At 71.5% G+C, this 57,671-nt stretch carries 51 protein-coding genes and 1 pseudogene (1 of these 52 running past the window's edge); 34 read left to right on the top strand and 18 right to left on the bottom strand.

The annotated features are described in order from the left end of the window. From ISP_RS34575 to ISP_RS34555, 5 genes are all read left to right on the top strand, one after another. Positions 1-144: the 3' end of a ClpP family protease gene (locus tag ISP_RS34575; protein WP_013228512.1), read on the top strand. 462 nt of this gene lie to the left of the window's left edge; only the last 144 of its 606 coding nucleotides appear in the window; its start codon lies off the left edge, out of view; its stop codon occupies positions 142-144. Positions 145-169: 25 nt separating this feature from the next. Then, positions 170-823 carry an ATP-dependent Clp protease proteolytic subunit gene (locus tag ISP_RS34570; protein ID WP_013228511.1) on the top strand — a complete coding sequence of 218 codons (654 nt, stop codon included), beginning with the start codon at positions 170-172 and terminating at the stop codon, positions 821-823. A gap of 233 nt (positions 824-1,056) precedes the next feature. Continuing rightward, positions 1,057-2,352: an ATP-dependent Clp protease ATP-binding subunit ClpX gene (clpX, locus tag ISP_RS34565; protein ID WP_004562779.1), complete on the top strand. Its 1,296-nt coding sequence runs from the start codon at positions 1,057-1,059 to the stop codon at positions 2,350-2,352. Between the two features lie 50 nt (positions 2,353-2,402). Next, on the top strand, positions 2,403-2,813 hold the full coding sequence (locus tag ISP_RS34560; protein ID WP_013228510.1) for a hypothetical protein: 411 nt from the start codon (positions 2,403-2,405) through the stop codon (positions 2,811-2,813). Between the two features lie 52 nt (positions 2,814-2,865). After that, the gene (locus tag ISP_RS34555) at positions 2,866-3,786 is read left to right on the top strand and encodes an anti-sigma factor RsbA family regulatory protein (protein ID WP_013228509.1); all 921 of its coding nucleotides are present in this window, start codon (positions 2,866-2,868) and stop codon (positions 3,784-3,786) included. Between the two features lie 141 nt (positions 3,787-3,927). Here ISP_RS34555 and ISP_RS34550 read toward each other — a convergent pair whose 3' ends face one another. Together ISP_RS34550 and ISP_RS34545 are read right to left on the bottom strand one after the other, a co-directional pair. Further along, positions 3,928-4,881 carry an alpha/beta hydrolase gene (locus ISP_RS34550; protein ID WP_013228508.1) on the bottom strand — a complete coding sequence of 318 codons (954 nt, stop codon included), beginning with the start codon at positions 4,879-4,881 and terminating at the stop codon, positions 3,928-3,930. Between the two features lie 77 nt (positions 4,882-4,958). Then, positions 4,959-5,666, bottom strand: coding sequence for a TetR/AcrR family transcriptional regulator (locus tag ISP_RS34545; RefSeq protein ID WP_013228507.1), 708 nt, complete (start codon positions 5,664-5,666; stop codon positions 4,959-4,961). A gap of 71 nt (positions 5,667-5,737) precedes the next feature. On the opposite strand from ISP_RS34545, the gene ISP_RS34540 reads away from it, so the two are divergent. Continuing rightward, the gene (locus ISP_RS34540) at positions 5,738-7,177 is read left to right on the top strand and encodes a carotenoid oxygenase family protein (protein WP_013228506.1); all 1,440 of its coding nucleotides are present in this window, start codon (positions 5,738-5,740) and stop codon (positions 7,175-7,177) included. Here the strand turns inward: ISP_RS34540 and fdhD are convergent. Continuing rightward, on the bottom strand, positions 7,174-7,998 hold the full coding sequence (gene fdhD, locus ISP_RS34535; RefSeq protein WP_013228505.1) for a formate dehydrogenase accessory sulfurtransferase FdhD: 825 nt from the start codon (positions 7,996-7,998) through the stop codon (positions 7,174-7,176). The two genes, ISP_RS34540 and fdhD, sit on opposite strands and share 4 nt — an antisense overlap. A 102-nt stretch (positions 7,999-8,100) precedes the next feature. Between fdhD and ISP_RS34530 the strand changes: the two genes are divergently transcribed. The 4 genes from ISP_RS34530 (at position 8,101) to ISP_RS34510 (ending at position 12,081) form a co-directional block, all read left to right on the top strand. Next, positions 8,101-9,450: an L-lactate MFS transporter gene (locus ISP_RS34530; RefSeq protein ID WP_013228504.1), complete on the top strand. Its 1,350-nt coding sequence runs from the start codon at positions 8,101-8,103 to the stop codon at positions 9,448-9,450. Continuing rightward, positions 9,450-9,575 carry an MFS transporter small subunit gene (locus ISP_RS34525; protein WP_014467512.1) on the top strand — a complete coding sequence of 42 codons (126 nt, stop codon included), beginning with the start codon at positions 9,450-9,452 and terminating at the stop codon, positions 9,573-9,575. The genes ISP_RS34530 and ISP_RS34525 overlap by 1 nt, the downstream gene beginning before the upstream one ends. Positions 9,576-9,776: 201 nt before the next feature. Continuing rightward, positions 9,777-11,210, top strand: a complete 1,434-nt coding sequence (locus tag ISP_RS34515; RefSeq protein WP_013228503.1) for an LCP family protein — start codon at positions 9,777-9,779, stop codon at positions 11,208-11,210. 346 nt (positions 11,211-11,556) lie between these two features. Beyond that, positions 11,557-12,081: a hypothetical protein gene (locus ISP_RS34510; protein WP_013228502.1), complete on the top strand. Its 525-nt coding sequence runs from the start codon at positions 11,557-11,559 to the stop codon at positions 12,079-12,081. On the opposite strand, the gene ISP_RS34505 is transcribed toward ISP_RS34510, so the two are convergent. The 4 genes from ISP_RS34505 to ISP_RS34490 all read right to left on the bottom strand — a co-directional run bounded on the left by ISP_RS34505 (position 12,072) and on the right by ISP_RS34490 (position 16,675). Then, complete coding sequence (locus tag ISP_RS34505) at positions 12,072-14,411, bottom strand: FdhF/YdeP family oxidoreductase (RefSeq protein ID WP_013228501.1); 2,340 nt, start codon at positions 14,409-14,411, stop codon at positions 12,072-12,074. The genes ISP_RS34510 and ISP_RS34505 overlap by 10 nt on opposite strands. A 42-nt stretch (positions 14,412-14,453) precedes the next feature. Next, a complete protein-coding gene (locus ISP_RS34500) occupies positions 14,454-15,755 on the bottom strand; it encodes an MFS transporter (RefSeq protein ID WP_013228500.1) in 1,302 nt (433 codons plus the stop codon). A 65-nt stretch (positions 15,756-15,820) separates the two neighbouring features. After that, entirely contained in the window at positions 15,821-16,258 is a 438-nt protein-coding gene (locus ISP_RS34495; RefSeq protein ID WP_013228499.1) for a MarR family winged helix-turn-helix transcriptional regulator, read from the bottom strand. A gap of 123 nt (positions 16,259-16,381) precedes the next feature. Further along, complete coding sequence (locus ISP_RS34490) at positions 16,382-16,675, bottom strand: hypothetical protein (protein ID WP_013228498.1); 294 nt, start codon at positions 16,673-16,675, stop codon at positions 16,382-16,384. A gap of 58 nt (positions 16,676-16,733) precedes the next feature. Here ISP_RS34490 and ISP_RS34485 point away from each other — a divergent pair, with 58 nt between their 5' ends. After that, positions 16,734-19,355 carry a valine--tRNA ligase gene (locus ISP_RS34485; RefSeq protein ID WP_013228497.1) on the top strand — a complete coding sequence of 874 codons (2,622 nt, stop codon included), beginning with the start codon at positions 16,734-16,736 and terminating at the stop codon, positions 19,353-19,355. 458 nt (positions 19,356-19,813) lie between these two features. Here ISP_RS34485 and ISP_RS34480 read toward each other — a convergent pair whose 3' ends face one another. Continuing rightward, positions 19,814-20,701, bottom strand: a complete 888-nt coding sequence (locus ISP_RS34480) for a LysR family transcriptional regulator (protein WP_013228496.1) — start codon at positions 20,699-20,701, stop codon at positions 19,814-19,816. Positions 20,702-20,789: 88 nt separating this feature from the next. Here ISP_RS34480 and ISP_RS34475 point away from each other — a divergent pair, with 88 nt between their 5' ends. Next, entirely contained in the window at positions 20,790-21,554 is a 765-nt protein-coding gene (locus tag ISP_RS34475; RefSeq protein ID WP_013228495.1) for an alpha/beta fold hydrolase, read from the top strand. Between the two features lie 11 nt (positions 21,555-21,565). Beyond that, positions 21,566-22,342, top strand: coding sequence for an alpha/beta fold hydrolase (locus ISP_RS34470; protein WP_013228494.1), 777 nt, complete (start codon positions 21,566-21,568; stop codon positions 22,340-22,342). On the opposite strand, the gene ISP_RS34465 is transcribed toward ISP_RS34470, so the two are convergent. Both ISP_RS34465 and ISP_RS34460 read right to left on the bottom strand, forming a co-directional pair. Then, a complete protein-coding gene (locus ISP_RS34465) occupies positions 22,326-23,195 on the bottom strand; it encodes an SGNH/GDSL hydrolase family protein (protein WP_013228493.1) in 870 nt (289 codons plus the stop codon). The genes ISP_RS34470 and ISP_RS34465 overlap by 17 nt on opposite strands. Before the next feature lie 71 nt (positions 23,196-23,266). Continuing rightward, the gene (locus tag ISP_RS34460) at positions 23,267-23,902 is read right to left on the bottom strand and encodes a class I SAM-dependent methyltransferase (protein WP_013228492.1); all 636 of its coding nucleotides are present in this window, start codon (positions 23,900-23,902) and stop codon (positions 23,267-23,269) included. A gap of 73 nt (positions 23,903-23,975) precedes the next feature. Here ISP_RS34460 and folC point away from each other — a divergent pair, with 73 nt between their 5' ends. Next, positions 23,976-25,631 (top strand): bifunctional tetrahydrofolate synthase/dihydrofolate synthase, encoded by a 1,656-nt coding sequence (gene folC, locus ISP_RS34455; protein WP_013228491.1) that lies wholly within the window; start codon positions 23,976-23,978, stop codon positions 25,629-25,631. A 38-nt stretch (positions 25,632-25,669) separates the two neighbouring features. Continuing rightward, positions 25,670-26,026 (top strand): DUF4233 domain-containing protein, encoded by a 357-nt coding sequence (locus ISP_RS34450; RefSeq protein ID WP_378250022.1) that lies wholly within the window; start codon positions 25,670-25,672, stop codon positions 26,024-26,026. A gap of 64 nt (positions 26,027-26,090) precedes the next feature. On the opposite strand, the gene ISP_RS34445 is transcribed toward ISP_RS34450, so the two are convergent. Continuing rightward, positions 26,091-28,448, bottom strand: a complete 2,358-nt coding sequence (locus ISP_RS34445; RefSeq protein ID WP_013228489.1) for a penicillin acylase family protein — start codon at positions 28,446-28,448, stop codon at positions 26,091-26,093. Between the two features lie 124 nt (positions 28,449-28,572). On the opposite strand from ISP_RS34445, the gene ISP_RS34440 reads away from it, so the two are divergent. The 7 genes from ISP_RS34440 to ISP_RS34410 all read left to right on the top strand — a co-directional run bounded on the left by ISP_RS34440 (position 28,573) and on the right by ISP_RS34410 (position 37,451). Further along, the gene (locus ISP_RS34440) at positions 28,573-30,129 is read left to right on the top strand and encodes an alkaline phosphatase D family protein (protein ID WP_013228488.1); all 1,557 of its coding nucleotides are present in this window, start codon (positions 28,573-28,575) and stop codon (positions 30,127-30,129) included. A gap of 122 nt (positions 30,130-30,251) precedes the next feature. Continuing rightward, positions 30,252-30,662, top strand: coding sequence for a nucleoside-diphosphate kinase (gene ndk / locus ISP_RS34435; protein WP_013228487.1), 411 nt, complete (start codon positions 30,252-30,254; stop codon positions 30,660-30,662). Between the two features lie 58 nt (positions 30,663-30,720). Further along, entirely contained in the window at positions 30,721-31,434 is a 714-nt protein-coding gene (locus tag ISP_RS34430; RefSeq protein ID WP_013228486.1) for a maleylpyruvate isomerase family mycothiol-dependent enzyme, read from the top strand. 123 nt (positions 31,435-31,557) lie between these two features. Next, positions 31,558-34,839 (top strand): phosphodiester glycosidase family protein, encoded by a 3,282-nt coding sequence (locus tag ISP_RS34425; RefSeq protein ID WP_037373907.1) that lies wholly within the window; start codon positions 31,558-31,560, stop codon positions 34,837-34,839. A 30-nt stretch (positions 34,840-34,869) separates the two neighbouring features. Further along, entirely contained in the window at positions 34,870-35,826 is a 957-nt protein-coding gene (locus tag ISP_RS34420; protein ID WP_013228484.1) for an ABC transporter ATP-binding protein, read from the top strand. Then, positions 35,826-36,629: an ABC transporter permease gene (locus ISP_RS34415; protein WP_013228483.1), complete on the top strand. Its 804-nt coding sequence runs from the start codon at positions 35,826-35,828 to the stop codon at positions 36,627-36,629. Before ISP_RS34420 ends, ISP_RS34415 begins: the two co-directional genes overlap by 1 nt. Then, positions 36,630-37,451: an ABC transporter permease gene (locus ISP_RS34410; RefSeq protein WP_013228482.1), complete on the top strand. Its 822-nt coding sequence runs from the start codon at positions 36,630-36,632 to the stop codon at positions 37,449-37,451. Positions 37,452-37,527: 76 nt separating this feature from the next. On the opposite strand, the gene ISP_RS34405 is transcribed toward ISP_RS34410, so the two are convergent. Further along, the gene (locus tag ISP_RS34405) at positions 37,528-38,955 is read right to left on the bottom strand and encodes a S8 family peptidase (protein ID WP_034285809.1); all 1,428 of its coding nucleotides are present in this window, start codon (positions 38,953-38,955) and stop codon (positions 37,528-37,530) included. 547 nt (positions 38,956-39,502) lie between these two features. Between ISP_RS34405 and ISP_RS34400 the strand changes: the two genes are divergently transcribed. The 5 genes from ISP_RS34400 (at position 39,503) to proB (ending at position 45,895) form a co-directional block, all read left to right on the top strand. Then, positions 39,503-42,445, top strand: a complete 2,943-nt coding sequence (locus ISP_RS34400; RefSeq protein WP_013228480.1) for a translation initiation factor IF-2 N-terminal domain-containing protein — start codon at positions 39,503-39,505, stop codon at positions 42,443-42,445. A 163-nt stretch (positions 42,446-42,608) separates the two neighbouring features. After that, positions 42,609-42,923: a 50S ribosomal protein L21 gene (gene rplU / locus ISP_RS34395; protein ID WP_003067132.1), complete on the top strand. Its 315-nt coding sequence runs from the start codon at positions 42,609-42,611 to the stop codon at positions 42,921-42,923. A 43-nt stretch (positions 42,924-42,966) separates the two neighbouring features. Further along, entirely contained in the window at positions 42,967-43,227 is a 261-nt protein-coding gene (gene rpmA / locus ISP_RS34390) for a 50S ribosomal protein L27 (RefSeq protein WP_013228479.1), read from the top strand. Positions 43,228-43,331: 104 nt separating this feature from the next. Beyond that, positions 43,332-44,789, top strand: coding sequence for a GTPase ObgE (gene obgE, locus ISP_RS34385; protein WP_013228478.1), 1,458 nt, complete (start codon positions 43,332-43,334; stop codon positions 44,787-44,789). After that, positions 44,786-45,895, top strand: a complete 1,110-nt coding sequence (proB, locus tag ISP_RS34380; RefSeq protein ID WP_013228477.1) for a glutamate 5-kinase — start codon at positions 44,786-44,788, stop codon at positions 45,893-45,895. The genes obgE and proB overlap by 4 nt, the downstream gene beginning before the upstream one ends. A gap of 120 nt (positions 45,896-46,015) precedes the next feature. Here proB and ISP_RS34375 read toward each other — a convergent pair whose 3' ends face one another. Then, positions 46,016-46,729, bottom strand: a complete 714-nt coding sequence (locus ISP_RS34375) for an SDR family oxidoreductase (RefSeq protein WP_013228476.1) — start codon at positions 46,727-46,729, stop codon at positions 46,016-46,018. A 61-nt stretch (positions 46,730-46,790) separates the two neighbouring features. Between ISP_RS34375 and ISP_RS34370 the strand changes: the two genes are divergently transcribed. After that, complete coding sequence (locus tag ISP_RS34370; RefSeq protein WP_013228475.1) at positions 46,791-47,390, top strand: TetR/AcrR family transcriptional regulator; 600 nt, start codon at positions 46,791-46,793, stop codon at positions 47,388-47,390. On the opposite strand, the gene ISP_RS34365 is transcribed toward ISP_RS34370, so the two are convergent. The 5 genes and pseudogenes from ISP_RS34365 to ISP_RS34345 all read right to left on the bottom strand — a co-directional run bounded on the left by ISP_RS34365 (position 47,360) and on the right by ISP_RS34345 (position 53,096). Then, the gene (locus ISP_RS34365; RefSeq protein ID WP_013228474.1) at positions 47,360-47,644 is read right to left on the bottom strand and encodes a putative quinol monooxygenase; all 285 of its coding nucleotides are present in this window, start codon (positions 47,642-47,644) and stop codon (positions 47,360-47,362) included. The two genes, ISP_RS34370 and ISP_RS34365, sit on opposite strands and share 31 nt — an antisense overlap. Continuing rightward, entirely contained in the window at positions 47,641-48,027 is a 387-nt protein-coding gene (locus tag ISP_RS34360; protein WP_013228473.1) for a PPOX class F420-dependent oxidoreductase, read from the bottom strand. Before ISP_RS34360 ends, ISP_RS34365 begins: the two co-directional genes overlap by 4 nt. A 12-nt stretch (positions 48,028-48,039) precedes the next feature. After that, positions 48,040-49,764, bottom strand: coding sequence for an arginine--tRNA ligase (gene argS / locus ISP_RS34355; RefSeq protein WP_013228472.1), 1,725 nt, complete (start codon positions 49,762-49,764; stop codon positions 48,040-48,042). Between the two features lie 133 nt (positions 49,765-49,897). Beyond that, positions 49,898-50,683, bottom strand: a pseudogene (locus tag ISP_RS34350) (MFS transporter); the annotation flags it as partial. A 301-nt stretch (positions 50,684-50,984) separates the two neighbouring features. Continuing rightward, positions 50,985-53,096: a RecQ family ATP-dependent DNA helicase gene (locus tag ISP_RS34345; RefSeq protein WP_013228470.1), complete on the bottom strand. Its 2,112-nt coding sequence runs from the start codon at positions 53,094-53,096 to the stop codon at positions 50,985-50,987. A 197-nt stretch (positions 53,097-53,293) separates the two neighbouring features. Here ISP_RS34345 and nadD point away from each other — a divergent pair, with 197 nt between their 5' ends. The 6 genes from nadD (at position 53,294) to ISP_RS34315 (ending at position 57,371) form a co-directional block, all read left to right on the top strand. After that, positions 53,294-53,863 (top strand): nicotinate-nucleotide adenylyltransferase, encoded by a 570-nt coding sequence (gene nadD, locus ISP_RS34340; RefSeq protein ID WP_013228469.1) that lies wholly within the window; start codon positions 53,294-53,296, stop codon positions 53,861-53,863. Positions 53,864-53,923: 60 nt separating this feature from the next. Beyond that, positions 53,924-54,319 carry a ribosome silencing factor gene (gene rsfS / locus ISP_RS34335; RefSeq protein ID WP_003067112.1) on the top strand — a complete coding sequence of 132 codons (396 nt, stop codon included), beginning with the start codon at positions 53,924-53,926 and terminating at the stop codon, positions 54,317-54,319. Continuing rightward, entirely contained in the window at positions 54,316-54,930 is a 615-nt protein-coding gene (locus ISP_RS34330; RefSeq protein ID WP_013228468.1) for a histidine phosphatase family protein, read from the top strand. The genes rsfS and ISP_RS34330 overlap by 4 nt, the downstream gene beginning before the upstream one ends. A 3-nt stretch (positions 54,931-54,933) precedes the next feature. Further along, positions 54,934-55,662, top strand: coding sequence for a diglucosylglycerate octanoyltransferase (gene octT, locus ISP_RS34325; RefSeq protein ID WP_013228467.1), 729 nt, complete (start codon positions 54,934-54,936; stop codon positions 55,660-55,662). Positions 55,663-55,666: 4 nt separating this feature from the next. Next, on the top strand, positions 55,667-56,524 hold the full coding sequence (locus ISP_RS34320; protein WP_013228466.1) for a DegV family protein: 858 nt from the start codon (positions 55,667-55,669) through the stop codon (positions 56,522-56,524). Between the two features lie 136 nt (positions 56,525-56,660). Further along, positions 56,661-57,371, top strand: a complete 711-nt coding sequence (locus tag ISP_RS34315; RefSeq protein ID WP_013228465.1) for a ComEA family DNA-binding protein — start codon at positions 56,661-56,663, stop codon at positions 57,369-57,371. The last annotated feature ends 300 nt before the right edge of the window (positions 57,372-57,671 follow it).

Genomic DNA, 57,671 nt, shown 5'->3' with positions numbered 1-57,671 from the left:
ACCGCGGACCAGACCGGCCAGACGGTCGAGCAGATCATCAAGGACGGCGACCGCGACCGCTGGTTCACCGCGCAGGAGGCGAAGGACTACGGCTTCGTGGACCACGTCCTCACCGCCGACATCGCCCGGCCGGGCTCTCGCTGAGCCCGCAGCACCAAGGAGACTTTCGATGAGCAACTTCAGGCTCCCGGGTGACTTCCGGGCCCCGAACATCCCCCAGTCGCGGTACATCCTGCCGTCCTACGTCGAGCGCACCAGCTACGGCGTCAAGGAGTCGAACCCGTACAACAAGCTGTACGAAGAGCGGGTCATCTTCCTCGGCGTGCAGGTGGACGACGCGTCGGCCAACGACGTGATGGCCCAGCTGCTGCACCTCGAGCACGAGGACCCGGACCGCGACATCCTGATCTACATCAACTCGCCGGGTGGCTCGTTCACCTCGCTGATGGCGATCTACGACACGATGCAGTTCGTCCGCCCGGACATCCAGACGTACTGCCTCGGCCAGGCCGCCTCGGCCGCCGCGGTGCTGCTGTCGGCCGGCACGCCGGGCAAGCGCTACGCGCTGCCGAACTCGCGCGTGCTGATCCACCAGCCGGCCACCGAGGGCACCTACGGGCAGGTCTCCGACCTGGAGATCCAGGCGAACGAGATCCAGCGGGTGCGGCGCCAGATGGAGGTCATCCTGGCCCACCACACCGGCAAGGACGCGGACCAGATCCGCAAGGACATCGAGCGCGACAAGATCCTGACCGCCGAAGAGGCCAAGTCGTACGGCATCATCGACGAGGTGCTGCCGTACCGTAAGGCGTCGGCTCTTTAGGCAGATCCGCCAGGCCGGTGTGTGTCGAGAAGACGACACACACCGGCATCCTGGTTTAGGGTCGTCCTCTGACGTGCTCCCGGAGTTCGTGGGTGTTCCCGCTCGCGGCATCGGACGGGTACCGTCAGTGGCAATGCGTGAGGCTCCGCTCGGTCACCCTCGACCGGGGGTCGCACCGTCGCAACACACGTCAGGCGCGGAAACCCGCGCCGGAGGGGACGAGGTCAACGGCCATGGCACGGATCGGTGACGGCGGAGACCTGCTCAAGTGTTCTTTCTGCGGGAAGAGCCAGAAGCAGGTGAAGAAGCTCATTGCCGGCCCCGGGGTCTACATCTGCGATGAGTGCATCGACCTCTGCAATGAGATCATCGAGGAGGAGCTGGCCGAGGCCGGCGACGTCAAGCTCGACGAGCTGCCCAAGCCCGCCGACATCCACGAGTTCCTCGAGCAGTACATCATCGGCCAGGAAGACGCCAAGCGGACGCTGGCGGTGGCGGTCTACAACCACTACAAGCGGATCCAGGCGGACGACAAGGCCGGCCCGAAGGACTCCAAGGAGGAGTCGGTCGAGCTCGCGAAGTCGAACATCCTGATGCTCGGTCCCACCGGGTGCGGCAAGACCTACCTGGCGCAGACGCTCGCGAAGCTCCTGAACGTGCCGTTCGCCATCGCGGACGCCACGGCGCTGACCGAAGCGGGTTACGTCGGCGAGGACGTCGAAAACATCCTGCTCAAGCTCATCCAGGCGGCGGATTACGACGTCAAGCGGGCCGAGACCGGGATCATCTACATCGACGAGGTCGACAAGATCGCCCGCAAGAGCGAGAACCCCTCGATCACCCGGGACGTCTCCGGCGAAGGCGTCCAGCAGGCGCTGCTGAAGATCCTCGAGGGCACCACCGCCTCGGTCCCGCCGCAGGGCGGCCGCAAGCACCCGCACCAGGAGTTCATCCAGATCGACACGACGAACGTGCTGTTCATCGTGGCCGGCGCGTTCGCCGGGCTGGAGAAGATCATCAACGAGCGGGTCGGGAAGCGTGGCCTCGGCTTCGGCGCGGAGATCCGCACCAAGTCCGAGATCGAGGAGAGCGACGTCTTCTCGGACACCATGCCCGAGGACCTGATCAAGTTCGGGCTGATCCCGGAGTTCATCGGCCGTCTCCCGGTCGTGGCGACGGTCAACCACCTGGACAAGGACTCGCTGGTCAACATCCTCACCCAGCCCCGCAACGCCCTGGTGAAGCAGTACAAGAAGCTCTTCGAGATGGACAACGTCGAGCTCGAGTTCACCAAGACCGCGCTCGAGGCCATCGCCGACCAGGCGGTCCTGCGCGGGACCGGTGCCCGCGGGCTGCGTGCGATCATGGAAGAAGTGCTCCAGCCGGTGATGTACGACATCCCGAGCCGCGACGACGTGGCGAAGGTCGTCATCACCGAGCAGACCGTCCGGGAAAACGTGAACCCGACGATCGTCGCCCGGCAGCCGACGCGGCGCGCGCGCAGCGAGCGCGGCGAGAAGTCGGCGTGACGCCGGCCGTCTCCGGGCCGCCCGGCCCGGAGACCCGACAGGAAAGCTGAATGACTGCTGACTCCTTCCCGGGTTCCGGGGCCGCGCCCGGTGGCGTGCAAGCGCCGCCGCCGCCGGCCCCGGAACCCGCCGGGACCACCACCCCGGCCGGGCCGGTCCTGGGGTTCCGTGAGCTGAGCGAGCGCGTGATCGCGTCCGTTGCCGAGCGGTGCCCGTGGCTGCACCGGGTGCTGATGGGCATGCTGGCCGTGTTCACCGGTACGTGTGTCGTCGCCGTCGTGTCCCGGCTGTCGCCGTTGCCGCTGCTCCCCGTGCCGTTGTTCGTCGTCGCGGCGTACGGGCTTCGGCAGGCCCGCGGCGTGACCGAGCGGCGTCAGCTGTTCAACTGGGTCCTGCTGTTCGCGCTGGCGACCATCGTCGGCTTCTGGCTCATCGCCGTCGTCGGCCGTTGGGTGGAGTGAAGTTCCGACGTCGTAGGGTTTGAAGCCGACGCCGGTTGGGTATGAAAATCCTGTGGTAGATGCCCTCAGACCGTTCCGGCATCCGGCACTCTTCTATCGTGGTGACAGCGAGTACCTGGACGGTGTCATCCCGTTCCTCCTCGAAGGTCTCGACCGGGGTGAACCTGCGGCCGTCGCCGTTCCCGGCCGCAACCTGCTGCTGATCGAGAAGGCCCTGGAAGACCGGGCCGGCGACGTCCGCCTGATCGACATGCAGCGGGCGGGCCGCAACCCCGGCGCCATCCTGCCGTCGGTGCTGCACGCCTTCGCCGGCGGGCACGACGGCCCGGTGCGCATCGTCGGCGAGCCGATCTGGGCCGGCCGCACGGACTCGGAGTACCCGGCGTGCGTGGTGCACGAAGCCCTCATCAACAACGCCTTCGCGGGGCGTGACCTGGCGGTGCTCTGCCCGTACGACGTCGGGGAACTGCCGCCGCCGGTCCTGGCCGACGCCGAGCGGACCCACCCGGAGCTGTGGGGCCTGGCCGGGCCGTTCACCAGCCCGCGCTTCGACCCCGACGGCGTCCGGGCGGACTTCACCCGGCCGCTCGAGCCGCCACCGGGCGCGGTCGAGCGCGGGTTCGACATCGGGCAGCTGGCGTCGCTGCGCGGCTTCGCGGAGATCTGGGCGGCCCGGCACGGCCTGCGCCGCCCCCGCCGCGACGACTTCGCGCTGGCGATCGCCGAGCTGACCACGAACAGCGTCCTCTACGGCGGCGGCACCGGCGTGCTGCGGTTGTGGGCGGAGGCGTCGCACGTGGTCGGCGAGGTCAGCGACGACGGCACGATCGCCGAGCCACTGGCCGGCCGCATCCCGCCGGCGGCGACCACCCTCGGCGGCCGCGGACTCCTGCTGGTCAACCGCCTGGCCGACCTGGTCCGCACGTACTGGGTCCCGGGCCGCACCACGACCCGCATCCACTTCACCCGCTGACCCCGTACCCGCACGGACGACACGCGTACCTGCACGGACGACACGCGTACCTGCACGGACGACACGATGCGGGCCTGTCCTGCCGTCGTGTCGTCCGTTGCGGTACGCGTGTCGTCCGGCTGGGTACGCGTGTCGTCCGGGTCAGTCCGCGCGGGGGACGTGCTTGCCGAGGAAGCTGATCAGGCTGGGGACCACCGTGCGGTTGAACGGGTCGCCGTGCTTGCCGTGGGCGGTGTGCGCGACCGCCGGGTGGGCCGCGTCGATGTAGCGGCGGACGCCGGTGATGAACGAGTCCTCCGTGCCGCACCAGATGCCGTTGGCCACGCTCTTGGTCTCGTCGATGTGCCGCAGCGGGTCCAGGGACGTCCAGTCCTGGATGCCGGTGAAGATGTGCCGCTTGGCCATCTCCGGCCACGACGTGATCAGCGCCGGGGCCAGTGTCGCGACGGCGGCGGGCGGCTGGCGCCGCTCGACCCGGCGGCGCGTGTACAGCAGCGCGCCGAAGCCGCCCATCGACATGCCCGTGCAAGCGAACGGCAGACCCGCCGGCCCGGCGAAGCCGCGGGCCCGCAGCCACTGCGGGACCTCCTCCAGCAGCATGGCCATCGGGTCGTCGCCAGGGTGCACCTGGTGCCAGTAGTTGTCGCCGCCGTCGACGGCCACGAAGCCGAACGCCGGGACCGCCTTGCGGGCGACGTCGCTGGCGAGTTGCTTGAGCGTGCCGGTGGGCACGGCGCTGCGGGCGTTGCCGTGCAGGCCGTGCAGCGCGAGCGAGATCGGCAGCCCCTTCGGCGGGGTCTTCGACGGCAGGATGAACACCAGGTCGACCATCCGGCCGCGCGCGGCGGAGTAGACGCGCTCGACGCGCGTGCTGCCCAGCTGGGTGGTCGGGTTCGACGACGTCACGCCGACCGTCCGCTGCAGGGCCTGGCTGAAGGGCAGCTTGCCGGTCGCGGTGCCGACGGCCAGCCCGGTCACGGCCAGCCCGGACGCGCCCGCGATCAGCACCGACCGGCGGCTGAGCCACCGCCGGGCGCCCTGGACCGCCTCGACGACCGCTCCGGCCGGTTCCGCGTCCCCGTTTTGCTCGTTCACCCTGTCTCCATCCCCCTGCCCCTCATCAAGGACGCCGCGCACCCGCTCCGCGTTCCCTCGCGTCCCCATCCACCGGGTTATTCGTTCTGACCCTGCCCGGCGTTTCCGGTCCTCGCGCGCCAAGCCGCCCGCGCGGCCTCGGCCGAGCGCCCGGCCTCCTCCACAGTGTCCCCGAGCCCCACCGCCATGGTGATCCCGAGGGGGATCAAAATGTGGTCTATGCCCTGTTCACCGGGGCCGAAGTGCCCCGACGCCTCCAGTGTGACGAATCCGTGCAGCGCACTCCAGAGCTGGGCGGCCGCCTGGTACTCGTCCGCGGGCCGGAACCGGCCGGCCGCGATGGCCCGTTCGGTCGCCCGGACGATGTGGGCGAACGCTTCCAGCCCCTCCTCGGCGGCTTCGCGGCCTTCCGCGGTGGTGAGGTCGGACAGCGTCGCCCGCTTGCCGCCGGGAGCGGACTGGCCGAACGTCACCGCGAACAGCTGCGGCTGCTCGGCGACCGCCTGCCGGTAGGTGCGGGCCAGGCTGAAGATGTCGGCCACCGGGTCGTCGGTCTCCCCGACCTCGGCCAGCCACTCCGACAGGCGCAGGAAGCCGGCCCGCGCGACCTCGTCGACCAGCGCGGCCATGCCGCCGAAGTGCGTGTAGACCGCCATCGTCGAGGCGCCGACCTCCGCGGCCAGCTTGCGGGCCTGCAGGGCTTCGGGGCCGTTCTCGTCGAGCAAGCGGATGGCGGCCTCCACGAGCCGGGCCTTGACGTCGGTCGCACGCGGTTTGGGGCTCATGCTTGCCAGTATCCCATAACTCTGTTATACCTGCATGTATAACCAAGTTATGGAAGCCCTGGAGGGGTCAGATGGGCAACAAGTTCCTCGAAGGCAACTTCGCTCCGGTCAGCCGGGAGCACACGATCACCGGGCTCGACGTCACCGGGCGGATCCCGGAGTTCCTCGACGGCCGGTACCTGCGCAACGGCCCGAACCCGCTCTCCGAGGTGGATCCGGCGGCCTACCACTGGTTCATGGGCGACGGCATGGTCCACGGCGTGCGCCTGCGCGACGGGAAGGCCGAGTGGTACCGCAACCGGTGGATCCGCAACCCCGCCGTCGCGGCGGCGCTGAACGGCGAAGACGCGAGCCGGTTCTGCGGGCTGGACGCGCTCGGCGCCAACACCAACGTCATCGGCCACGCGGGCAAGACCCTCGCCCTGGTCGAGGCGGGCGCGCCGATCTACGAGCTGACCGACGAGCTGGACACCGTCGGCCGCTGCGACTTCGACGGCACGCTCCCCGGCGGCTACACCGCCCACCCCAAGCGCGACCCGCGCACCGGCGAGCTGCACGCCGTCTCGTACTTCTTCGGCATGGGGAACAAGGTCCAGTACTCGGTGATCGACGCGGCCGGCCGCGTCCGCCGCACGGTCGACGTCGAGGTCACCGGGTCGCCGATGATGCACGACTTCTCGCTGACCGAGAACCACGTCGTCTTCTACGACCTGCCGGTGACGTTCAACGCCGAGATGGCGGTCGCCGCCAGCGTGCCCGCCGCGCTGCGCACGCCGGCGAAGCTGGTGGTGTCGGCCATGGTCGGCAAGGTCCGCGTGCCGGACCCGGTGACCGCGATGATGGCCGGCAAGATCGGAGCGAACGGCGGCCTGCCCTACCGCTGGAACCCGAAGTACCCGGCGCGGATCGGCATCATGCCGCGCGAGGGCGGCACCGGTGACGTCCGGTGGTTCGACGTCGAGCCGTGCTACGTCTTCCACCCGCTCAACGCCTACGACGACGGCGACAGCGTCGTGCTCGACGTCGTCCGCCACCCGAAGATGTTCGACCGCGAGCTGCACGGCCCGGACGAAGGCGGCCCGACCCTGGACCGCTGGACGGTCGACCTGGCCGCGGGCAAGGTGCTCGAGGAGCGCCTCGACGACCGCGGCCAGGAGTTCCCGCGCGTCGACGAGCGCCTGGTCGGCCGCCGCCACCGCTACGGCTACGCGATGTCGGCCGACGGCGGCGCGGACCCCGGCGGCTCGCTGTACAAGCACGACTTCCACACCGGCGCGCGGCACGAGCGCGCGTTCGGCGCGGGCCGCCAGCCGGGCGAGTTCGTGTTCGTCCCCCGCCACGACGACGCGGCGGAGGACGACGGCGTCCTGATGGGCTTCGTGTTCGACCCGGCGACGCAGCGCAGCGACCTGACGATCTTGGACGCCGGCACGCTGGAGACGGTGGCCGCGATCCACCTGCCGGACCGCGTGCCCAACGGCTTCCACGGCAACTGGGTCGCCTCGGTCTAGGTCAGGATGCGGTGGTCACCGGTGTAGAGGTTCATCGAGTCGCCGCGGAGGAAGCCGACCAGGGTCATGCCGTTCTCCTCGGCCAGCTCCACCGCCAGTGACGACGGTGCCGAGACCGCGGCCAGCAGCCCGATGCCCGCCATCGCGGCCTTCTGGACCAGCTCGAACGACGCGCGTCCGGACACCAGCAGGCCGTGGCCGGGCGCCGGGATCCGGCCTTCGAGGACCGCCCAGCCGAGCACCTTGTCCACCGCGTTGTGCCGGCCGACGTCCTCCCGGACGACGTCGATCTCGCCGTCCGGGGTGAACAGGGCCGCCGCGTGGAGGCCGCCGGTGCTGGCGAACACCTTCTGCCGGGCGCGCAGCGCGTCCGGCAGCGCGGACAACGTCTCGCTCTTCACCGTGAACGGCGCCTCGGCGGGGGCGAAGCGGGTGCGGAGCTTGACCGCGTCGAGCGCGGCCTTGCCGCAGACGCCGCACGACGACGTCGTGTAGAAGTTGCGCTCGACGCCGGTGTCCGGCGGCGGGACGCCGTCGGCCAGCGCGATGTCCAGCACGTTGTAGGTGTTGCGGCCCTGGTCGTCGACGCCGTCGCAGTAGCGGGCGGCGGCGATGTCCTCGCGGCCCCCGATCACGCCTTCGGACAGCAGGAAGCCGTGGGCCAGTTCGACGTCGTGGCCGGGTGTGCGCATGGTGACCGCCAGCGCCCGCCCGCCGACCCGCAGCTCCAGGGGCTCTTCGGCCGCCAGCGCGTCGGGGCGGCGCCGGTCCCCGGTCGCGGAGATCCGCCGTACCGGCCTGCGCACGGTCACCCTGCCCATCAGCACACCTTTCGCTGCCCGAAAGTTCGACACTCGTATGGTGCAACACCGGGTATTTAGTAATACATTCCCACCATCATCCCCAGAATACGGAGGGAACCGATGGCTCTCGGCTTCCTGGACCGATCCCGGATCGTGGCACCCCCAAGCTGGACGCGCTGGCTGGTGCCGCCGGCGGCCCTGTCGGTCCACCTGTCGATCGGGCAGGCCTACGCGTGGAGCGTCTTCAAGACCCCGCTCGAGAAGACGCTGCACCTCAACGGCACGCAGAGCTCGCTGCCGTTCCAGCTCGGCATCGTCATGCTGGGGCTCTCCGCGGCGTTCGGCGGCACGCTCGTCGAGAAGAACGGCCCGCGCTGGGCGATGTTCGTGTCGATGTGCTGCTTCGCCAGCGGATTCCTCGTCTCCGCCCTCGGCGTGGCGACCGGGCAGTTCTGGCTGGTCGTCCTCGGCTACGGCGGCATCGGCGGCATCGGGCTCGGCATCGGCTACATCTCCCCGGTCTCGACGCTGATCAAGTGGTTCCCGGACCGGCCGGGCATGGCCACCGGCATCGCGATCATGGGCTTCGGCGGCGGCGCGCTGATCGCCTCGCCGTGGTCTTCGTCGATGCTGGGCACCGCGCCGACGACGAGCACCATCGCGACGGCGTTCCTGATCCACGGCCTCGTCTACGCGGTGTTCATGTCGATGGGCTGGCTGCTCGTGCGGGTGCCGGCCGACGACTGGAAGCCGGCCGGCTGGCAGCCGAAGACCGACCACGGCAAGGCGATGATCAGCACGGCGAACGTCTCGGCCGCCAACGCGATCAAGACGCCGCAGTTCTGGTGCCTGTGGGTCGTCCTGTGCTTCAACGTCACGGCGGGCATCGGCATCCTGGAGAAGGCGTCGCCGATGATCCAGGACTTCTTCAAGGGCACGTCGACGCCGGTGGGCGTGGCCGCGGCGGCGGGGTTCGTCGCGCTGCTGTCGCTGTGCAACATGCTCGGCCGGTTCGTCTGGTCGTCCACTTCGGACCTGGTGGGGCGCAAGAACATCTACCGCACCTACCTCGGCGTTGGCGCGGTGCTGTACCTGGTGATCGCGCTGACGCAGAACTCCTCGAAGCTCGTGTTCATCCTGTGCGCGATGGTGATCCTGTCGTTCTACGGCGGCGGGTTCGCGACCGTCCCGGCGTACCTGAAGGACCTCTTCGGCACCTACCAGGTGGGCGCGATCCACGGCCGGCTGCTCACGGCGTGGTCGGTGGCGGGCGTGCTCGGCCCGCTGATCGTCAACCGCATCGCCGACAGCGAGAAGGCGGCGGGCAAGTCCGGCCCGGACCTGTACACGACGTCGTTCTACATCATGATCGGCCTGCTCGTGGTCGGCTTCGTGGCCAACGAGCTGGTGCGCCCGGTCAAGGAGAAGTACCACGAGCCGGTCCGCGAGGCCGTGAGGAGCGAAGCGTGATGAGCGAACCGTCGACGAAGCCCAACCGGGTGCCGCTGATCGTGCTGGCGTGGGCGTGGGTGGTGCTTCCCTTCGGGTACGGGGTGTACCAGCTCTTCCTGAAGCTGGTCCAGCTGTTCGGCTGATGCGGCGACCGGATGGCCATCCACTTTGGACACCGAGTCGTTAACGCCGAGGAGGTCGCCGCGGCCGTCGTTCACCTCGCCTCGGCCGAGGCGAGGTGGACCTCCGGGACGACCCTCGACCTCTACGGAGCCTCGCACCTGCGAATGTGACTCGGGTCTCACTCGTGCAGCGGTGGCTGGGGCCCGGGCGTCCAGAGAGGCGTGCATCCACTGGGGAAGATCGTCGTCGCCGGGCTGGCCCTCGTCGTGCTGGGCGGCACCGCCTACGGCTACACGAACCTCCGCGCCCTCGACGAGGTGACGCGCGACAGCGTGATCGACGCGGACGGCGAGACGAAGCCGGGGGAGCAGCCCGCCGACGGCTCGCTCGACATCCTGCTGGTCGGCCGGGACGCGCGCGAAGACAACCAGGGCAAGCCGCTGGCGCCCGAGGTGCTGCGCGAGCTGCGGGCCGGCGCCAACGGCGACGACCTCACCGACACCCTCATCGTGCTGCGGATCCCGAACGGCACCAAGGAGGTGAAAGCGTTTTCCATCCCCCGCGACAGCTACGTCTCGATGGCGGGCGGGAAGGGCAAGATCAACGCCGCGTTCGGGCGGGCGAAGGCGGCCGAAGCGGGGCGGCTGCGCAAGGCGGGCGAGACCGACAAGGCGAAGATCAACCAAGGCGCGCTCACCGCCGGGCGGCGAGCGACGCGCCAGGCGGTCGAGGACCTCACCGGCGTGAAGATCGACCACTTCGCCGAGGTCAACCTGCTCAGCTTCTACGAGATCAGCAAGGCCATCGGCGGCGTCGAGGTCTGCCTGAAGGAAGCCACCAAGGACAAGAACTCGGGCGCGGACTTCCAGGCCGGGCCGCAGCGCGTCGCGGGTGCGGACGCGCTCGCCTTCGTCCGGCAGCGTGACGGCCTCCCGGGCACCGACCTCGCCCGCGTCCGGCGCCAGCAGGTGTTCCTCGCCGGGCTGGCCCGGCAGGTGCTCTCGGCGGGCACGCTGGCCGATCCGGGGAAGCTGTCGGACCTGATCGACGCGGTGAAGCGCTCGGTGGTGCTGGACGACTCGTGGAACCTCCTCGACTTCGTCGGGCAGATGCGCGGGGTCAGCGGCGGCGGGATCCAGTTCGCGACGATCCCGGTCGGCAACGTCGACTACCGCTACGACCCGGCGAATCCCCGGGCGACGGCGGTGCAGGTCGACCCGGCGGCGGTGAAGGCCTTCGCGGCGAGCCTGATCGGCAGCCCGGCCCCGGCGACGTCCGGCGCGCCGGCCGCGTCGACCGCCCCGGCTGCCCCGGTCACCGTCGACGTCTCCAACGCGGGCCCGAAGGAGGGCCTCGCCACCCGCGTCGCGGGGGTCCTGCGGGACAAGGGGTTCACTTCGCGCGCGACCGGCAACTCGGACACCCGGCGGACGTCGCTGGTCCGCTTCGGCCCCGCACTGGCCGAGCGCGGCGCCGAGGTGGCGAAGCTGCTGGGCGGGCTGACGACGCAGCAGTCCGCGTCGGTGCCTGCCGGGCACATCGAGGTGCTGCTCGGGACGGTCTACTCCGGACCCGGCGTGTCCGCCGGCGGCGGCGCTCCCGCGGGCGGCACGGACGAGCCGATCACTTCGAACGGCGTCGTTTGTGTGTACTGACCCACAGGAGAATTGATCGACGGCGAAGTTCCGGATTTTCCGTCGAATCCCTGAAATGCGCGGGGAATTCCCGCGACGATCGTCCCGACTGGACCACGGTGGACCACCCGGGTCAGTGGTCTTGACGCTGCCGCACTGGTGAGGCAGTGTGCGGGGACCGTCGGCGCGGGTAGGACCACGTGACGGTCGAAAGTTCACCCGATCGGTGGGCGATCTTGGAAAATCGATTTCAGGGATTACGGAAAGTCCGGGATTTATGCGCAGCAGTGTCGCCCGGGGTGGGTGGATCTTGCCCGTCCTCGCTTCAGCCGTTCTTTGTGCCGGGTGCCAATCGGCGTCCGCTTCGGTGCACTACTCGGGCGCGATAGACGCCTGCCGGCTGCCAGGGCCGAACGCGCAAGCGCAGCTCGCGCCCAAGACCGTCGAGATACCGGTCGACTCGGTGAAGGCCGCCGAGTCCAAGGTCATCCCCGCCGACCACGCCAGCGAGGGCAACGAGGTCACCACCTGCCGGCGCCTGTTCGCGCGCGACCTCGGCGGCGGCAAGCCCAACCTGCAGGACTACCGGCTCGTCACGATCGCCGTCGTGCGTTTCACGCAGTCCGACGCGGACGAGGCCGCCGCCAAGGCCAGCCAGCTGATGACCGACGCGCTCGGCGACCACTCGGGCGTCCGGCTCGCCACCGGGGTCGGCGACGAGGCCGGGTTCTCCGAGCAGTGGGCCGCCGTGCGCACCGGGAACGTCGTTCTCGGCCTGGCCGTCGCCGACGGCGGGACCGAGGCCGCGCTGATCCCGCCCGCCACGCTGGACAACGTCCAGGCCGTGGTCACGGACATGACCAGCACCCTGCAGAAGGAGTTTCAGGGCTGAGGTTCCGCCCGGACCGGTTCTGCCCGGACCGGTTCGAGCCGCACGACGATCGCCTTCGACACCGGCGTGTTCGACTTGTCCGCCACCGAGTCCAGCGGCACCAGCGCGTTCGCCTCCGGGAAGTACGCCGCCGCGCAGCCGCGCGCGGTCGGGTACGCGACGACCCGGAACGCCGGCGCCCGGCGTTCCGGGTCGTCGCGCCACTCGGAGACCAGGTCGACCATGGCACCGTCGGCCAACCCGAGCGCCGCGAGGTCGTCGGGGTTCACCAGCACCACGCGGCGGGCGTTCTCGATCCCGCGGTAGCGGTCCGAGAGGCCGTAGATCGTGGTGTTGTACTGGTCGTGGCTGCGCATCGTCTGCAGCAGCAGCCGGCCCGCGGGGACCTGCGGGTATTCGAGCTCCGACACCGTGAAGTTGCCCTTGCCGTTCGCGGTCCCGGTGAACTCGCGGGAGTCGCGCGGGGCGTGCGGCAGCACGAAGCCGTCCGGCTCGCGGACGCGGCGGTTGTAGTCGTGGCAGCCCGGCACGACCCGCGAGATCCGGTCGCGGATCAGGTCGTAGTCGGTCTCGAACGTCCGCCACGGCACGGCGTGACCCGCCCCGAAGAGCTTCTCGGCCAGCCGGCAGACGATGGCGACCTCCGAGAGCAGGTGCTCGCTCGCCGGCTTCAGGCGGCCGCGCGAGGTGTGCACCTGCGACATCGAGTCCTCGACCGTGACGAACTGCTCGCCGCCGGCCTGGACGTCGCGTTCGGTGCGGCCGAGCGTCGGCAGGACGAGCGCGGTGCGGCCGTGCACGACGTGCGAGCGGTTGAGCTTCGTCGACACGTGGACGGTCAGCGAGCAAGAGCGCAGCGCCTTTTCGGTCAGCTGCGAATCCGGCGTCGCCGACGCGAAGTTGCCGCCGACGGCGAAGAACACCTTGCCGCGGCCGTCGCGCATCGCCCGGATCGCGTCGACGGTGTCGAAGCCGTGCTTGCGGGGGACCTCGATGCCGAATTCGCCCGCGAGGGCGTCCATGAAGGACTGCGGCATCTTCTCCCAGATGCCCATCGTCCGGTCGCCCTGGACGTTCGAGTGCCCGCGCACCGGGCACAGGCCCGCGCCCGGCTTGCCGATCATCCCGCGCATCAGGGCGAGGTTCGCGATCTCGGAGATCGTCGGCACCGCGTGCTTGTGCTGCGTGAGGCCCATCGCCCAGCAGTAGATGGTGCGCTCGGAGGAGGCGATCATCCGCGCGACGCGCTCGATCTGCGCGCGCGGGAGGCCGGTCGCGCGCTCGATCTCCGGCCAGCCGACCTCCTGGAGGTGCTTCGCGTAGTCGTCGAAGCCCTCGGTGACCCGGTCGACGAACTCGCGGTCGACGATCGCGCCGGGCGCCTCGGCCTCCCAGGCCAGCAGCAGGTGCCCGACGGCCTGGAACAGCGCCAGGTCGCCGCCGAGGCGGACCTGGGCGAACTCGTCGGCCAGCGGGGTGCCCTTGCCGACGACGCCGCGGACGTTCTGCGGGTTCTTGAACCGCATCAGCCCGGCCTCGGGCAGCGGGTTGACGGCGATGATCTTCGCGCCGTTGCCCTTCGCCTCCTCCAGCGCCGAGAGCATCCGCGGGTGGTTGGTGCCCGGGTTCTGCCCGACGACGACGATGAGGTCGGCGTGGTGGATGTCGGCCAGGCTCACCGAGCCCTTGCCGATGCCGGTGGTCGCCGCCAAGGCCGCGCCGGAGGACTCGTGGCACATGTTGGAGCAGTCCGGCAGGTTGTTGGTGCCGAAGGAACGCACCAGCAGCTGGTAGAGGAACGCGGCCTCGTTGCTGGTGCGGCCGGAGGTGTAGAAGATCGCCTCGTCCGGGTCGGTCAGCGCCTTCAGCTCGCCCGCGACCAGCTCGAACGCGTCGTCCCAGGAGATCGGCTCGTAGTGCGTCGCGCCCTCGCGCAGCACGAACGGCTCGGTGATCCGGCCCTGCTGGCCCAGCCAGTAGTCGGTCCTGGTCTCCAGGTCGGCGATCGGGTGGGCGGCGAAGAAGTCCCGGTCCACGCGCCGTTTCGTGGCCTCCTCGGCGACGGCCTTGGCGCCGTTTTCGCAGAACTCGGCCAGCTTGCGCTTCTCGCCGTCGACCTCGCGGGGTTCCGGCCACGCGCAGCCCGGGCAGTCGAAGCCTTCGCGCTGGTTCAGCAGCCGCAGCGCCTTGATCGTCCGGCCGGTGCCCATCTGCTCGACGCTGCGCGCGAGTGACACGGCGACGCCCGGTATCCCGGCCGCCCAGCCCTTCGGCTTGCCCACCTCGAGGCGGGTTTCGTCCACGTCCTGCGCCGGCGCTTCACGGGTCATGCGTTCATCGTGCGCCTTGATGATCGCCCGGCGCCACGAGGGTCAAGCCTTTTCCGTGCGCAGCCCCCGGTCGGCGACGGTGACCACGAGCAGCAGCCCGCTGATGACGACCAGCGCGACGGCCAGCCGGTGCAGGCCGGCGGAGTCGGCGTGCGGGCCGTAGCAGAGCGCGATGAGCGTCGAGGCCACGATCGCGCCGAGGTACTGGGCGGTGCGGAAGAGGCCGCTCGCGGTGCCCATCTGCTCGGCGGGTGCCTCGCGGTAGAGCGTCGTCTGGTTCGCGACGCTGGTCAGGCCTTGGGCCAGGCCGAACAGCGCGGCCAGAGCGAGCAGCGCGCCGACCCAGGTGCCGTCGTGGACGAGCAGCAGCAGCGCCGAGCCGCCGGCCAGCGCCACGGCGACGGTGATCAGCCGTGCCTTGATGCCGGACGCGCGCCCGGAGAACGCCGCGGCGCAGACGGCGGTGCCCGACATCGGCAGCAGCATCAGCCCGGCGGCTTCCTCGGACAGCCGCCGCGTGGTCTCCAGCCACTGGACGTACCCGAACATGATCGCGTAGATGGCCATGAAGCTGAGCGCCTGCCGCAGGTAGGTCCGGAGGATCGCGCCGTTGGCCGCGAGCATCCGCAGGTCGAGGAAGGGCGCGTCGCGCCGGAGCTCGACCAGCGTGAAGGCGGTCCCGAAGGCGGCGACGACGGCCAGCAGCCAGACCTCGGCGCCGGGGTCCATCAGGAAGAACAGGAGGGCGAGCAGGGTCGCGGAGAACAGCGCGATGCCGAGCACGTCGATCCGGGTGGCGGTGCGCTCGCCGCGGTCGTCCTTCGGCACCCACAGCAGGGCCAGGACCAGCGACAGCCCGGCGAGCGGGATGTTCACCGCGAAGATCGCCGGCCAGCCGAAGAAGCCGATCAGCAGCCCGCCCAACGTGGGGCCGATCACCATGACCGTCTGCGCGGACATCGACAGGACCGACAGCACCCGGGCGGGCACGCCCTGCCCGGTCGCCTCGGCGTGGTGGCGCAGCACGGCCATCGCGGCCGGGAACCCGGCGCAGGTGCCCAGGCCCAGGACGACGCGCACGCCGGTGAGCCAGCCGACGGAGAGCGGGATCATGCCCGCGATGCCGGCGATGATCACCAGCGTCGCGCCGCCGAGCAGGACACGGCGGGCGCCGTGGCGGTCGACCAGCAGGCCGACCACCGGCTGCCCGACCGCGGTGGCCAGGTAGAGGGCCGAGATCAGCCAGGCCGTCTGGCCGGGGCCGGCGCCGAAGCTCTGCCCGATCGGCACGAGCGCGACGGCGATGAGGGTGGAGTTGATCGGGTTGAGCACCGCGCCGGCCACCAGCGGGGTGACCAGGCGGGCGCCGAACTTCGGGGGAGCGGTGACGGTGCTCGTGAGGGACTCCTTCAGTGCTGGGCGACGCGTTGCAGCAGGGGCAGCGCGCGGGTGACGGCGTCGAGTTCGGCCGGCGACAGCTCGTCCACCAGTGCCCGGGCCAGCCACTCGTCGCGGTGCTGGAAGACGCCCCGGACGGTGTCGGTGCCGGATTCGGACAGGCTGATCACCACGCGGCGCCGGTCGGCCGGGTCGGGGGTGCGGGCGAGGTAGCCGAGCTCGTCGAGGACGCCGAGGGTGGCGGCCATCGACTGCTGCCGCACGTGCTCGGCGGCGGCCAGCTCACCCTGCGTGGCGGGGCCTTCGCGGTAGAGCCGGTTGAGCACGGCGGACTGCGAAGGCGTCAGGATGCCGGCGTTGTCGACCTGGCGCAGCCGGCGGTGCAGCTGCCCGACGACGGCGCGGATCCAGCCGGCGCTCTCGGCGACGTGCGGAGGTACTTCACCCATACACACAGTTTAACTGTTCAGTCCAGACTGTGCATCTGGGAGGCGGCGGGCTCCTATTTCGGGTAGCCGTCGAGGGCCGGGTACCTCAGGCCACCCCGGCCCATCAGGTCCGGGCGGCGAGCGTTACCCGAAGTACGCGAACTCGTTGACGCCGACGCCCTGGAGCTGGTGCACGATGATCGCCGCGGCGACCAGCCCGACCACGATGAGCAGGGCCAGCACGCCCGGCCAGCGGCTTTGCCCCGGCTGCTGGACACCGCCCGACCGGCGCTCGCGCTTGCGGCGCTTCTTCAGGTCCTTCTTCGCGCCCAGCCAGGCGTCCCGCTGGGCGTGCTTCTGCCAGTCCGGGTTCATCAGGTCCGGGTGCGTCTCGAGCCGCCGGTCGTCCGGATCCTGCGGCTGCTGGGGCTCTGCCATCGTCGGAGTGCCTTCCCCCTGGGTGACCCGCCGTGACGGGTTCGTAGACTTGTCCATTGTGACCGAGAACGCTCCGCAGCAGACCACCGACCTTCCGGGTGCCTGGGACCCGGCCGCCGAGGAAGCCCCGATGTACGACCGCTGGGTAGCGGCCGGGTACTTCACGGCCGACGCTTCGTCGGGGAAGCCGCCGTTCTCGATCGTACTGCCGCCCCCGAACGTCACCGGCAGCCTGCACATGGGGCACGCCCTCAACCACACCCTGATGGACGCGATGAGCCGCCGCCGTCGCATGCAGGGCTACGAGGTGCTGTGGCTGCCCGGCATGGACCACGCGGGCATCGCGACGCAGAACGTCGTCGAGCGGCAGCTGGCCGGCGAGGGCCTTTCGCGCCACGACCTGGGCCGCGAGAAGTTCGTCGAGCGCGTCTGGGAGTGGAAGGCCGAGTACGGCGGCAAGATCCTCGGCCAGATGAAGCGCCTCGGCGACGGCGTCGACTGGTCGCGTGAGCGGTTCACCATGGACGAGAACCTCTCGAAGGCCGTTCAGACGGTGTTCAAGAACTTCTTCGACGAGGGCCTGATCTACCGGGCCGAGCGGATCATCAACTGGTGCCCGCGCTGCCAGACGGCGCTGTCGGACATCGAGGTCGACCACAACGACGACGACGGCGAGCTCGTCTCGATCCGCTACGGCGACGGCGACAACGCCATCGTGGTGGCCACCACCCGCGCCGAGACGATGCTGGGCGACACCGCGGTCGCCGTCCACCCGGACGACGAGCGGTACGCGCACCTGGTGGGCACCGAGGTCGAGCTGCCGCTGACCGGCCGCCGCATCCCGATCGTGGCCGACAAGCACGTCGACCCGGAGTTCGGCACCGGTGCGGTGAAGGTCACCCCGGCGCACGACCCGAACGACTTCGAGATCGGCCGCCGCCACGACCTGCCGATGCTGACGATCATGAACGAGCGCGCCCAGATCACCGCCCCGGGGCCGTTCGAGGGCCTCGACCGGTTCGAGGCGCGCCCGGCGGTCGTCGCCGCCTTGCGGGAGGCCGGCCGGATCGTCGCGGAGAAGCGGCCGTACGTGCACGCCGTCGGGCACTGCTCGCGCTGCGACACGGTGGTCGAGCCGCGGCTGTCGCTGCAGTGGTGGGTCAAGGTCGAGGAGCTGGCCAAGCTGGCCGGCGACGCGGTCCGCGACGGCCGCACCAAGATCCACCCGCCGGAGCTGGGCAAGCGCTACTTCGACTGGGTCGACAACATGCACGACTGGACGATTTCGCGCCAGCTGTGGTGGGGTCACCGCATCCCGGTGTACTACGGCCCGGACGGTGAAGTGGTGTGCGTCGGCCCGGACGAGCAGCCGCCGTCGGGCGAGGGCTGGACGCAGGACCCGGACGTGCTGGACACGTGGTTCTCGTCGGGCCTGTGGCCGATGTCGACGCTGGGGTGGCCCTCGTCTTCCGAGGACCTGGCCAAGTTCTACCCGACCAGTGTGCTGTCGACCGGCTACGACATCCTGTTCTTCTGGGTCGTCCGGATGATGATGTTCGGCGTGCACCAGATGGACGGCAAGCAGCCGTTCGACCACGTGTACCTGCACGGGCTGATCCGCGACGCGCAGGGCAAGAAGATGTCGAAGTCGCGCGGGAACGTGATCGACCCGCTGGAGTGGATGGACGCCTACGGCGCGGACGCGACCCGCTTCACGCTGGCCCGCGGCGCCAACCCGGGCGCGGACATGGCGCTGGCCGACGAGTGGGCGGCGGGGTCCCGCAACTTCTGCACGAAGCTGTGGAACGCGACGAAGTTCGCGATGATGAACGGGGCTTCGGTCGCTGCCCCCTTGCCTTCTGCCGGGGAGCTGACCGAAGCGGACCGCTGGATCCTGGGGCGTCTGGGCGCGCTCGTGTCCGAAGTGGACGGTCTGTTCGAGGACTTCCAGTTCGCGAAGGTGGCGGGCGCGCTCTACCAGTTCACCTGGAACGAGCTGTGCGACTGGTACCTGGAGCTGGCGAAGGTCCAGCTGTACCAAGGGGATGACGCGCGCGCCGCCGCGACGCGTTCGGTGCTGGGGCACGTGCTGGACACGGTGCTGAGGTTGCTGCACCCGTTCATCCCGTTCATCACGGAGAAGCTCTGGACGGCGCTGACCGGGGGCGAGTCCTTGGTGGTCGCGTCCTGGCCGGTGCCGTTCGAGGGTTACGCGGATGCTTCGGCCGACGCGCGCATCGCGGACGTCCAGAAGCTGGTGACGGAGATCCGCAGGTTCCGCGCGGACCAGGGCCTCAAGCCGGGCCAGAAGGTGGCGTCCCGCTTGGCGGGTTACGCGGGTGGTCACGAAGAAGCGGTCCGTTCGCTGGTCCGGTTGACCTCGCCTGCCGACGACTTCGCGGCGAGCGCGTCCCTGGAGGTCGCCTTGGCGGACGGCGTGGTGACCGTGGAGCTGGATCTCTCGGGCACGGTCGACGTGGCGGCAGAGCGCAAGAGGCTGGAGAAGGATCTGGCGGCGGCTCGGAAGGAGCTGACCCAGACGGAGGCGAAGCTGGGCAACGAGGCATTCATCGCGAAGGCCCCGGCCCCGGTGATCGACAAGATCAAGGTCCGCAAAGAAACGGCGGCGTCGGACATCGACCGCATCACGGCGCGGCTGGCGGCTCTGCCGGCTTCCTGAGGTTGTCGACGAGCCCGGCACTTCTCCACGGGAGTGCCGGGCTTTGTCGTACCCGAAGCCGGAAGCTGATCGGAAGCGGCTTGGTGACATCGCCCGCTGATCGGCGCGTTGAGGATGCCCAGGGGCTTCGCGGTCAGCGCCACCACCGCAGCGCCCACGTTGAAGTTGCCCGTCGTGCTGGCGTTCGCCCACGTCTTGGCCACGCTGATCAGCCAGGCTTTCTCGAGCTTATGCGCCTGGATGCCGGCCGCCATGCTGGTCGGCTGCGGCGCGGTGCTCCTCCAGCTCCGGAGTCAGCGAGAAGGAGCAGAAGCCGCCCGAGGGCTTGTCGCAGTTCATCGGAAAGGTGCTCGACCAGCTGACTTCTCGGCAGGCTTTCTGCCCGGCTCGGCGTCGGCCACCCGGGCATGATGGCCCATCGGCGATCCCGGATCCCGGCAACGCGCCGGGAAAGCCGTTCAGCCGGCCACCGTCTCCCGGGCCGCTTCGATCAACGCCACCAGCTCCGGCGTCAGCCGCCGGTTCGAGGGCGTCGCCAGGTACGTCTGCATCCGCGGTGAAGGATCCCGAAGCGGCCGGAAAGCCACTCCCGGCACCGGCAGCAGGTTCGCGTGCGCCCGGTAGAACACCGTCCAGTGTGGACGGCCGAACCCCAGCGTCCCCAACGTGTCCTGCGCCGTCGTGAATTCCTTGCCCAGGACCGGCTCGAAACCGGCCTTCCGGCAACACGAAACGACCAGGTCGTACAACGGCTGATTGCGCGAAGGCGGGCTCAACCGCGCCGGAAGCGAAGCCAGTGAGGCGAACTCGACGACCGGCGAAGAAGCCAGTGGATGCGAAGCCGGCAGCGCCACCCAGACTTCGTCCGTCCACAACGGAGTGAAGTCGAGCCCCGGAGAAGGCCACGTCCCCCGCACGATCGTCGCGTCCAGGGCACCGTCCCGCACCCGCTGCAACCGTTGCCGAGTCGGCGCGTGGAGCAACTCCAGGGAAGCCGAAGGCGCCAGCCGCGCGAACGCGCGCAGCAACCCGTCCAGCCGATCACCCAGACCCTCGCTCGTCCCCAGCCGGACCAGCGTCCCCGAAGGCCGGAACTCCGACACCGAGTCCACCGCCCGGTCCGCCGCCGCCAGCACCGATCGCGCTTGCGGCAGGAACCGCTGCCCCGCCTCCGTGAGCACCACCGAACGTGTCGTGCGCGCCAGCAGCGTCACGCCCAGCTCCCGCTCCAGCCGCCGGACCTGCTGGCTCACCGCCGGCTGGACGATGTGCAGCCGCTCGGCCGCGCGGCCGAAGTGCAGCTCCTCCGCGACCGTCACGAAATACCTCAGCTGCCGCAGCTCCACCGGCCGACCCCATTCATCAGGTTTCGTGATCAGTGTAGGAGCGGACCGCTCATCGAAAACCCGGAACCGATCTACTTCCCTGAACGGCATGCCCTTCTTGGACGTCAACGGAACCCGCCTCCACTACGAAGACGCCGGCACCGGCCCCGCGCTGCTGCTCCTGCACGGCTGGGGGACCAGCGGCCGCGTCTGGTACTCGTGCCTGCCCGATCTCGTGCGCGACCACCGCGTCGTCACCCTCGACTGGCGCGGGTGCGGCCGCTCGGACCACCCCGCCGACGGCAACACCATCGCCGGTGTCACGGCCGACCTCGTGACGGCGATCGAGACCCTGCGGATCAAGCCCACCGTCGTCGGGTCCAGCATCGGCGGCCTCTTCGCCACCGAGCTGGCCCTCGCCCGGCCGGAGCTGGTCGAACGCGTCGTCGCGGTTGACAGCCCCGGGTACTGGCCGAGCACCGGCATGCTCGACCAGGTCCTCGACCTGCGCAAACAGCTCGTCGACGACCGTGCCGGCACGCTGGCCGGCTGGGTGCCGGACTGGTTCGCCCCGGGCGCCGCGCCCGAGCTCGTCGACTGGACCGTCCGCCAGCTGCTCGACTCCGGTGCCTACATCGACGAGCTGTTCACCGAATGCACCACCTACGACCCGCGGCCCCGGCTCAAGGACCTCGCGGTCCCGATCACCTACCTGCACGGCGAGCTCGACGCCCAGATCCCGCTCGAAGTGCCGCGCGGCTGCGCCGCGGAGACCCCCGGCGCGCGCGTGCACGTGCTCGCCGGCTGCGGGCACGTCCCGCACCAGGAAAACCCGCGCGCGTTCACCGCCGCGCTCCGGATCATCGCCGCCTGAGGGAGATCACCATGCCGAAAGTGACCCTCGAAGACGCCGTCGTCCACTACGACCGGACCGGCGACGGCCCCGCGCTGCTCCTGCTGCACGGCACCGCCGCGTCCCGCGAACAGTGGGCGCCGCTGACCGCGCAAGCGACCGGCTTCACCGTCCTGGCTCCCGACTTCCCCGGCTCCGGCCTGACGATCGACGACGGCGGTCCGATCACCGTCGAAGTCCTCGCCGCACAGGCCGAAGCCGTGCTGGACCACGCCGGGTTCGGCAGCGCCCACGTCGCCGGGCACTCGCTCGGCGCTGTCGTGGCCGCGCACCTGGCCGGCACCCGCCCGGACCGCGTCCGGAAAGCGGTGCTGCACGCCGCTTGGCCGGCCACCGACGTCCGGCAGGACGCCGAGTTCCGCTACTGGCTGGACCTGCTCGAAACCGGGACCTTCGCCCGGATGCTCCCGCTGATGGCCTTCGGGCCACGCTACTGGGAGCAGGCGACCTCGGAGGGCAACGAACAGCTCGTCAAGACCCTCGAAACGGTGATCCAGCCGGGGACGGACCGGCAGATCGAGGCCGACCGCACCGTCGACCTGCGGCCGGTGCTCGGGCGGATCACCGCGCCGGTGCTGGTGCTCGGCAGCGCGCACGACCGGATCGTCACCGCGGACCAGCAGCGAGAGCTGGTCGCCGCGATCCCGGACGCGCGCGCGGCCGAAATCGACGCGGGGCACGGTGCCCCGGCCGAGCTGCCGGACGAGTTCGCCCGGCTCGTGCTGGACTTCTTCAGCGCAAAGCCTTGAGCACCACCGCCGCCACGCCGGCCATCCCCGCCTTCAGCGGGTGGTAGGCGGCCGCGGCGAAGATGTTCTGGTCCTTGCCGTTGATCCACGCCGAGCCGCCGCGCGCGCAGGCGTCGTGGCCGCGGGACGGGCCGTAGGTGTCGACGTACTCCGCGGCCCCGTCCGCGGCCGCGTCCTCGATGGCCTCGTTCAGGTCGGACTCGACGCGGTTGAGCCACGCGTAGTCGCCGTCGGCGAACGGGAGGACGTCCGGGCAGTAGCCGTTCTCCGGCGCGATCCGCGGGTAGCCCACGACGACCACGCGCGCTCCGGGCGAGCGCTGGTGGATCGCGGCGAGCACGGCCTCGATCCGCGGCCGGATGGCGGTGATGGCCGTCGCCACCGTGTCGACGCCGTTGGTCGTGAAGTGCTCTTCGCAGGGGTTGCCGGTGGGGGCGCTCGCCCGGAGCCCGGGGCAGGTCGAGACCAGGCTGCCGAACACACCGTAGTCGTTGCCGCCGATACCCAGCGTGACCAGGTCGGTGTCGATCCGCAAGGCGTCCAGCTGCGGGGCGTTCGTGCCGTTGAACGGCACCTGCTGCGGCCGGGTCATGTTCGTGGTGTCCGCGCCGGCGCAGCTCACGTCGGTGAAAGCGCCGACGTGCAGCGCGGCCGCCACGACCGACGGGTAGTTCGCCGTCGACCGCCCGCAGCCGAGCGGGTCGAGCCGCTGCACCGGGACGAACGGTCCCGAGGTGTACGAGTCGCCGAGGGCGACGTAGTGGTGGACCTCCGCCGCCGACGCGGCGGCCGCGGTGCCGGTGAGCAGGATGGCTGCCGAGAAGGCGGCGGCGAGCAGCCGGGTGGTGCGCATGAAGACCCCGTTCTGTTCTGCGGAACGCTCCCTCCACATCTAGCGACCGCCAGGCAGTCAGGGGCCGGACTTCACCCGCCGGTCGGGTCACCTTCGCCGTGCTCACGGTAAGTGATCAAGGTGCGCCAAAACAGCAACGGCCGGACCGTGCTCCCGGGCAGCAGCCGGGCCGACTCGCGGCGCAGCTCGGCCAGCGTCGGGTAGTCGTCGACCACCGGGGCCTTCGGGCCTTCCTCGGGGCCGCCGTTCAGCCGTTCCCCGGCGTGGACGACCAGCCGCGCGAGCGCGTCGACCGGGACCGCCGCCAGCGCCAGCGCCCAATCCGCCGGGGTGCTCGGCTTCGCCAGGCCGAGCACCACGAGCACGCCGCCCGGCACCAGCGCGCGGCGCAGCTTGGCGACGGTCTCGAACGGCATGTGGTGCAGCGACGCGACGCACGAGATGTAGTCGTAGTGGGACTCGGGCAGGGCGTCGGTGGTGACGTCGGCCTGCCGGTAGACGATCTCGCCGGGCCCCGGCGACCCCAGCCCGGCCGCCGCCTCGACCATCGCCGCCGAGACGTCGACCGCCTCCACCGCCATGCCGGTCGCGGCCAGCCGCCGGGCGAACCGGCCGGTGCCGCACCCGACGTCCAGCGCGATCCCCGGGCCGGGCGGCAGCAGGTCCAGCAGCAGCGGGTGGTAGTGGTCGTTGTGGTTGAACGGCATGCGTCGAGAGTGCCACCAGCCACGCACGTAGACTCGAACCGCAAGTGCGAAACCCCAGGCCGGAGGAGATTCAGTGCCGCAGGATGAGACAGGTCGCAGGCCGGACCTGTCGGATCTGGACAGCTTCGCGGGCGTCGACGAACTGGGGACGTCGGGGTACGAGGAGTCCGACGACCACGACCCGGAACTGGACGTCCGCGACACCGCGTACGACGCCGGCGGCGGCTCGCGCGGCGGGATCGGGGGGGTCGGCCAGCTCGGCGACAACCTCGCCACCGGTCCGGTGCCCGACCTCAGCGTGCCCGAGGACACCGAGCTGCACGAGCTCGACGACCAGGGCGAACCCGAGGTGTACGGCAGCCCGGACGGCCCCGAAGCGCGGCGCGAGCTGATGGCCGTCGAGGCCGAGCTGAACCAGCGCTGGCCGGAGACCAAGATCGAGCCGTCGCTGACCCGCATTTCCGCGCTGACGCAGCTGCTGGGCGAGCCGAACCGCGGCTACCCGGTGCTGCACGTGGCCGGCACGAACGGCAAGGGCTCCACGGCCCGGATGATCGACGCCCTGCTGACCCGGATGGGCCTGCGCGTCGGCCGCTACACCAGCCCGCACCTGCAGCTGGTCACCGAGCGGATCGCGCTCGACGGCCGGCCGATCTCCGCCGCGCGCTACGCCGAGCTGTGGAACGACATCGCCCCGTACGTGTCCATGGTGGACGGTGCCGCCGCGGACGGCGTCGCGATGAGCAAGTTCGAGATCCTCACCGGGATGGCGTTCGCCGCGTTCGCCGACGCGCCCGTGGAGGCCGCGGTGTTCGAAGCGGGCCTGGGCGGCGCCTGGGACGCCACGAACGTCGCCGACGCCGACGTCGCCGTCCTCACCCCGATCGGCCTCGACCACGTCGAGTACCTCGGCCCGGACATCCTCGGCGCGGCGCGCGAAAAGGCGGGCATCATCAAGCCCGGCTCGGTCGCGGTGATCGGCGAGCAGGACCCCGAGGTGCTGAAGGTGCTGCTGGAGCGCGCGGTCGAGGTCGACGCCGCGGTCGCCCGCGCGGGCAGCGAGTTCGGCGTGCTCGAGAAGGAGATCGCCGTGGGTGGGCAGATGCTGAAGCTGCAGGGTCTCGGCGGCGTGTACGACGAGATCTTCCTCCCGCTGCACGGCGCCCACCAAGCCGCGAACGCCGCACTGGCGCTGGCCGCGGTCGAAGCGTTCTTCGGCGCGGGCAAGGACAGGCAGCTGGTCGTCGAGGCGGTGCGCGAAGCGTTCGCCGAGGTCGAGACCCCGGGGCGGCTCGAGCGCGTCCGGTCGGCCCCGACGGTCCTGCTCGACGCGGCGCACAATCCGCACGGCGCCCGAGCGCTGGCGACGACGGTGTCCGAGGAGTTCGCCTTCCGTCGCCTGGTCGCGGTGGTCGGCGTGATGGCCGAGAAGGACGCCCACGGCATCCTCGACGCGCTGGAGCCGGTGGTCTCGGACATCGTCGTGACGCGCAACTCCTCGCCTCGTTCGATGCCGCTGGAGGAGCTGAACGAGCTGGCGATCTCGGTGTTCGGCGAAGACCGCGTGGTCGCCGAGACGGACCTGGAGACGGCGATCGAGACGGCGATCGCGCTGGTGGAGACCAGCGACGACCCCGAGGAGCCCCTGGCGGGCGGCGGCGTGCTGGTCACGGGCTCGGTGGTCACGGCGGGCGAGGCGCGCACGCTGTTCGGCAAGGAGCCGTCGTGACGTCGCCCGCACCGGAGCCGCCCAAGCCGAAGGACCCGATGAAGGGCTTCCGCGGTGTGATGTCCGGGACGCTGATCATGGAGGCGATCACGGTCGCCCTCGCCGTGCCGGTGGTGAACAAACTCGGTGGCGGGATCTCGACGGGCACCGGCTGGACGGTCATCGCGGTGGCCGTGCTGCTGATCGTGACGTGCGGGTTCGTCAAGCGCCCGTGGGCGGTGCCGCTGATCCTCGGCCTGCAGGTGGTCCTCATCGCGCTGGTGTTCTGGCTGCCGGCGATCGCGGTGCTGGGCGTGATCTTCCTGGCGGTGTGGTTGTGGCTGCTGTGGCTGCGGAAGGACGTCGCCCGCCGCATGGCGGCCGGGACGTTGGCGAGTCAGCAGCCCCAGCCGTGAGATTCGGTCCCGTCGCGCTGTCGGCGGAAGCGAGCGGTCGACCGCCCGCCTCCGCCGAGACTTCTCAGCGCAGCACGACGACCCGCAGCGCGGGTGAGCGCAGGATGTCGGCCTCGCAGAACCGGCCCTTCACCCACTCACCCCGGCTGTAGAGCTTCGTCTGGTCACTGAAGTACGGCGACGCCGGGTTCGCCGACTGCGAATACGTCAGCAACGTCGAGGAGTCCGGGCACCCGTGCCCGGTGAACCCCACCACCTGGAGGTAGCTGGAGCCGTGCACGACCTCGGTGTTCCCGTGCGCCGGATCCCACACCGGCGTCATCACGTTGAGCACGCCGAGGAAACCCTGGCCGCCGTGGATCGGGATGCGCTCGCCGTTGCGGGTGACGGACTGGCCGTCGCGCAGCCGCGCGTCCGGGGCGAGCCCCGCCGTGCGCAGCTCCGCGATCGCGTTCCCGAAGGCCTTCTGGATGTCCGCATTGCCGACGTTCAGCGTGTTCGGCGTGGTCAGCGGGGCCTTCGGATCGAACGGCACGGTGAACCGGGGAAGCCCGCCCAGCCGCGCGGCGAACTGCTGGAACAGCAGCGAACCCCGGCTGTCCAGGGAATATGTGTGGTCCCAGTTCGCCAGTGCGGTGCACGCCGGGCCGACCGGGACCGGGCCGGACGACGACGGCGCCTGCCCGCCGGGGAAGGATGCGCACAGCTTCGCCAGGTCCGCCGCCGCCAGGTCGGCGAACAGGCTGTGGTCGGTGAAGAGCATGTTCTTCATCGAGTCCGTGCTGAATCCGCCCTGTTCGGCCGTGCGCAGCGCCTCCCGGGTCCGCGGGTTGCGCTCGGTCGCCTGGTCTCCGACGATGTGCGGGTACCCCGTGATCGGCGCCTTCGCGTTCGCCAGCCAGGCGCTGTCGTTCGTGTTGAGTTCGTAGTCACGGCGCTGCTGCTGCGGTAGCCGGGCCGGCGCGAAGATGCCCGGTTCCAGCGCTCCGGGGTCGGAACCCCACTGGCAGGACGACTTCCCACCGTCCAAAATGGCCAGTTGGTCGCCGGGGAACGTCTGGCGCCCCAGGGGAGTGCTGCACGCCTCGGCCAGTTCGTCGGTGACGTGCGGGACGACCTGGATGTCGGCGTAGAGCGCGTTGCCCGCCCGGTCGGTGGCGATCGTGTTCACCCACGGCACGCCCTGCGTGCTGCTGAGCGCGTGGACGACGTCGGCCGTGCTGCGCGCCTGGTCGAGTTCGAACCACGTGTTCAGCCCGCGCATGTTGGTCGCGTTGGCGTCGCGCAGCGCGTACGCCGACTTCGCCGTCCACGGCACCGGAAAGCCGCCGACGTCGTTCAGCACCGGGCCGTACCGGGTCGACCAGAAGGTCTGGCGGACCGGCTCGAGCGAACCGTCCGCCTGGCGCACCTGGACCGTGACCTCGCGGGAGGTCATCTTCTCGGGCTTCCCGTCGACCGTGTACGTCGTCGGGTCACCGGCCGCCAGCGGCACTTCGAACAGCCCGAACGTGACCGGGGTGGACACCGTGTGCGTCCAGGCCGCGTCCGCGGTGTGCCCGATCATCACGAACGGCATGCCGAGCAGGCTCGCCCCGGCCACGTCGACCCGGCCGGGAATGGTCAGCTGGCTCTGCCAGAACCGCCGGCCGTCGTGCCACGGGTAGTGCGGGTTGCCGAGCAGCACGCTGCCCTGGCCTGCCGCGGTCCCGTCGCTGCCGATGGCGATGCCGTTGCTGCCGAGGCCGCCCTTGCCGAGCCCGTCACGCAGGCTCGCGGACAGTTGGGCGGGCGTGCCCGGACTCGCGGACGCCGCACCGGACGGCGGCGCCGCGAACAGCCCTTCGGTGACGAAACCCAGGCCGCCGGTGACGGCGATCGAGTAGAAGTGCCGGTAGAAGTCCTGCTCGCTGATCGGCCGGACCCAGTCCGCGCCGCGGCAGGCCGGATCGGTGATCCCGGACCGGCCGGTGCGGGCCAGGAAGGTGTTGAACCCCTTGACGTAGCCCGAAACGATCTGCCGGACCTCGGGCCGCGGCCCCTGCGGCGCGGGTTGCGCGACCAGCCGGTCGACCACGCCGGAGTCGTTGAGCTGCTGGAAGAACAGGTCGCTGTGCAGGTTGTTCTTCGCCTCCGACAGCGACGGGTAGCCCTCGCCGTCCGGGCCGAAGTACCGCGACCGCTGCGCGCTCACCGTGACGTAGATCTTCGCGAGCTCGCAGATGTTGTCGGTCGCCGCGGCGTAGCCGTACCCGTAGCCGAGCCCGGCGAAGTCCTTGGCGACGATGTGCGGGATGCCGTGTTCGGTGTAGCGCAGGACGGCTTTCGCGCTGTCCTCCCCGGCCGTCGCGACGCCGGTGCCGAGTGTCGTAATCGAGAGCGCCGCAGCCACAACGGCCAGCGCTTTCCGGATGTGCGTCATTCGTACCCCCTTGTGGTGATCACCACGCTACCGACGGCGATGACCGCGGGGATGGGGGAAAACCCCCGATATCCGTTTACCCGCACGCAAGCCGGTGTTGGCCGCGGCGGGATAGAAACCGCGCATGACCGAACCGACCCACCACTCCCGCCGCACGCTCCTCAAGGCCGGGCTGACCGGCGCCTCCGCGGTCGCCGCCGGCCTCGTCGTGCCGTCCACGGCCTTCGCCGCGGTCCCGCTCGTCCGCCGCGACCGCCCGGTGCTCACCCACGGCGTCCAGTCCGGCGACGTCACGCCAGGTTCGGCGATCGTCTGGTCGCGCGCGGACCGCCCCTCGCGGCTGGTCGTCGAGATCGCGCGGGACCCGTCGTTCCGGCACGCCCGGCGCGTGCCCGGCCCGCAGGTGGGTCCCGACTCCGGCGGCACCGGCCGCGTGCGCGTCGCGGCGCTGCAGCCCGGCACCGAGTACCACTACCGCGTCACCGCCGAAGCCCTGGACGGGCGCGCCACGAGCGAGCCGCTGACCGGCCGGTTCGCCACCGCACCGGTGGGCCGCCGCGACGCCCGGATCCTGTGGTCGGGCGACGTCGTCGGCCAGAACTGGGGGATCAACCCGGGCCTGGGCGGGATGACGATCTTCTCCGCGATGGCCGCCCGCTGCCCGGACCTGTTCCTGCACAGCGGCGACACGGTGTATTCCGACGGCCCGCTCACCGAGACCGTCACCCTCCCCGGCGGCCGGACCTGGCGCAACATCGTGACGCCCGAGAAGTCGAAGGTCGCCGAGACGCTGGACGAGTTCCGCGGCCAGCACGCCTACAACCGGCTCGACGACAACTTCAAGCGCTTCGCCGCGCAGGTGCCCGCCTACGTGCAGTGGGACGACCACGAAGTCCTGAACAACTGGTACCCGGGCAAGATCCTCGACAACCCGGCCTACACCGAGAAGCGCGTCGACGTCCTCGCGCCGCGGGCGTACCAGGCGTTCCACGAGTGGCACCCGATCGACTCGCGCCGGGCTGTCGACGGCCGCGTCTACCGCAGCTTCACCTACGGCTCGCGCGTCGAGATCTTCGTCCTCGACATGCGGACCTACCGCAACGCCAACACCGCCGACCGAACCAAGCCGGGCTACATCCTCGGTGACGCGCAGGCCCGCTGGCTGGCCGACGCGCTCGGCCGCAGCACGGCCACCTGGAAGATCGTCCAGGCCGACATGCCGCTGGGCCTGGTCGTCCCGGACGGCGCCAACATCGAAGCCGTCGCGAACAACCTGCCGGGCGCGCCCGGCGGCCGCGAGACGGAACTGGCGTGGGTGCTGCGGGAGATCCAGCGCCGCCGCGTCCGCAACGTCGTCTGGCTGACCGCCGACGTCCACTACACCGCGGCGCACCACTACTCGCCCGACCGGGCGGGCTTCCAGGACTTCGACCCCTTCTGGGAGTTCGTGTCCGGGCCGCTGAACGCGGGGGCGTTCGGGCCGAACACGCTCGACCCGACGTTCGGCCCGGAGGCGGTGTTCGTGCACGCCCCGCCGACGGCGAACACGGCCCCGATCGACGGCTTCCAGCACTTCGGCGAGCTGAACGTCGACGGCGCGAGCGGTGACCTCACGGTCGATCTCCGCGACGCCGCCGGGGCGTCGCTGTGGTCGAAGACACTGCACCCGGCGGGCCGCTGAGCAGGGTCGGCTAGGCTCGCGCGCACCGATACGCACCCGTACCAATGACATCCGGGGCTTCGCCCCGAGCCGGGGGCTCCGCCACCCGGACCCCCGAAAAAGCATTAAGGAGAAATACCGTCGTGACTGAACGCACGCTGGTCCTGGTCAAACCCGATGGCGTCGCGCGCGGCCTCGTCGGCGAAGTGATCTCGCGGATCGAGCGCAAGGGCCTCAAGCTCGCCGCGGTCGAACTGCGGACCGTCCCGCAGGCGCTGGCCGAGGAGCACTACGCCGAGCACAAGGAGCGTTCGTTCTTCGGCGACCTGCTCGAGTTCATCACGTCGGGCCCGCTGGTCGCGCTCGCCGTCGAGGGCCCGCGCGCCATCGCCGCGTTCCGCCAGCTGGCCGGTGGCACCGACCCGGTCGAGAAGGCCACCCCGGGCACCATCCGCGGCGACTTCGCGCTGGAGACCCAGTACAACCTGGTCCACGGCTCGGACTCGCCGGAGTCGGCCGAGCGCGAGCTGAAGCTCTGGTTCCCCGACCTGTGATGCTCCGGAACCGGGGCCACGTCCGCGTGGCCCCGGTTCCCTTTTTCCGGAGGCCTTCATGACGACGATGCCGTTCGCGCCGCGTGGCTACCTCCCGGTGCTGCAGGAGCTGACCGGCGCGTTCGCCGAAGCCCTGCGCACGGCCGACCCGGCCGCGGCGGTGTCCGACTGCGCCGGCTGGACCGTCGCCGACCTCGCGACGCACCTGGGCAACGTGCACCGCTGGGCCGCCACGATCGCCCGCACCGGCGCGGTGCAGCCGCAGAACCACACCGCCGAAGCGGGCGGCGACCTCGTGGCGTGGTACGCCGAAAGCGCGCGGCTCCTGATCGGCGAGCTCGAGGCCGCCGATCCCGAAGCCCCGTGCTGGCACTTCGGCGGCGCCGAAAAGACCAAGGCGTTCTGGTACCGCCGTCAGGTGCACGAAACCGCCGTCCACCTGGCCGACGCGGGAAGCGGGCACGCGCTCGACCCGGCCGTCGCCGCGGACGGGGTCGACGAGGTGCTCGGCGTGATGCTCCCGCGCGTGACGCGGTGGCACGCCGTGCCGCAGCTGCCCGGGCCGGTCACCCTGCGCGCCACCGACACCGGCGACGTCTGGACCGTCCACCCCGGCGAGCCGCCCGCGCTGGGCCCGGTCGACGGCGACGCCGCGACCGTCGAAGCCCCCGCACGCGATCTCCTGCTGCGGCTGTGGAAGCGCACCGGGCCGGACCCGCGTGCCACCGGCGAGGCCGCGGAAGCCCTCCTCGCCGCACCGCTGACCCCGTGAGGGTGTTCTAGACCATTCAGGCGGCGTTCACCGGGAAGTCTTCCCCCGGACGTGCCGCTGCGCTGTGCTGATCCGGGTCACTCTCACTCGATACTGGGGTACTCGGTGAATAAGTCACGCACAGTGCTGCCGTTCGTCGCCTTGTTCGCGACGGTGTTCGTCGTCCCCGCCCACGCCGACCCGCTGGCCGCGCCGCTCGGCACGCCCCCGGTCGAGGCCGCACCCGCCGCGTCGTCGGCCCACGAGGGCCCGGCCGCCTTCGCCGCCGCGGATCCCGACGACGGGCTCGTCACCGGCAGCGCGACCACCGAAGTCGCGCCCGGCCTGAACCTGACCCAGTTCGACCGGTTCGACCCGGCCGGCTGGATCCGCGGCGACACCCTCGCCGTCGACCTGGGCAGCAAGGTGCTCAAGCCGACGTACCTGAGCCCAGGGACGGTTTCCGCGCGCACGCCGCTGTCGCAGCAGCTCGCGCGGGCGGGCGCGGTGGCCGGCGTCAACGGCGACTTCTTCGACATCAGCGCCACCGGCGCGCCGATCGGCGTCGGCATCGACCGCGGGCAGCTGCAGACCGCCCCCGCCGCCGGGCACAACCTCACCGCGTCGATCACCGACGCGGGCAAGGCGGCGCTGGCGTCGGTCTTCCTCGAAGCGAGTGTGACGCTGCCCGGCGGCACGGTGCCGGCGACCAACTTCAACAGCCCGGTCCTCGGCACCGACGCGATCGGCGTCTACACGCCGTTGTGGGGCGCTTCAGGCCGTCGGACGTCGGTCGCCGGCGCGGCCCGGGTGCGTGAGGTCGAGGTGCGCGACGGCGTCGTCACGCAGGTGCGCACCGCGGCCGCCGACGGCCCGATCGCGGCGGGGACGACGGTGCTGCTGGCCCGCGAAGCCGGCGCGGACGCGCTCGCCGCGCTGCAGCCGGGCGACCCGGTCGGGGTCACCTACGCGCCGCGCTCGGACGCCGGGAAGATCGCGGTCGCGGTGGGCGGCAACGAAATCCTGCTCCGCGACGGCGTCGTGCAGCCCGTCGACAACGTGGCCATGCACCCGCGGACCGCGGTCGGCTTCTCCGCCGACGGCCGGAAGCTGTGGCTGGCCACCGTGGACGGACGGCAGGCCGACAGCCGCGGGATGACCGAGCTCGAACTGGCGCGGCACATGAAGAGCCTCGGCGCCGACGACGCCATCAACCTCGACGGCGGCGGGTCGTCGACGCTGCTGGCGCGCAACGAAGGCGAAGCCGTGCCGAGCGTCCGGAACGCGCCGTCCGACGGCGGGGAACGCCTGGTGCCCAACGGAATCGGCTTCACGACCGTGCCCGGCAGCGGCAAGCTCGCCGGCTTCGCTCCGGCGCCGGCCGTCGCGACGACCGACGCGAACCGCGTGCTCTCCGGCCTCACCCGGCACCTGGTCGCCGACGGCCACGACGAGACCGGCGCCGCGGTGGCCGCCGACCCGCGCTGGAGCACGTCGGACCTCCGTCGGGCCACCGTGACGCGCGGCGTCGTCACCGGCCACAGCGCGGGTGCCGTCGAGGTCGTCGCGCGCTCCGGCCGGGCGTCCGGCAAGTCGGCGCTTTCGGTGCTGGGCAAGCCGGTCCGGCTCGGCACGAGCACCGAGCAGGTCGCCCTGTCGGCCACGGGCGCGCGAAGCACCTTCAAGGTCTACGGCTACGACGCCGACGGCTACGGCACCTGGCTCGAGCCCGACGACGTCAAGCTCGACTACGACCCCGCGGTCGTGCGGGTCGAGCCGTCCGGTGACGGCTACGCGGTGACCGCGCTGACCTCCTCCGGCGCATCGGCGATCACCGCTTCGGCAGCCGGCCTGACCACGCACCTGGCCGCGTCGGTCGGCACCGTGGCGCAGGTGGCGTCGCCGCTGGACGGCCCGGCGGGCTGGACGGCCACGGTGTTCCCGGCGGTCGTCGGCGCGGCGCTCTCCGCGGCACCCGGCCACGACGGCGGCGCCGGGCTCGCGCTGGACTACCGGCTGACCGGCACGACCGCGACGCGCGCGGCCTACGTGACGCCGTCGGGCCCCCTCCCGGTCCCGGACGGCACGCAGAAGCTCGGCCTGTGGGTGAACGGCGACGGCAAGGGCGCGTGGCTGCGGGCGGAACTGCGCGACGCCGCGAACGTGGCGTCCATTGTGGACCTTTCGTTGAGCGTGGACTGGACGGGCTGGCGGTACGTCACCGCCACGATCCCGGCCGGGCTGCCCGCGGGACAGCGCCTGGCGCGCTTCTACGCCGTCGAGAACGTGCCGGACCAGCAGTACGAGGGCCGGCTCGGGTTCGACGACCTGACCTTCGAGGTGGCGCCGACGACCGCCGTGCCCGCCGACCCGGTCCCGCACGACCCGGCGCTGGTCACCGACGGCGTCCTGGCCGGTGGTCTGCGGATTGCGGTGGTCAGCGACGCCCAGTTCACCGCCGACGACCCGGCGGGGCCGCTGGTCGTCCAGGCCCGGCGGGCGCTGCGCGAAGCCGTCGCGGCGAAACCGGACCTGGTGCTGATCAACGGCGACTTCGTCGACCGCGGCACGGCGCCCGACTTCGTGCTGGCCCGGCAGGTGATCACCGACGAGCTCGACGGCAAGGTGCCCTGGTACTACGTCCCGGGCAACCACGAGGCGGAGGCCGGCAACGGCCTGGCGAACTTCCAGGCCGCGTTCGGCGTCACGCACCGGGTCGTCGACGTCCACGGCATCCGGCTGGTGCTCCTGGATTCCTCCCGCGGCTCGCTGCGGGCCGGCGGGTTCGACCAGGTGCGGCTGCTGCGCTCGGCCCTCGACTCCGCGGCGGCCGACCGGTCCGTCCGCGGCGTCGTCGTCGCGATGCACCACCCGGTGAAGGACCCCAGCCCGACCGGGAATTCCCAGCTCGGCGACCGCAAGGAGGCAACCCTGCTGACCCAGTGGCTCACCGGGTTCGAGCAGGCGTCCGGCAAGCCGGCCGCCGCGGTGGCGTCGCACGCCGGCGTGTTCTCGCTGTCGCGGGTCGACGGGGTGCCCTACCTGGTCAACGGCAACTCGGGCAAGGCGCCCGCGGCCGCGCCCGGCGACGGCGGGTTCGTCGGCTGGACGCTGCTGCGCGTGGACCCGGCGGACCGCGCTCAGCCGGTGCGCTTCGAGACGCGGCCGAACGTCGACTCGCTGTCGCTCACCGGGCCGTCGACGCTGGCGCCGGGTGCTCGCGCCGAGGTGCGGGCGACGCTGCGGCAGGGAACTCGCGACGTGCCGGTGTCGTACCCGGTGAGCGCCGACTGGACGGTCGGCTGGGGCGTCGTCGCGTTCGATCCTTCGACGGGCGTGCTGACCGCGTTGCGGCCCGGGGTCGCGCGGCTCTCGGTGACGGTCAACGGGGTGACGGCCACGCTGGTCGTGACGGTCCGCGGCTAATCCGCTCGGTTTTTGTCGGTGGGGGGTCCTATGGTGCGAAGCGTGGACGAATCGGAGGACCGGGAACCGGCACTGGTGCAGGCCAAGGCACTGGTGAAGCGCTTCGGCGAGTTCGAGGCCGTGCGCGGGATCGACGTCGAGGTGCGGCGCGGGGAGGCGTTCGGCTTCCTCGGCCCGAACGGGGCCGGCAAGTCGTCGACGATGCGGATGATCGCGTGCGTGTCACCCCGCACCGATGGCGATCTCCGCGTGCTGGGGCTGGACCCGGAAGTCGCCGGGCCGCGGATCCGCGCGCGGCTCGGCGTGGTGCCGCAGCAGGACAACCTGGACGTCGAGCTGACGGTCCGGGAGAACCTGCTGATCTACGGCCGCTACTTCGGTCTGTCGCGCGCGGCGGCGCGGAGCAAGGCTTCGGAACTGCTCGAGTTCGCCCAGCTGAGTGACCGGGCCGAGGACAAGGTCGACCCGCTGTCGGGCGGCATGAAGCGGCGGCTGACGATCGCCCGCTCGCTGGTCAACGACCCGGAACTGCTGCTGCTCGACGAACCGACGACGGGCCTCGACCCGCAGGCGAGGCACCTGCTGTGGGACCGGCTGTTCCGGCTCAAGGCGCAGGGCACGACGCTGATCGTCACGACGCATTACATGGACGAAGCCGAGCAGCTGTGCGACAGGCTGGTGGTGATGGACCACGGCCGCGTCGCGGCGGAGGGCTCACCGGCCGAGTTGATCAGGCGGTATTCCACGCGCGAGGTCGTCGAGCTCCGGTTCGCGCCGGGGGAGCAGGTCGCGGCGGCCCAGCAGGTCGACGGGCTGGCGGAGCGGGTGGAGATCCTGCCGGACCGGGTCCTGCTCTACAGCGACGACGGCGAGGACGCGCTGGAGCACGCGCATTCCCGCGGGGTGCGGCCGCTGTCGAGCCTGGTGCGCCGCAGTTCGCTGGAGGACGTCTTCCTCCGGCTCACGGGCCGGACCTTGGTGGACTGATGGCGACGATCTCGACCGGCCGCGTGGTCGGCAAGTGGCAGGGCGCCTGGCTGCAGGTCGAGGGGCGCTGGACGTGGTACCGCCGCCACTGGGTGTCCACTTTGTACTCGACCGGGCTGCAACCGGTGCTGTTCCTCGCCGCGATGGGGCTCGGCTTCGGCTCGCAGGTGCGGCCCGGCACGGTCACCGGCGGCCTGTCCTACCTCCAGTACATCGCTCCCGCGCTGCTGGCCGCCGGGGCCGCGCAGCAGGCCGTCGGCGAGTCGAGCTACCCCGTGCTCTCCGGGTTCAAGTGGCAGAAGGAGTACCTGGCGGTCACGGCCACCCCGGTGTCGCCGGGCCAGGTGTTCGGCGGGCACCTGATCTGGTCGGCCCTGCGCCTGACGCTGGCGGGCGCGATCTACGCGTTCGTCGCGCTGTTCTTCGGCGCCTGGACCGGTCCGGGCGTGCTGCTGGTGATCCTGGCCGGCACCGTCACCGGGCTCGCCTGCACCGCGCCGATGGCCGCGCTGGCCGCGCGGACCTTCGACGAGGGCCAGCGGTTCGGGCTGATCTTCCGGTTCGTCGTGATGCCGATGACGTTGTTCTCCGGCACGTTCTTCCCGATCGCCCAGCTGCCGGCCGCGATCCGCTGGCTGGCCTGGCTCTCCCCGCTGTGGCACGGCACGCAGCTGGCCCGCGGCGTGAGCATCGGCGGTGTCGGCGGCTGGGCGATGCTCGGTCACCTCGCCGTGTTGGCGGGGTTGTTCGCGGCCGGGTGGGTGCTCGCGCACCGGGCCTTCTACCGGAGGCTGCTGGTCTGAATGACGACCGTCGAGGCCCGCGCCGGGCTGCTGCTGCGCATCCTCCCGCCCGGGCTGTACGCCGGCCGGGCCCGGATGCTCGTCGAACGCTCGATCATGGTGTCCCGCGCGAGCTGGCTGCTGTTCGTGTCCGGTGCGGTCGAGCCGTTCCTCTACCTGCTGGCGTTCCAGCTGGGCTTCGGCAAGCTGGTCACCGAGGTGGCGGGCCCGGACGGGCGCCCGATGAGCTACGTCGCGTTCGTGGCGCCGGCCCTGCTGGCGACGTCGGCGATGAACGGCGCCGTGTTCGAGTCGACGTACAACCTGTTCTTCAAGCTGCGCTACGCGAAGCTCTACGACGCGATGCTGGCGACCCCGATCGGCCCGCTGGACGTGGCACTGGGCGAGATCGGCTGGGCGATGACCCGCGGCGGCATCTACGCGGTGGCCTTCCTCGCGATCGCGGCGGCGATGGGCCTGCTGACGTCGTGGTGGGCCCTGCTGATGGTCCCGGCGGCGCTGCTGGTCGGCGTGACGTTCTCGGCGATCGGGATGGCCCTGGTGACGTTCCTGCGTTCGACGGCCCAGTTCGACTACATCCAGCTGATCCTGACCCCGATGTTCCTCTTCGCGACGACGTTCTACCCGCTGTCGGTGTACCCGGAGCCGCTGCAGTGGGTGGTCCGCTGCCTCCCGCTCTACCACGCGATCGAGCTGATGCGCGGCCTGGCGACGGGTTTGCTGTCGGGCGGCATGCTGATCAATCTGGCGTACCTGCTGATCCTGGGCGCACTCGGCCTGTGGGCATCGACGCGCCGGATCGCAAAACTCCTCCTGACTTGACGAGATGCCCGCCCAGTCACGCGAGATCCGGCCTCGATCACGCGAGATCCGGTTTTCGCGCCCGGGCCGCCGGGGGTCATCGCGCCTGGTCGGGCCGCCCGTCCGGCACCGCGGCACGGGCCGGAACCTGGACCATCCCGTGTCCGTAGAACCCGTTGTACCCCTCGTACCCGGCGCAGTAAGCGTCCTGGAGCCCGTCCCCGGTCAGGTCGTAGTCGGCCGGGCACGGCATCGGCAGCGCCTCCGCCTCCAACGTCCGGCGCAGCTGCCGCGGCCGGGCCTCCGGCGCGGCGGACGCCAGCAACGCCAGCACGCCGGTGACGTGCGGGGCCGCCATCGACGTCCCGCACAGCGGCGCGTACCCGCCCGGCACCGCCGACAGCACGCAGTCGCCCGTCTCCCCGCCCGGCGCCGTGACGTCGATCACGCCCAGGCCGTACGAGCTGTACCCCGCCTTCACCCGGTCCGCGCCGACGGCCGACACCGCGACGACGTCACGCAGCCCGGCCGGCAGGGCTTCACACCCGCTGCTCGCCCCGCGCGCCCCCGACCGCGCCGACGGCGTCAGGTCCACCGCCTCGTTGGTCGCCGCCGCCACGTTCAACGTCCCCGCCGACGTGCTGTACTCCACCGCGCGGGCCAGCACCTCGTGCACCACGCCGCGGTCGTGGCCGCGGATGCACGACAGTGACCACGGGTTGACGAAGAAGCTGCTGTTCGTCACCCGCATGTGCCGGGCGGCCGCCCACATCAGGCCGCAGACCGCGGCTTCCGGGTCGGCGTACCCGCGGTCGTCGATCACCTTCACCGACGCCACCCGCACCCCGGGCGCCACACCCGTCACGCCGCGCCCGTCGCCGGCCGCCGCGATGATCCCCGCCACGTGCGTGCCGTGCACCGAGGTCGTCGGCGCCCACGCCGACGGCGACCGGTCGGGTGCCCCGGTCAGGCAGCCGGCGGAGTCGTCGCGGTCGACGGCGTCGCTCAGCTCCGGGTGGTCCGGGTCGATCCCGGAGTCGAGCACGCCGACGACGACGTCCCGGGAGCCCTCCGAAGCGCCGTGCGAACGGTCCGCGCCGATCATCCGCATGTCCCACTGCTGTTCGCTCAGGTCCGCGGCCGGCACCTTCGCGGGATCGGTCGCGGGCAATTCCGGCCGCGAGGGCTGTGGCTTGACCTCGGTGACGCGTTGCGCGGCCAGCCGCTCGGCCTGCGCGCTGAACGCCCGGTCGAGCCCGATCCGGCCGCCGAAGCCCGGGTCGCCCGAGGTGGCGACGGCGACGGCGATCTGCGGGTAGAAGACGGTGGTGGCTCCGCAGGCGCCGTCGATCTCCGACCGGGCCGCGGCCTCGGTGGTGCCGCGGTCGAAGGTGACGACGTAGCGCAGGGCCCGGCCCTGGGCGCAGCCGGAATCACCGGCCGCCGCCGGACCGGCGGTGACGCATCCCGAAAGCACCAGGACGGTGCACACGGCCGCTCGCAGCGGCCGCGCCAGCAGGGACACCGGACCTCCCACCGGATGCAGGAACCGCGGGTACCGGCGCGAGATCCCGGTCACCCCGAGCCGCACCGTAGCCACCCGGTGGCCGGTGGACAAGCGCTGCGGCGAAGTTCCCCCCGCCGTGGGGCGGGTGGGGGAGCGGTACGGCGCGCCCGGGTGCCTGCCGGAGGTACCGAGTACACCGGAGCAGTCACCCGGTGTGGGATACTCGGGGTGGCCGCTGGGCCGCGGGGCGCATGTGAGAGGTGCTGCCTGCGGCGTTGTGGCCCGGTGATGTGCGTGAACTCCTGCAACGCGCGTCGCCGCCCGCGAACCGGGCGGCTGGACGACGTGGCGGGCGGCCCGGGGGCCGCGGATGCCTTGCGCACGCCGCCGAGCAGACCTTTGACCGGGTTGCGTCCCACCGGAAGCGGTGGTGCGGCGCCCGGTTGTCGGGCCAGGATTCCCGCCGCTGGTGACCACCACGGCGGAACGAACAGAAAGGGGCCCCTGCGCGGCCGCGTCCCTGCCGGTGCGAATCGGCAGACGCGCCCGGGGGCGGAGGAGACATATGTCGAACGCGGAAACACCCGCCGAGCACACCGGCGGGAATCCCGCCACACCCACGGGCGGCCCGCTGGCCGACCTGCCGCCCCGGATCCGGGTGCACGCGCTGGCCAAGCTGCTGGAGTCGCACAGCCGGGACGTCCTCGCCAAGCTCGCCGAGCTGGGCGAAAGCGTGCGCAGCGCGCAGTCGAGCGTGACCAGGGACGTGGCGCTCAAGGTGGCCGAGGCCTTCGCGCCCGGTGAGGCCGAAGACACGCCGGCCGAGCCGGAGCCCCAGGAGGTCCGGCCGCCCGCCGAGACCCGCTCCCCGGCGCCCGAGGTGCCGGTCGTCGAGGCCGAGAAGCCGCGGCCGCGCCAGAAGACCCGCGCCCACCTGCCGGTCTTCGCCGCGCCGTCGCCGGTCTTCCTGCCGCCGGAGCCGCCGGAGCCCGCGGCCAAGCCGGCCCGCAAGCCGGCCGACCCGTTCGCGGAGCCGCCGTCGCGGCCCGAGCCCGAGGTCGCCGAGGAAGAGACCGAAGACACCACGCCGGGCGCCGACTCCGGTGCCGACGAAGACGACGACGCCGGCAGCCGCCGTCGCCGTCGCCGGGGCCGTCGTGGCCGTGGCCGGGGCAAGGGCGCCGAGGGCGGCGACGAGACCGCCGAAACCGACGACGACCAGGTCGAAGAGCAGCAGCCCCGCCGCAAGGGCCGCAACGGCGACGAAAAGCCCGAAGCGGACACCGAAGAGGCCGAGGACGCCGCGGAGTCGTCTTCGGAGTCGGATAGCGACGCCGACGAGGGCGAAGGCGGCACCCGCCGTCGCCGCCGCCGTCGCCGCCGCAAGGGCTCGGACGGCGAAGACGCCGAGGCCACCGGCACCGACGACCCGCCGAACACGGTCACGCACGTCCGTCAGGCCAAGGCCGAGCAGGCCGAGCGCGAGCGCCCGGCGCGCGACGAGGTGCGCAGCGTCCGCGGGTCGACCCGGCTGGAAGCCAAGCGCCAGCGCCGCCGTGACGGCCGCGAGGCGGGCCGCCGCCGCGCCCCGATCCTGTCCGAGGCCGAGTTCCTCGCCCGGCGCGAGTCGGTCGAGCGCACGATGGTCGTCGCCGAGCACGGCGACTCCACCCAGATCGCGGTGCTGGAGGACGGCGTCCTCGTCGAGCACTTCGTGACGCAGTCGGGCTCCGGCTCGATCGTCGGCAACGTCTACCTCGGCCGCGTCCAGAACGTGCTGCCGAGCATGGAGGCCGCGTTCATCGACATCGGCCGCGGCCGCAACGCCGTGCTGTACGCCGGTGAGGTCGACTGGGACGCCGCCGGCCTGGAGGGCAAGGCCCGCAAGATCGAGCAGGCGCTGTCCACCGGCGACTCGGTGCTGGTCCAGGTCACGAAGGACCCGGTCGGGCACAAGGGCGCCCGGCTGACCACGCAGATCTCGCTGCCCGGCCGCTTCCTCGTCTACGTGCCCGCGGGCGGTGCCACCGGCATCTCCCGCAAGCTGCCGGAGAACGAGCGCCGCCGGCTCAAGGACATCCTCAAGCGGATCGTCCCGGAGGACGCGGGTGTCATCATCCGCACCGCCTCCGAGGGCATCGGCGAGGAGGAGCTGGGCCGCGACGTCGACCGCCTGAAGGCGCAGTGGGACGTCATCAAGGAGAAGGCCGCCGCCGGTTCCGGCAAGAAGGGCGGCGCGCCGACCATGCTCTACGAAGAGCCGGACCTGCTGGTCAAGGTCGTGCGTGACCTCTTCACCGAGGACTTCACCAAGCTGGAGATCCAGGGCAACCGGTCCTGGGAGACGATCAACGGCTACGTCAGCCACGTCGCCCCGGAGCTCACCGAGCGCCTCCGGCGCTACACCGGCACCGGCGACGCGTTCGCCGACCACCGGATCGACGAGCAGATCACCAAGGCCCTCGACCGGAAGGTCTGGCTGCCCAGCGGCGGTTACCTGGTCATCGACCGCACCGAGGCGATGACGGTGATCGACGTCAACACCGGCAAGTTCACCGGATCGGGTGGCAACCTCGAGGAGACGGTGACCCGCAACAACCTGGAGTCGGCGGAGGAGATCGTCCGCCAGCTCCGGCTGCGGGACATCGGCGGCATCATCGTCATCGACTTCATCGACATGGTGCTCGAGTCCAACCGCGAGCTGGTGCTGCGCCGCCTGACCGAATGCCTCGGCCGCGACCGCACGCGTCACCAGGTCGCCGAGGTGACCTCGCTCGGCCTGGTGCAGATGACCCGCAAGAAGATCGGCACCGGCCTGCTGGAGGCGTTCTCGACGCCGTGCGAGCACTGCAAGGGCCGGGGCGTGCTCGTCTCGACCGAGGTGCAGCGCACCGCCGGCAACGCGACGCAGTCCCCCGGCGGGAACGGCAACGGCGGCGGCAACAACGGTGGCAACAGCGGCGGCGGGGAGAAGAGCTCCCGCCGGTCGCGGGGCCGCGGCAAGAGCGAGGAAGCCGCCAAGGAGGCGGCGGCCGAAGCCGCCAAGGCCGAGGTCCACGCCGTTCCGTCGCCGGAGCAGCGCGAGTCGATCGCGTCCGCGGTGGCGGCGATGGCGAACGCCTCGAAGGCCGCCAAGGAGCACGACCACGGCGCGCTGAACGGCAACGGGCCCGCCCCGGAGCCGGCCAGGGAGATCGCGGACGTCCCGGCGACCACGGAGGCCGACGAGACGCCGGTGGCGGCCGAGCCGCCCGCCGAGCCCGCCCAGGAGGTCGCCGGCATCCCGGTGACCACCGAGGCGGACGAGGTGCCGGTGCCGCAGGACGAGGAACCCGAGGTCGAGCAGTCCTCGGCCCCGGAGCCGGCCGAGGAGCCGGTGACCGAGCCGGTCGCCGACCCCGAGGTCAACGTGCCCGAACCGGCCGGCCGCTCCACCCGGCGCCGTCCGCGCCGGGCGGCGTCGCGGCCGGCGGGGCCGCCGGTGCACGCCTCCGACCAGAGCAAGTGAACGACTAGGGGGACCCCGGTGGTAACGCACCGGGGCACCCCACGTAACCTGTAGTACGGCCTGCCACCAGAGCAGGTCGCTGCGCGAGTCCAGGACCGCCGTTCCATCAGGCGGGCCGATCGCGCGGGCCCCCACCCATTGTCGAGTAATGCAGGAGACTTCCGTGTCGGCGTACGCGATCGTCAAGACCGGCGGCAAGCAGTACAAGGTGGCCGTCGGCGACGTCGTCGAGGTCGAGAAGCTCGAGGGCGAGCCGGGCACCGAGCACATCCTCCCCGCCGTTTTGTACGTCGACGGTGGCGATGTCACCACGGACGCCGACGCGCTGGCGAAGGTCTCGGTCACCGGCAAGGTCGTCGAGCAGACCAAGGGTCCGAAGATCCGGATCCACAAGTTCAAGAACAAGACGGGCTACCACAAGCGCCAGGGTCACCGGCAGAAGCTGACCCGCGTCGAGGTCACCGCCATCTCCCTGTAAGGGCTTCTCCGGATCTTCGTTCGTTCAGAAAGAGGACTGAGCTATGGCTCACAAGAAGGGTGCGTCCAGCTCCCGCAACGGTCGTGACTCGAACGCGCAGCGCCTCGGCGTCAAGCGCTTCGGCGGCCAGCAGGTCAACGCCGGCGAGATCCTGATCCGCCAGCGCGGCACCAAGTTCCACCCCGGCGTCAACGTCGGCCGCGGCGGCGACGACACGCTGTTCGCGCTGGCCACCGGTGCGGTCCAGTTCGGCGAGAAGCGTGGCCGCAAGACGGTCAACATCGTCGTGCCAGTAGAAGCCTGATTCGGCTTCTTTCTAGACCTCTGACGAGGGGTGGGGCCGGAATATCCGGTGCCACCCCTCGTTTCTTTTTGTGTCCGATCTTCCGCAGGTGAAAGAGGCAAGTCATGGCGTCCCGGTTCGTGGACCGTGCGGTGATCCACCTGACCGCAGGTGACGGTGGGAACGGCTGCGCCTCGGTGCACCGCGAGAAGTTCAAGCCACTCGGCGGCCCGGACGGCGGCAACGGCGGCAACGGCGGCGACGTCCTGCTGGTCGTCGACCCGAACGTGCACACCCTGCTCGACTTCCACTTCCGCCCGCACGCCAAGGCCGGCAGCGGCAAGATGGGCCAGGGCGGCAACCGCGCGGGCGCGGCGGGGGAGACGCTGGTGATGAAGGTGCCGTCCGGCACCGTCGTGTTCACCGAAGACGGCGAGATGGTCGCCGACCTGATCGGCCCCGGCACCACGTTCGTCGCCGCCCAGGGCGGCCGCGGTGGCCTCGGCAACGCGGCGCTGTCGTCGAAGGCCCGCAAGGCGCCCGGCTTCGCGCTGCTGGGTGAGCCCGGCGAGACCCGTAACCTCGTGCTGGAGCTGCGGTCGGTCGCCGACGTCGGCCTGCTGGGGTTCCCGTCCGCCGGCAAGTCGTCGCTGATCTCGGTGCTGTCCGCGGCCAAGCCGAAGATCGCCGACTACCCGTTCACCACGCTGGTGCCGAACCTCGGCGTCATCACCGGCGGCGACACGGTGTTCACGATGGCCGACGTGCCCGGCCTCATCCCCGGCGCGTCCGAGGGCAAGGGCCTGGGCCTGGACTTCCTCCGCCACATCGAGCGCTGCGCGGTGCTGGTGCACGTCGTCGACTGCGCGACGCTGGAGCCGGGCCGCGACCCGCTGTCCGATGTGGACGCTCTCGAGGCGGAGCTGGCGAAGTACACGCCGAGTCTCGGCGGGAAGCTCGAAGAGCGTCCGCGGGTGGTCGTGCTCAACAAGATCGACGTCCCCGAGGCCGCCGAGCTCGCCGAGTTCGTCCGCCCGGACTTCGAAGCCCGCGGCCTCAAGGTGTTCGCCGTCTCGACGGCGTCCCGCAAGGGCCTGCGGGAGCTGACCTTCGCGCTCGCGGCGATCGTCGAGCAGAACCGCGAGGCGGAGCCGGTGCTGGAGCCGGAGAAGATCGTGCTGCGGCCGCTGGCCGTCGACGACTCCGGCTTCACCGTCGAGGTCGACCCCGAGGAAGAGGGCGCGTTCATCGTGCGCGGCGCTCGCCCGGAGCGGTGGATCCGCCAGACCGACTTCGGCAACGACGAGGCCGTCGGCTACCTCGCCGACCGGCTCAACCGGCTCGGCGTCGAGGACAAGCTGGCGAAGCTCGGCGCGCGGCCCGGCAGTCCCGTCACGGTCGGCGACGTCCAGTTCGAATGGGAGCCGTCGACGCCGAGCGTCGCGATGCACCTGTCCGGGCGCGGCACCGACGTCCGGCTGGAGCGCATCGACCGGCCCGGCGCCACCGAGCGCAAGGAAGCCCGCCGGATCCGGCGGGCGGGCTCGGACGAGTTCGAGGACGCCCTGGACGTCGAGGAGTGAGCGGCACGCGCGAAGCCATCGCTGCCGCGCGGCGGCTGGTGGTCAAGGTCGGCTCGTCGGCGCTGACCAGCGCGGGCAGCGGGCTCGACGCCGCCCGGCTGGACGCGCTGGTCGACGCGATCGCCGAGCGCGTCGCCCGGGAAACGCAGATCGTGCTGGTGTCCTCGGGCGCGATCGGGGCCGGCCTGGCCCCGCTCTCGCTGGGCAAGCGGCCGCGTGACCTCGCCACCCAGCAGGCGGCGGCGAGCGTCGGGCAGCTGGCGCTGGCGCACGCGTACGCCGAGTCGTTCGGGCGGTACTCGCTGACGGTCGGGCAGGTGCTGCTGACCTCCGACGACGTCGTCCGCCGCTCGCACTACCGCAACGCGCAGCGGACGTTTTCGCGGCTGCTGGCGCTCGGCGCGGTCCCGGTCGTCAACGAGAACGACACGGTGGCGACCGAGGAAATCCGCTTCGGCGACAACGACCGCCTGGCGGCCCTGGTGGCCCACCTGATCGGCGCCGACGCGCTGATCCTGCTGTCCGATGTGGACGGCCTGTACGACGGCGACCCCCGCGGCGGCGCGACCCGCAAGCTGACGGAGGTCCTGTCCGAGTCCGATGTGGACGGAATCTCGGTCGGCATGTCCAGCTCCGGCCTGGGCACGGGCGGCATGGTCTCCAAGCTCGCGGCCGCCCGCACCGCGGCGGGAGCGGGCATCCCGGTGCTGTTGGCGGCGGCTTCGGAAGCCTCGGCGGCGTTGACTTCCGCTTCCCCGGGCACAGCTTTCGCCCCGGCGGACACGCGCCTGTCGGCCCGCAGGTTCTGGCTGGGCTACGCGGCGGACACCACGGGCAAGCTCCGCCTCGACGACGGCGCGGTGACGGCGGTGGTCCGCCGCCGCCGGTCCCTCCTGGCCGCGGGCATCACGGGCGTGGACGGCGAATTCCAGGCGGGCGACGTGGTCGACCTGGTGGACGCCAAGGACCGCCCGGTGGCCCGCGGAGTGGTGGCCTTCGACGCGACGGAGCTCCCGGACCTGATCGGCCGTTCAACCCCCGAGCTCCCGGCCGAACAACGCCGCGAGGTCGTCCACGCCGACGACCTCGTCCCCCTCCGCCGCTGACCCCGCCCGTGTCGACCCGCCAATCACACGTGATGCCCCTCCAATCACACGTGATGCCCCCTCAATCACGGGTGATGCCCGTCCCGCCACACGTGATTCCCTTCGATCACCCGTGAGGCCTCAGCCCAGCGAGACCAGCCGGGCTCCGCCGTCGGCCTCCAGGACCGTGCCGGTCAGGTTCTGGTTCGTCGCCGCCAGCGTCACCACCTCCGCCACGTCGTCCGCCGTCGCGACGCGGCGCACCGGGATCGAAGCCGCCGTCTGCGCGAAGAACCCCTCCCGCATCTCGTCCGGGAAGCCGCTCCACCACGCCGTGTCGACCACTCCCGGCGACACCGCGTTCACCCGCCTCGGCGCCAGCTCGACCGCCAGCGGCTTGACCAGCGCTTCGATGGCCGCGTTCAGCGCGCCGATCCCGGCCGTGCCGGCCATCGCCGCCCGGGCCGTGATCGCGCTGAGCAGCGTGATCGACCCGTCCGCCGCCAGGTGCGGCAGGACCGCCTGGATCGTCACCAGGTGCGCCCAGAACTTCGCGTCGAACGCCCGCCGCAACATGGCGAGGTCCAGCGAATCGATCGGCCCCATGCCTTCGGCGCCGGACAGGCTCACCACCAGCACGTCGACCGTCCCGAGCGACGCGGCCAGCGCGGCCATCGCCGTGGCGTTGCCGCCGTCGGCCTGGTGCCCGGTCAGCTCCGGATCGCTCGAAGCGACGTCGTCGAGCCGTTCCTTGCCGCGCCCGGTGACGTGGACGTCGTATCCCCGCCGCTGCAGCCGCCGCGCGGTCGCCAGGCCGATGCCCGAAGTGCCGCCGGCCACGAGAGCGATGCTCATGCTTGTTCCTCATTTCGAACCGGTACGTCTCGTTTCGAAATGGACGCTACCATCGGATCCCATGACCGACCAGTCCCGCCCCGGCCGCAAGCGCAGCGAACAGAGCCGGCTGGCGATCCTCGCCGCCACGCTCGAACTGGTCGCGGAGGCCGGCTACGGCACACTGACCATCGAAGGCATCGCCGCGCGCTCGGGCGTCGGCAAGCAGACGATCTACCGCTGGTGGCCGTCGAAGGCCGACGTCCTGCTCGACGCGCTCGCGACGAAGGCGGACCTGCAGATCCCGGTCCCGGACGAGGGCTCTTTCCGCGCCAACCTGGCCCGGTTCCTGGGCAGCACCTTCGAGCTGGGCGGGAAGTCCCCGGTCGCTGACACGCTCCGGGCGCTGATGGCCCAGGCGCAGATCGACCCGGAGTTCGGCAACCGCTTCCGCGAAGACTTCCTGTTCCGCCGCCGCGACGCACTCGGCACGCTCGTCGACCGCGCCCGCGAGCGCGGCGAACTTCCGGCCGGCGTGCGGCCCGGCACGGTGCTCGACGTCGTGTTCGGGACGCTCTGGTACCGGCTCCTCGCGACGCGCGAACCGGTCGACGGCGGCCTGGCCGACGAACTAGTGGCGCTGCTCGCGGATCACGGCGCCTCGACCGCCGAGATCCGGTAGCGCGCCACCGAGGCGTCGAGGATCTGCGCCGCCTGCTCGTCCGAAGGCCCGGAGCCGCGGAAACGCTCCAGGTCTTCGTCGGACTCCCAGCGCTCGTACACCGTGACCCGGCCGGGGTCGAGCAGGTCGGCGCCCAGCGCGTACTCGAGGCAGCCCGGCGCCTCCCGCGCGAGCCGGACGGCTTCGGCGCACCCCGCCAGGTAGTCCTCACGCTTTTCGGGAGCGACGGCGAGCCAGCCGGCGATGATGATCACGACGTGATCCGATCCGCCTTGATCGTGAGCAGCAGCCGCGTCTGGTCGCGGCCGCCCCACCACGGGTACGGGCCGCCGAGGTAGCGCTGCGACAGCTTCTCGATGTGCTCGACCGCGCCGTCTTCGGTCGTATCGATGACCTGCCCGCGGATCGCGAAGTAGCGCGACGGCCGGGCGTGGTCGGCGACGTTGAGCGCCACCCGGGGGTCACGCGCGATGTTGCGCTGCTTCTGGTGACCCAGCACGGTGTTGACGAGGACGTGCGTCCCGTCGGTGTCCACCCAGGTCTGGGTGAGCTGCGGCGAGCCGTCGGGCATCAGCGTCGACAGGAAGCAGAGGCTGGGCTCGCGCAGCAGAGCGAGCAGATCGCCGGGTAGTTCCACAGTGGTCTCCCGCTAGAGCCGGTCGGGCGCTTCGATGCCGAGCAGGGAAAGCCCGAGCGCGAGCGTGTGCGACGTCAGCGTAGTCAACCTCAGCCGGGACGCGCGCAGCGACGGCGAAGACGCCTTCAGAACTGGACATTCTTCGAAGAACCGCGAGAAAGCAACGGCGGTCTCGTAGAGGTAAGTGCAGAGCTTGTGCGGTGCGTAGCCGCTCGTGGCCGCCTTCAGTGCTTCGCCGAACCGGAGCAGCTTCAGCGCCAACGCACGCTCCGCCGGCGCCTCGAGCGCCACCTGGGTGCCCTCGGGTAGTCCGCCCGCCTTCCTGAGGAGCGACTGTGTCCGCGCGTGCGCGTACTGGAGGTACACCGATGTGTTGCCCTCATAGGCCAGCATCCGGTCCCAGGCGAAGACGTAGTCGCGCTCGCGATCGCCGGACAGGTCCGCATACTTGACCGCGCCGATCCCGACCGCCCGGGCGACTTCGGCCTGCCCGGCCGCGTCGAGCTCACTGCGTTCGGTGACGACCGCGGCGGCCTGCGTCACGGCTTCGGTGAGCAGGTCGGCCAGCTTGACGGTTTCGCCGGCCCGGGTCCGCATGGCCTTACCGTCCGCGCCCAGTACCGTGCCGAAGCCGACGTGCTCGGCGTGCCCGGTCAGCCAGCCCGCGGCGCGGCAGGTGGCGAACACCATCGCGAAGTGCTGCGCCTGCGGCGTCCCGACGACGTAGAGCAGGTCGGTGGCGCCGCGCTCGGCCGTCCAGTACCGGACGGTCGCCAGGTCCGTGGCGGCATACCCGTAACCGCCGTCGCGCTTGCGGACGATCAGTGGCAGCCGGTCGCCTTCGCGATTGCTGAAGCCCTCGGGGAAGACGCAAATGGCGCCGTTGCTGACTTCGGTGAGGCCGGCTGCCTCGAGGTCGTCGATGACCGTGGCGAGGTACGGGTTGTAGTAGCTCTCGCCGTAGATGTCCTTGTCGGTCAGGGAAATCCCGAGCAGCGCGTAGACCTCGTTGAAGTGCCGTGTCGACTCGTCGACGAGCTCCTGCCAGACGGCGAGGGTGTCTTCGTCGCCGCTCTGCAGCTTGACGACGCGGGTGCGCGCCCGCGTCGCGAACGCTTCGTCGCTGTCGAACTTCCGGCGTGCTTCGCGGTAGAAGGCGTCGAGGTCGGCGATCGCGCGTTGCCCGGCGGGGACGTCGAGGAGGTGCTCGATGAGCATGCCGAACGGCGTGCCCCAGTCGCCGAGGTGGTTGTGCGGCAGCACTTCGTGCCCGGCGAACCGCAGCAGGCGGGCGAGCGCGTCGCCGATCACGGACGAGCGCAGGTGCCCGACGTGCATTTCCTTCGCCACGTTCGGGCTGCTGTAGTCGAGCGCGATCCGCCGGGGCTCGGTGGTTTCCGGCACGCCGAGTCGCGGATCGCCGAGCAGCGCGCCGGTGCGTGCTTCGAGCCATTCCGTGCGCAGCGAGAAGTTCAGGAAGCCCGGCCCGGAGACTTCGGGCGGATCGGCGATCCCGTCGAGCTCCAGCGCTCCGGCGATGAGTCCGGCGACCTCACGCGGCGGACGACCGAGCTGCTTGCCCAGGCTCATCGCGAGGTTGGCCTGGTAATCGACGCCGTCGCGCGGCGACGCCTGGACCAGCGCTTGTTCCGGCATCAGTGCGACGTCCAGCGCCCGGCCGGCGGCGGTCACCACGCGGCGCGCCAGCTCCTCGGTAACGTCGGCGGTCTGCTGCACGGTGTACCTCCTTCGGCTCCGGTCGCGGAAGCCCTCAACCCGCTTTCGGGGGTCCGGGTGGCGAAGCCCCCGGCTCGGGGCGGAGCCCCGGATGGCGCAGCGTAGCGAGCGTGACCGGCCGATGACGAAGGGTTTACCGCAGCTCGCTGCCCTTCGTCTCCGGGAGCGTGAGGATCACCGCGAACGCGATCGCGGCGGCCACGGCGACGTACCAGAAGTAGAGCGTCTGCGACACGGCACCGAACAGGGTGATGAGCAGGGGAGCGGTGCCGCCGAAGATCGCGACGGTCAGGTTGTACCAGGCCCCGATGCCCAGCCCGCGCAGTTCGGTGGGGAACAGTTCGCTCATGATGGCGGGCGCGATCGACGTCATCGCGGTGTACAGCCCGAGCCCGACGCAGAACACCACGAGCAGCCCGCCGACGCCCGGACCGAGCAAAGTGGACAGCGGCACGACGACGACCGCGGTCGCCCCGGACCACACGAGCAGCTGCGGCTTGCGCCCGACCCGGTCGGCGAGGGCACCCATCGGGTACTGCAACGCGATGAACAGCGCCGTGCCGACCGACAGCGCGAGGAAGACCGCGCCGGCATCCGCGTGCCGGTTCTTCACCGCGAACGACGTCAGTGCGCTGAAGAACGTGTAATAGCAGAGCGTCGAGAGCATGGTGAAGCCGACGAGCCTGCCGACGGCCTTGGGGTGGTGCGTCAGCGTGGTCAGCAGCGGCCGCTCGAGCTTGCGCGCCTTGGTCTTCGTCTGCTCGAACAGCTCGGTCTCGGCGAGGCTCCGGCGCAGCCACAGCCCGACCAGGCCGAAGACGCCGCCCAGCAGGAACGGCAGCCGCCAGCCCCACGACGCGAGCTGGGCCTTGTCCAGCGCGCGGGCCAGCACGAAGCCGAGCACGGTGGCGACGAGCACGTCGCGTAGATCGTCCAGTCGAACCACTCCAGCGCGTTGCCGGCGCTCGCGGCGAACAGCTTGCGCACCGGCAGTCGGTGGCGCTGCGAAACCTGGACGGCGGATTCGGTCATGGCGGCCTCCACGTCACCCGAAGGTGCAACGGGACTTTGCCACATTCCTTCGCAGTGCGAAAGATCCCCACCATCCGCCGACCCCGTTCGCCGGCTGACCCTCCAGGTACGCGAGTCGTCCGTCCAGGTACGCGTGTCGTCCGCCGGGGTACGGGTGTCGTCCGTCCAGGTACGTGTCCTGCTTCCGCTCAGGCCGTGCTGGCCAACGCGAACGGCAGCACCGCGGGCGCCCCGGCCCGCCGCAGCAGCCGCGCGGCGAGCGTCATCGTCCAGCCGGTGTCGATGACGTCGTCCACCAGCAGGACCGGTCCGGACGGCAGGACCGCCGCGAGGTCCGCGGGCATGCTCATCCGCCGCCACAGGTCGGCCAGCCGCTGTGCGCTGTTCGCCTGGCGCGGCGGTGGCCCCTCGGCATCGAGCGCGCCGAGGAAGTCCAGCTTGCCGATCTCGGCCAGCCGGGTCGCGAGGCTGTACACCAGTTGCGGCCGCGTGGACGACGGCACCGCGACGACCGCCACCGGCCGTTGCGCCCATTGCCAGCCGGCGAGCACCTGCACGCACGCCTTGAACACCGAGTCCGGCACCTCGGCGTCGTTCGCCTGCGGCCCGACGAGCTCCCGCAGCCGGTTGCCCCAGCCGACGTCGGTGAGCCGCCCGAGCACCTGGCCCGGCTCGGCCTGGTCGTCGGCGGAGATCCGGCCCGAGACCGGAACGTCCAAAGAGGACATTCCGGTGGGCCACTGCTTCCGCGGGGCCACCTCGACGCCGGGCCGCTGCAGGCGTTCCCGGGTCGCGTCGACGACCTCGTCGGCCACCGACGTGTCCCAGTACTTCCCGGTGCAGTTGTCGCACCGTCCGCACGGTGTCGCCTCGGGGTCGTCGAGCTGACGCCGCAGGTATTCCATCCGGCAGTCCCCGGTCGCGAGGTAGCCGACCATCGCCTCCTGCTCGCGGTCACGCGCTTCCGCGACCCGCTGGTACCGCCCGCGGTCGTATTGCCATTCCTCGCCCGTGCTCGTCCAGCCGCCCTTCACGCGCCGGACCGCGCCGTCGACGTCCAAGACCTTGAGCACCATTTCCAGCCGTGACCGGGAAAGCTCGACCGACGGCTCGAGCGCGGCCGTCGACAGTGGACGGTCGGCGTAGGCGAGGGTGTTCAGCACCTGTGTCACCCGCAGTTCGTCGGGGAAGGCCAGCGACCCGAAGTACGCCCAGATCGCCTTGTCCTCCTCGCCGGGCAGCAGCACGACCTCGGCGCGCTCCACGCCACGCCCGGCGCGGCCGACCTGCTGGTAGTAGGCGATCGGCGACGACGGCGCGCCGAGGTGCACCACGAACCCGAGATCCGGCTTGTCGAAGCCCATGCCCAGCGCGGACGTCGCGACCAGGGCCTTGACGCGGTTGCCGAGCAGGTCGTCCTCGGCCGCCTGCCGGTCGGCCGGGTCGGTCTTGCCGGTGTAGGCCGCCACCGGGTAGCCGCGGTCCTTCAGCAGCGAAGCGACGTCGTGCGCCGCCGCGACGGTCAGCGTGTAGATGATCCCGGAACCGGGCAGCTCGGCCAGGTGCTCCGCGAGCCACGCCAGCCGCGCCTGCGACGTCGGCAGCCGGCACACCGACAGCCGCAGGCTTTCCCGGTCGAGGCTGCCGCGCAGCACCAGCGTGTCCGCGCCGGTGCCGAGGCCCAGCTGCTCGGCGACGTCGGTGACCACGCGGTCGTTCGCGGTCGCGGTGGTCGCCAGCACCGGAACGCCGTCCGGGAGATCACCCAGCAGGGTGCGCAGGCGCCGGTAGTCGGGCCGGAAGTCGTGGCCCCAGTCCGAAATGCAATGCGCCTCGTCGACCACCAGGAGCCCGGTGCTCGCGGTCAGCTTCGGCAGCACGTTGTCGCGGAAGTCCGGGTTGTTCAGCCGTTCGGGGCTCACCAGCAGCACGTCCACCTCGCCGGCCGCGACCGCCGCTTGGACCTGGTCCCACTCCTGGGGATTCGCGGAGTTCATCGTCGCCGCGTGGATCCCGGCTCGCGCGGCCGCCGAGATCTGGTTGCGCATCAGCGCCAGCAGCGGCGAGACGATCACCGTCGGCCCGCTGCCCTGTTCGCGCAGCAACGCCGTGGCCAGGAAGTACACCGCCGACTTGCCCCACCCGGTGCGCTGCACGACCAGCGCGCGGCGCCGCTGCGCCACCAAGGCCTCGATGGCCGTCCATTGGTCTTCGCGCAGCTTCGCCGAGTCGCCGGCCAATGCCCGGAGGAGGGTCTCGGCACGGTCGCGGAGGGCTGGGGTGGTGCTGGTCGTGTCCACGTCCCCACGTCTACCCCATGACACCGACAGATCGGGAATCGGCGGCGCCGCGAACGGAGAGTTTGCGACCGATACCAGCCGTAATGTGACCTGAATCACACATTCTGCCCGGTCGGGCGAGGTGGCGAAGAGCACCAGGCCTCCTGGCGCTCGGCCTTATAGGCTCTCCGGTCATGTCACCACGGCGGATCGGGGTCATGGGCGGCACTTTCGACCCCGTGCACCACGGCCACCTCGTCGCGGCCAGCGAGGTCCAGTCCCGGTTCGGGCTCGACGAGGTGATCTTCGTCCCCACCGGGCAGCCGTGGCAGAAGACCGATCGCGAAGTGACCAGGGCCGAGGACCGGTACCTGATGACCGTGATCGCGACCGCGTCCAACCCGGTCTTCTCGGTCAGCCGCGTGGACATCGACCGCGGCGGCCAGACCTACACCGTCGACACCCTGCGCGACCTGCACGCCGAATACCCCGAAGACGAGCTCTTCTTCATCACCGGCGCCGACGCGCTCGAACAGATCCTGACCTGGCACAAGGCCGACGAGCTGTTCGACTTCGCGCACTTCATCGGGGTCACGCGGCCCGGTTACCGGCTCAACTCCCACCACCTGCCCAGCGGCAAGGTGAGCCTGGTCGAGGTCACCGCGATGGCCATTTCGTCCACCGGCTGCCGTGATCGGGTCGAGCGCGGGGAGCCGGTCTGGTACCTCGTTCCCGACGGCGTCGTCCGCTACATCGCCAAGAAGGACCTGTACCGGAAGAGCGACTGAACCACTGTCGGTCCCTGCGGGTACCCTTCTCGGGCGAACCCGATCTGGAAAAGGAGCACTGTGGCAGCCACGTCCGAGGCTCGAGAGCTGGCCGTAGCGGCCGCCCACGCGGCGGCGGACAAGAAGGCCAGCGACGTCGTCGTGCTGGACGTGTCCGAGCAGCTCGTCATCACCGACGCCTTCGTCATCGCCTCCGCGTCCAACGAGCGCCTGGTCGGCGCGATCGTGGACAACGTCGAGGAAAAACTGCGCGAGAGCGGGCACAAGCCGGTCCGCCGCGAAGGCGCCCGCGAAGGGCGCTGGGTCCTGCTCGACTACGTCGACGTCGTCGTGCACGTCCAGCACGTCGAAGAGCGCACGTTCTACGGCCTCGAGCGGCTCTGGAAGGACTGCCCGCGCATCGAGGTGGCCGGTCTCGAGGAGCCACCCGCCGACGAGGACCCGGACGTCCCGTGAGCCCGCGGCGGCTGGTGCTCTGGCGTCACGGCGAGACGGACTACAACGCCGCCGGGCGGATGCAGGGTCACCTCGACTCGGCGCTGACCCCGCGCGGCTGGAACCAGGCCCGGTTCGCGGTGCCCGCACTGGCCCGCTTCTCCCCGGACCTCGTCATCGCCTCCGACCTGCGCCGGGCCACCGACACCGCCACCGTGCTCACCGACGCCATCGGCGTCCCGCTGCGGATCGACAAGCGGCTGCGGGAGACGCACCTTGGCGAATGGCAGGGGCTCACCGGCGAGCAGGTCGACCAGGCCTACCCCGGTGAACGCGACCGCTGGCGCACCGACGCGACCTGGGCCCCGCCGGGCGGCGAGAGCCGGGTCGACGTCGCCGACCGCGCGGGGGAAGTCGTCACGGACCTGCAGCAGGCCAACTCCGACGCGGGTGACACCGTGCTGCTGGCCGCGCACGGCGGCCTGATCATCGCGCTGACCGCGCGGCTGCTGGACCTGCCGGTCGTGGCCTGGCCGTCGCTCGGCGGGATCTCGAACTGCCACTGGGTCGAGCTGGGCCGCCGCGACGGGAAGTGGCGGCTGCACGCCTACAACGCGGGGATGCACGGCTAGCCGATGGGGCCGCGCCTGCTGGTGTTCGGCGATTCGCTGAGCTTTCACGGTCCCGAAGGACCTTGCGCCGCCGACGAACCGCGGCTGTGGCCCAATGTGGCCGCTGCCGCGTTGGGCGGCACCGCCGACCTGGTCGCGGGCATCGGCTGGAACGCACGGGACGCCTGGTGGTCGCTGACCGGCGACCCGCGGGTCTGGGCCGACCTGCACCACGTCGACGCGGTCGTGTTCGCGATCGGCAGCATGGACACGCTGCCCTCGCCGTTGCCCACCTACCTGCGCACCGGCCTGCGGTACCTGCGGCCCGACCCGGTGCGGCGCGTCGTGCGCAAGGCCTATCTCGCCGCGCAGCCGCGGTTGGCGGTGGCGCTGCGCGGCCGGCCCACGGTGCTGCCGGCCAAACTCACCGTGCAGTACCTCGACACGGCCGTGGGCGCACTGCGCGTCCTGCGGCCCGAGCTGCCGATCTTCGGCTGGCTGCCGTCGGTCCACCGCGCGGCGGCCTACGGCGGCGTGCACACCGCGCGCCCGGCCGCGGCGGCGGCGATGGCGGCCTGGAGCTCGCGAGCGGGAGTTCCGTTGCTGGACCTCGAAGCCGTCGTCGGGGAGCACGTGCTCAGCGGCGCGGGCAATCCGGACGGCATGCACTGGGGCTGGCCGGGGCACGCCGCGGTGGGCGCGGCGATGTCCGTGTTGCTGGCGCCGGTGCTGGCCCCCGGCCACGTAGGCTGACGGCGTGTCGGTCGCCGTAGTCACGGATTCCACCGCCCACCTGCCGGAGGGCTTCGCCGAACGGCACGCGGTCCGGGTGGTGCCCCTGCACGTCCTGGTCGACGGCGTGGTTTCCCTCGACGGCGTCGAGACCGGACCGGCGGCCGTCGCGGAGGCCATGAAGCAGCGGAAGATCGTCACGACGTCGCGGCCGACGCCCACCGAGTTCGTCAAGGAGTACCAGGCGGCGTTCGCCGACGGCGCCGACGCGATCGTGTCGGTGCACCTGTCACGCGAGCTGTCGGGCACCTGGGAAGCGGCGGTGCTCGCGGCGCAGGAGGTGGGGCCGGACCGGGTCCGCGTCGTCGACTCGCGGACCACCGCGATGGGCCTCGGGTTCGCCGCACTGCACGCCGCTTCGGCCGCCTCCGCCGGAGCTTCGGCGGCCGACGTCGAGGCCGCCGCGGTGACGGCGGCCGGCTGCTCGTCGACGTTGTTCGTCGTGGAAACCCTGGACCACCTGCGCCGCGGCGGCCGGATCGGCCCGGCGGCGGCGCTGCTGGGCACGGCGCTGGCGGTGAAGCCGGTGCTGCACATGTCCGAGGGCCGGATCCTGCCGCTGGAGAAGGTCCGCACGATGAACCGGGCGATCGCGCGCCTGGTCGAGCTCGCGGCCCAGGCGGCGGCCGAGGACGACGTCGAGCTCGCCGTCCACCACCTCGCGTCGCCGGAGCGGGCGGTCGAGCTGGCGAACCGGCTCGAGGAGGCCGTGCCGCGCTCGGCGGGCTGCGTGGTTTCCGAGCTGGGGGCGGTGATCGGGGCGCACACGGGTCCCGGCGTGCTGGGGGTCGTCGTCCAGCGGACGGTCTTGCCCCGAAGCTAGCGCCCGTACCACGGGCGGACGACGGAACCGGCCGCTCCCGGGCTCGGTCCCGGAAACCATCCACAACACCCCGGTTGTCCACAGGAAGCGACGCCACCCCTGTCGGACCCTCCCCGCGGGCCCTAACGTCGATCGTGTGTTCGAGCAGTCCGCCCGGGATCCGGGCTCTCCCGTCAACGACCGGCTCTCCTGGCTGGCCGACCAGCTGTCGCCCGATGCGAGCACGGTCGGCCCGGGCGGCCGGTTGATCCGGCGCTGGCTGCCGGGTGGACCGGCCGGTACCGGCCGCCGCTGGGCACTGGCCGGCGTCCTCGCAGCGGTCGTGGTGATCATCCTCGGCGCGGTCGCCCTCGTGGGCGGCGGTCCGGCGCCCGAGCCACCGCCCGCGCTGCCCAGCGCCAGACCGGCGGCGGAGGCGCGCGCCGCGCCACCGGCGGGTCTGGTGATCAGCGTGATCGGCCGTGTCCGGTCGCCGGGCCTGGTCACGGTGCCCCAGGGCGCCCGGGTGGCGGACGTGCTGCGAGCGGTGGGCGGCCCCGAGCCGGGAGCGGACATGGGCGCACTGAACCTGGCCCGCAAGGTAACGGACGGCGAGCAGCTGGCGGTCGGCATCCCGGCGCCGCCGGCAGCTCCGGACGCCCCGCAGGCCGACGCAAAGGTCGACCTCAACACGGCAACGGCGGACCAGCTGGACACGCTCCCCGGAGTAGGCGCGGTGATGGCCAAGCGCATCGTCCAGTGGCGCACCGACCACGGCGGCTTCACCAAGGTCGAGCAGCTGCGCGACGTCGATGGCATCGGAGAAAGCAAGTTCCAGAAACTGCGGGAGAAGGTGACGGTCGGATGAGCGCCTTCCCGGTGACCGCCACCCGCCTGGCCCGCGCAGCGTGGGCGACGGCTGGCCCACTCGTCGCGGGAGGGGCCGCGATCGGTCTGGCGCCTTTCCAGTGGCCGCGACCCGGTGGGCCCGGGCGGCATAGGCGCTGGCTGGTCGCCTGTCGCGGGAGGGGTGGCGGCCGGGCGAGCGTGTTTCCGGTGGCCGCGGCCCGGCCGGTCCGGTCAGCGTTGGCGCAGGCCGAAGTGCTCGTCGCGGGACGGGGCGCGATCGGGCGAGGCTTTTCCCGATGGCGGCTACCTGGCTGGCTGC

Origin of the sequence: Amycolatopsis mediterranei (assembly GCF_026017845.1) — a bacterium.
Lineage (GTDB): Bacteria > Actinomycetota > Actinomycetes > Mycobacteriales > Pseudonocardiaceae > Amycolatopsis > Amycolatopsis mediterranei.
The sequence above is the reverse complement of the archived record's forward strand: the minus strand, read 5'-3'. Positions and strand labels throughout refer to the sequence as shown.

Coding starts and splice junctions, on each gene's coding strand:
- ISP_RS34570 (WP_013228511.1), top strand. CDS start 170: ATGAGCAACTTCAGGCTCCCGGGTGACTTCCGGGCCCCGAACATCCCC.
- clpX (WP_004562779.1), top strand. CDS start 1,057: ATGGCACGGATCGGTGACGGCGGAGACCTGCTCAAGTGTTCTTTCTGC.
- ISP_RS34560 (WP_013228510.1), top strand. CDS start 2,403: ATGACTGCTGACTCCTTCCCGGGTTCCGGGGCCGCGCCCGGTGGCGTG.
- ISP_RS34545 (WP_013228507.1), bottom strand. CDS start 5,666: ATGAGCCCCAAACCGCGTGCGACCGACGTCAAGGCCCGGCTCGTGGAG.
- ISP_RS34540 (WP_013228506.1), top strand. CDS start 5,738: ATGGGCAACAAGTTCCTCGAAGGCAACTTCGCTCCGGTCAGCCGGGAG.
- fdhD (WP_013228505.1), bottom strand. CDS start 7,998: ATGGGCAGGGTGACCGTGCGCAGGCCGGTACGGCGGATCTCCGCGACC.
- ISP_RS34530 (WP_013228504.1), top strand. CDS start 8,101: ATGGCTCTCGGCTTCCTGGACCGATCCCGGATCGTGGCACCCCCAAGC.
- ISP_RS34525 (WP_014467512.1), top strand. CDS start 9,450: ATGAGCGAACCGTCGACGAAGCCCAACCGGGTGCCGCTGATCGTGCTG.
- ISP_RS34505 (WP_013228501.1), bottom strand. CDS start 14,411: ATGACCCGTGAAGCGCCGGCGCAGGACGTGGACGAAACCCGCCTCGAG.
- ISP_RS34495 (WP_013228499.1), bottom strand. CDS start 16,258: ATGGGTGAAGTACCTCCGCACGTCGCCGAGAGCGCCGGCTGGATCCGC.
- ISP_RS34490 (WP_013228498.1), bottom strand. CDS start 16,675: ATGGCAGAGCCCCAGCAGCCGCAGGATCCGGACGACCGGCGGCTCGAG.
- ISP_RS34475 (WP_013228495.1), top strand. CDS start 20,790: ATGCCCTTCTTGGACGTCAACGGAACCCGCCTCCACTACGAAGACGCC.
- ISP_RS34470 (WP_013228494.1), top strand. CDS start 21,566: ATGCCGAAAGTGACCCTCGAAGACGCCGTCGTCCACTACGACCGGACC.
- ISP_RS34465 (WP_013228493.1), bottom strand. CDS start 23,195: ATGCGCACCACCCGGCTGCTCGCCGCCGCCTTCTCGGCAGCCATCCTG.
- ISP_RS34460 (WP_013228492.1), bottom strand. CDS start 23,902: ATGCCGTTCAACCACAACGACCACTACCACCCGCTGCTGCTGGACCTG.
- ISP_RS34450 (WP_378250022.1), top strand. CDS start 25,670: ATGAAGGGCTTCCGCGGTGTGATGTCCGGGACGCTGATCATGGAGGCG.
- ISP_RS34445 (WP_013228489.1), bottom strand. CDS start 28,448: ATGACGCACATCCGGAAAGCGCTGGCCGTTGTGGCTGCGGCGCTCTCG.
- ISP_RS34440 (WP_013228488.1), top strand. CDS start 28,573: ATGACCGAACCGACCCACCACTCCCGCCGCACGCTCCTCAAGGCCGGG.
- ISP_RS34430 (WP_013228486.1), top strand. CDS start 30,721: ATGACGACGATGCCGTTCGCGCCGCGTGGCTACCTCCCGGTGCTGCAG.
- ISP_RS34420 (WP_013228484.1), top strand. CDS start 34,870: ATGGTGCGAAGCGTGGACGAATCGGAGGACCGGGAACCGGCACTGGTG.
- ISP_RS34415 (WP_013228483.1), top strand. CDS start 35,826: ATGGCGACGATCTCGACCGGCCGCGTGGTCGGCAAGTGGCAGGGCGCC.
- ISP_RS34410 (WP_013228482.1), top strand. CDS start 36,630: ATGACGACCGTCGAGGCCCGCGCCGGGCTGCTGCTGCGCATCCTCCCG.
- ISP_RS34400 (WP_013228480.1), top strand. CDS start 39,503: ATGTCGAACGCGGAAACACCCGCCGAGCACACCGGCGGGAATCCCGCC.
- rpmA (WP_013228479.1), top strand. CDS start 42,967: ATGGCTCACAAGAAGGGTGCGTCCAGCTCCCGCAACGGTCGTGACTCG.
- obgE (WP_013228478.1), top strand. CDS start 43,332: ATGGCGTCCCGGTTCGTGGACCGTGCGGTGATCCACCTGACCGCAGGT.
- ISP_RS34375 (WP_013228476.1), bottom strand. CDS start 46,729: ATGAGCATCGCTCTCGTGGCCGGCGGCACTTCGGGCATCGGCCTGGCG.
- ISP_RS34370 (WP_013228475.1), top strand. CDS start 46,791: ATGACCGACCAGTCCCGCCCCGGCCGCAAGCGCAGCGAACAGAGCCGG.
- nadD (WP_013228469.1), top strand. CDS start 53,294: ATGGGCGGCACTTTCGACCCCGTGCACCACGGCCACCTCGTCGCGGCC.
- octT (WP_013228467.1), top strand. CDS start 54,934: ATGGGGCCGCGCCTGCTGGTGTTCGGCGATTCGCTGAGCTTTCACGGT.